Here is a 52,831-nt window from a genome sequence, read left to right as displayed (position 1 = left end):
AGGTCCAGGCTGCCCGCCTTCACCTGCAGCAGATCCCCAGCCGTGATCTGGCCGCTGTTACGCAGTTGTCCGTCGATGTCCAGGCTGACGTTCTGCCCGCTGATCGTGCCGCCGTTGGGCGTCGCCAGCGCCTGGACGTAGCCGTCCGGCAGGTAGACCTGCGGCACCAGCGCGTTCACGCTGCCGCAGGCCGTGCTGGCCACCGTGCAGCGCGGGTCCGGGACGGCCTGCTCCACGTACCAGAGCATCGGCTTGTCCAGCGCGTGCACCTGTTCGTCAGTCAGCGCCGTGCCCAGCGCAATGCTGTGTTCCTTGGCGTAGTCAGCCGCGTTCTTGTACAGCGCCAGCTTCTCCTGGTCATCGACCGAGAGATTGTTCTGGCTGTCCCATGCCAGCCCGCTGACGAAGCTGTCCTGCCCCGTCTGCTGCAGGGCGGCCTGGTTGAGCTTCTGCGATTCGGTGTACGGGTCGTAGTAGAACGTGACGTTGCCCGGCCGCAGTTCCGGCGGCAACTGGCCCAGCAGGCTATCCGGCGTCACGCCGGCCAGCACGCCCGTCGCCGGGTTCGGGTTGACGTATTGGGCACGGCCGCCGGTGTTCGTCGGCGCTGTCAGCGGCGTGCCGTCCGGCTTGGCGTTGAAGTGCCAGTCAACGGTGGCCGGCCCACCCGCCGTGGGCGCGGCAGGCGTCGCCACGATGACCGGGGTGAATTGCCACGGTTCGGTCGGGTCCGGTGTCGGCGTCGCGGGCGGCAGCGAGCCGGCCGGCACCGGCGGCGGGCCGAGTGAAATGACTTGAGTCGGCGGGGCCGCCGGGGGCGTCGGCTGGTTCGGGCTTGTGATGCYGTTGACCATCGCGGCGCCGGTGATGTCCACCGCCGCACCCAACAGGTTGCCGGTATTGACGATCTGGCCGCCCGAACTCACGGACAACGCATTGCCGGCCTGGATACCCGAGGCAATGTTGCCGATGGCGGCCCGGCCGCCGGTATCGTGCCAGCGGTCGCCGCCGCTGCGGTCTTCCTGCCAGCGACCAACCCAGTCCGCATTGAGCGCGATGGCCGTGTTGTCCACGCCGCCGGTGGCTTGCACGCTGACATTGCGGCCGCCGCTGATCAGCGCGCCGTGGTTGTTGACGCTGCCGCCCTGAATGAAGACATCGCGCGCGCCACTGATGACCGCCGCCGGCCCTGCCGCCGCGTCCTCCATCGCTGAGCACTGGCTGTTCCCATAGGTGCCGCCGGGGTTGCAGCCGCCCGCATAGGACGGATTCTGGCCACCGTAGCTCTTGCGCAATTGCACCGGGTCGAGCGAGGTGTTGACCAGCGACGCCGCCGTAATCGACACATCGCCCGAAAGCGACTGGATGGCGCCGGCCTGGTTCGTGACCGTGCCGCCCGCCGTGATGTCCACGTTGCCCTGGGCGGCGAGCGTGCCGCTAAGGTTCCTGACATTCGCCGCGTTGATGGTCAGCGTCTGGCCCGCCGCCACCGTGCTAGGCGTCTGCTGCCACGTGACGGACTGGACCGTCGGCGCGCTGTCGTCCGGGCAATCGGCACCCGGCACGCACCCCTGGCGGGTAGTCACCTGGATGTCATGGACGCCCTGGTTGGTAAACGTGCCGGGCGTGGTAATGGTCACCTTGCCCGCCGCAGCCAAGTCCCCGGCATTGGTCAGGTCACCGGTGCCAGTCAGGGCGAGGTTGCCCCCCGCCGTGATCTGGCCGGCCTTGCCAAGCTGGTAGATGGTCGAGGACTGGGTGGGCGCGCTGACAGCTGAGTTATCTGCGGCCGTTCCAATGTTCATCGGAAACGCCGTCACCAGCGGCGCGCCACAGTTATCGCCCTGGCAACCCGGCGAGGGGGTGCCAAACACCGTCTGGGTCGTGCCGGGGATGGTGCCGTCTACACGCTCCCCAATACTTTTGAGCTGCGCGAGGAACGCGCTCAGTTCCCCCGCATTCACTTGGTCCGTCACGCTGCTGACCAGCGTGGCGGATCGGCCGTTGTCGAGAGCCCCCACGTTCAGCGTCAGGTCACCGCCCGCCGAGATCGCGCCACCCTTGTTGGAGAGCGATGTGGCGGCGATGTCGAGCTTGCCCCGGCTGATGATCTGGCCGGCCACGCCATCCGTCTGGCTGACGATGGTGCGGTCCACCGTGGGCAGGGCCAGCAGCGGATTCCCCGGCACGGGTGCGTTCGGGCCCACGTGCCACATGGGCAGGTAGACCACGCCAGCGTCCCCGCCGCTGTAGTACGGCACATAGCCGATGACCGGTGAAATCGACGTCCCATCGGCAGTCCGGGTCAGATCGCCAATGCGGATATCCAGCGGGTTGCCGAGTTCATTGCCGGTACAGGCGTCGCAATAGCCACCAGCCAATGGCCGATAGCTGCCGATCACTGTCGAGTCCAGCAGCGCGTCGTTCGTCACCTTGCCGGTCGTGCTGCCGGCATCTACCGGTCCGGTTCGGTCATTGACCACCACCCCGGCAGCGATATGCATGTCGCGGTTCGCTCCGAGCACGCCACCAGTGTTCGACACCGTCCCGGCAATGTCGACCTTCACGTCGCGGTTGGCCTGCGTCTTCGCGCCCGTGTTGTCGTAATTCGAACCCGTGACGACGATGTCGCCCAGCGCCTCCGCCACGCCACGGTTGGTCACGTTGCCGTCCAACGCGAGGTTACCGTTGGCGTGCATCGTGCCGGTATTGGACAGATTGCCGGCCGACAGCGAGACATTGCTGCCGCCCACGATCTGCCCGGTGTTGGTCAGCGTACCGCCCGTGGCCAGCGACAGGTCGCCGGCCTTCTGGATCGTGCCGCTGTTGGTGATGCCCTGGCTGGCATTGAGCACCACGCTGCCGCCCGGCACGGTCCAGGTACCGGTATTGTTGATGGCCAGCGCGCCCAGCGTCAGCGTGCCGTTGGCGTTGAGGCTGCCGGTGCTCGTTGCCGATGGGTCGAAGACCTGGTTCAGCGCGTTGACCGTCAGGTTGTTGCCCGCCAGGATCTGACCGCTCGCGTTATTGAAACTGCCATTGCCGCCCAATACCGTGAAACCGAGATTGCCCGTCAGCGGGCTCTGGCCGGTCAGGTCGCCCGCGAACAGCGTGCCGCCCTGGTTCGCGGCCAGGGTGCCGGCGGTTACGTCGAGGCGCTGCGCACCGGCGATCAGCCCGTACGCGTTGTCGAGCGCCCCGGTCACGGTGGCGTCTACGGTCTGGCCGCCGATGGTGCCCCGATTCGTCAGGTTGCCGACGTTGAACGCCGCCGCGTTGCCGGCCATCGTGCCGGTATTGATGACGGCACCACCGCCCACGCTCAGGGTCTGTACCGCAGCGGTGACACCCTGGTTGACGATGGTTGCCCCGCTCAACGAGACGTTCGTGCCCGTGCTGTTCCCGGACAGGGTCAGCGCGCGCGTGGCGCCAGCGTCCAGCTTGCCGTTCACGGCGTTGCCGTGGCCGGTGGCCGCCGCGCCGATCGTCACGTCATTGCCGCGCAGCGTGGCGTCGCCGCCAATCCACGTCAGATCGCTCACTTTCGCCGAGCCGCCCGCCGCCACGCCGAGGTTGCCGCCCACGAGCGTGCTTCCCGACATGGTCACGTTCTGCGCGCCGCTCACCGTGGCGTTGCCGAGGCTGGTCAGCGCGCCGCTGACCGTCGCCGATCCGCCCGCAGCCGTCAGCGTCGTATTGCCACCGCTGGACAGGCTGCCCGCCACGACGGCGCTCCCGCCCGCGCCGATATCCGCTTCGCCATCGCTGGTCAAGGCACCCTGGATCGCCACATTGCCTTGCGTCGCGCGGATGCGGGTGTCGCCGGCGCTTTGCGCCTGGCCGCCCACGGTGACGTCGCGGGAAGCGGTCAGCGTCAGGCCCGCGTTGCTGCCGATCTCCCCGCTCGTGCTGATACTGCCGTTCTGCGCCGTCACGTTCAGCGCACCGGTAGACAGCACCTGCCCGCCCAACGCGGCGTCTGTGCCGGCCGTCACCGTTAGCGTGCCCGGCGACACCACGTTGCCGCTGGTGGTCACGCTGCCGGTGACACCCGTCAGCGCGACGTTACCCGCCGTACTGCCGGCGGCGCCGCGAATCGTCAGGTTGCGTTGCGATGCCAGGTCGAGGTCTCCGGCCGACACCGCGTTGCCGTCGATCAGGGTGTCGCGTGCCGCCTGCAACCGGATCGCGCCCGGCGACGTCACGTCGCCGCCGAGCCGAATATCACCGCGCCCGTCCTGCCCCGCCGCCTTCACGAGCACGGTGGCGCCATTGACGGCGCCGCCAACGTCCACGCTGGCAGCGGCATCCAGCGTCACCGCCTCCGCCGCCTTCACGCCGCCGGCGCCGTTGATCGCGCCGCCAGCCGTGACGGTCAGCGCCCGACCCGACTCCAGCGTACCGCCCAGCGTGACATCCCCACCCGCCTGAGCCGTGTAGCCCGCCTCTGCCTGGCCGTTGCCCGACGCCACGATCGCGCCGCCCGCGTTGAGCGCCGCCGCCTGCTTGGCATAGGTGCTGCCTACTTTGAGATTGCCAGCCGAGTCGATGGTCAGATTGCCGGCCGATGCCGCCAGGTTGCCATCGGCGCGCACGCCCACGCCCGCCGCCGTGCTAATGATGTGGATCTGGCCGGCGTTCATCGCGCCGAACGCCGTGGCATCGATCGCCAGCCCGTTGCTCGCGCTGGCATTGGCGGCGGCATTGTTCGCCCCGGCTGCGGCAGTGGCAAAGCCATCGCCGAGCGGCGTTACCAGCTGGCGGCCGGCCACCACGTTGATCTGCTTGCCCGCGTTCAGCGCGGCGTCAATGCCGATCGACTCGCCAATCAGATTGATGTTGCCGACCGTGCCCTCGATGCCCGTGGCAGCGCTGCCCGGGTTGGGATTGCCGATCTGGATCCTGCCGCCTTCCACCAGGAAGCCCGCCGTGGCGGCGGTGTCGAAGCTCGTGGTGGTGCCGGCAGCGGACAGCCATTGCGGCGTGCCGGTGGTCAGCGTGACCTGGCTGGTATTGGTGAAGCCCGCGCCATTGGTGTAGACGCMGCCGGGCGCGGCAATCACGAGCCCTGCCGCCGCACCGAAGATCTCCACGGTGCCGTTGATCTGCGCCGGCGCGCTGCTGGTGACCTGGTTGACGATCAGCCGCGCCGGCCCCGACGCGGCCAGATTGGCATTGCCGGCAACCTGCCCGCCCAGGAAAGCGCCACCGCCGGTCGCACTATTGTTCAGGATCAGGCCGATGGGATCGACGACAAACGTGCGGTACTGGTTGAGCGAGATGCCCTGCGCGTTCGGCGTGGTGATGCCGACGACCGGTACGCCGCCATCGGGCGCACCGGGTCCCGTGGTCACGGAAATCGATGGCGTAAAGCGCACCGGCGCGTTCGGATCGGTAATCGGCGCGGCCAGCGCCTCCGCCGGGCCAAAGCGCAGCAGCACCGGCAGCTTCGACACGGCCCAGCGCAGCAGCCCTTGCCGCACCGCGCCGCCGTGCACGGCCAGTGCATCGACCTCCGTCGCCCCCGCCGCCAGCGCGCCCGCCGCCTGCCGCGCTTGCTGCAGGGTGATCTGCACCGGCCCAAGCCACAACGTGACGGCCACCGTCGCCGCCACCGCCCGTGCAAGCAGGCTGCGCCGGCCCCGCTCGGCCAGCGAAGCTGGCTCCCGCGTATCCGTCGGGACGGTCGCGGCAGTCGGGGCGTGAATGTTCAGGGCGTGGGCGGACGGCGTGGCCGAGCGGTCGCGTTGCATGGCGTTCCTACGATTTCTTCCAGGGGGCGGCAATGACGGGGTTACTGACGATGGCGGCAGGTCACTGGGTGATCTTTGCCTTGGTCAGCAGGCCGGTGACCAGGGCCACCGTGGCGCGCTCGAGCGCCTGCGCCTGCAGTGCCTGCCGGATCCCCGGCGCCGCCGCGTCATACGACGGCACCTGCGTCGGGCGCAAGGCGTCCACCTTGACGAGGTAGCGACGGGCGTTCCAGGTCACGGCGTTTGGGCTCACCCCACCCGCCGGCAGCGTGGAAATGGCCTCGGCAATCGGCAGCGGCAGGCTTTGCGTATGGCCTTCCTGCGCGGGCACCTTGAAGCTGATCCAGTCCAGCGCCCCGCCACTGGTGCGGGTGGGTGCCAGGCTCATGTCTTGGGCAACCTTGGCGAAGTCCTCGCCGGCCTTGATCCGTGCCAGCGCCTTCACGGCCGCCGCATCGTCGGCCAGCTCGATCACACGCGCCTTGTACTCCATGGCGCCCAGCGACGCCGCGATGGCGTCGTACCGCGCGCGGACCTGCGCATCGGTCACCGGCTCGGGCTTGATCCGATCCTTGAGCCATGCCTGCGTCAGGATCTGATTGCGGGCCTCCCGCAGCTGGGTCTGCACCTCCGGGCGGGCTTCCAGCGCCTTGTCCTTGCTGGCTTCCTGCCGGAACAACTCGCGCGCGATCAACTGCTGCTTGATCGCCTCGCGCGACTGAGGCGTGTCTGGCAGGCCAGCCGCCTTTGCTGCCTCGACGATGGCGGCATCGGAAATCGTCACGCCATTGACCGTTGCGGCGTGGGCAATATGAAGGCCGAATGCCAGAACGACGCCGGCAGCGAGGCGGGAGAGAATCGGTTGCATGGTTTGGGTTCCTAGTAGATCCAGTTCAGCGTGGCCAGCAGGACGGTCCGCTTGGGGCCGAGGTTCGCGGGCTGGGCCAGTGGCGCGCCAGCCAGCAGTTCCCCGCTCAGGGTCTGGCCGGCCCATTGGGCCGACAGGCGAACGCCTGCCCCGGCGCCAGCCACCGCTTGCCATTGGCGGGTGGCCACGTACTGGGCCTCGCCGCCGTCGAGAAAGAGATAGGGTTCGATGCGGATGCCGGCCACGACGGGCGCATTGGCCCAGGCCAGTTCGTTGCGCAGATAGGCGCCGCGATCCCCGGCAATCACGCCTTCCCGGAAGCCGCGCACGGTGCTCATGCCCCCGGCGTAGATCTGCTCGGAGCCGAATAGCGCGACGTTGGTCCATTGGCCCGAGAGTTGGGCGCGCCACGCGAGCACCGCCCCGCCGCCCACCGGCGGGAGCGGCAGTTGCAGCGTAGTGCTGGCATCGAGCTTGTTGAACTGGGCGTGCGCCTCGTCTTGGCGGATATCGGACGGATCGCGCGTGGCGTGCAGTGAGGTCAGGCCGCGCGAGTACCCGGCGTCGGCTGTCACGTAGCCCTGCATGCCATTGGCGGCAAAGCGCCACAGGCCGTTCCAGCCGGCGCGCAGCACGGTCAGCCGCTGCGGATCGAGTTGCAGGTTGTTGATTTCGCGCTCGCTCTTGCGCCACGTCAGGGTCAAGTCGAGCGCCTGCCGGCCGGTCTGACCGCGCGTGATCACGCGGTTCCAGCCGAAGGTATGACCGATGCTGCGGCCGTAGAGCAACGCCGTATCACCGATGGTGTTCTGGTACTCCGACAGCGATGCCGTGTAGCTGAACGTGTTGTAGCCGAATGGCAGCGCCGCCGAGGCCACGGCGGCATTGGTGTCGGTCGTGCCGACATAGCTGGCCGAGAACGATTCCTGCAGCCCCAGCGCGTTGTCCGCATCCATGCCGAGCCGCGTGCGGGCGATGCCTGTGCTGCGGCTGCCGTAGTTATCCACGCCGGCGTTGAACCGGAAGCGGTCGCCGGGCGGATTCGTCAGCGCCACGACCGACCCGCCCGGGGTCTGGCCCGGCAGGATCTGCATTTCCGCGCGATTGCGGCGCAGGCGGTTGATCTGGTCGACGCCCTGTTCCAGGTCGGGCAGGCGCAGGGTGTCGTCTGGCGCCGGAAACTGCCAGGCCGTGCCGGCATCCGTCACCCAGCCGCCACCCACCGTATCGAACAGTGGCGCGCTGCCAGGCCGGAGCGTGCGGCCATTGAGCTGGAGGGCTTCCACCTTCCCCGTCACGACGGTCACCACCAGCACCCCGCTGGCGAGGTTCTGCTCGCCAAGGTAGGCGCGCGTGGTGATGTAGCCACGGGCCACGAACGCCTCCGTGAAGCGGCGCAGGAGCAGGTTGATCCGGTTCGTGCCAAGCGCCCGGCCGACGAAAGGTGCGGTAATGGCCGCGACTTCGGCATCGGCCAGCACCGTGTTGCCCACCACATCGATCCGTGCGATGTCGAAGGTGGCCGAAGTCTCCGCCACGTCCTCGACGCGCGCGTCGGGCGCCACCACGACGCCACTGTCGATGCGGGCCGGCGGCTGCGTCGCCTCGCGCTCGAGGTCGCGCTGGCGCTGCTCCCGCAGCAAACGCTGGGCGGGGTCTTCCGGAACGATGGGGCCCGGCGGCAGCGCCTGCGCCCAKGCCGCCGTGGCGGCCGTCCAGGCTGCCGCCCATGCCACTGCGTGCCGGGTGCTCATCGCCATGCCCATGACGTCAGCCCCACATGGCTTTCGATGCTGACCGGGTCCTGCTGACGGGGCCGCACCACCGTGGTGTTCCCGGCCACCGTCACGTCACCGTCCAGGCTACCGCCATCGATCACGGCGTCGCCGCTCAGGCGCGTGCGGCTCGTGGCCATCCAGCTTCCGCCCACGTCCATGGCATAGAGCCGCGCCCAGGTGTCACCGAAGAACACCTTGAAACCGCGGTCCCGGGCGATCGCCGTGTAGCCGGTAACACCAGTGGCATAGGTGAGCGGCGCGTTGACCGTGAGGTCGCCCACCGCCAGCACGCGCCCGCCGATGTTCTCGGCCACGCGGCCCGCCGTGATGTCGATATCGCCGCCGGCGGACAGCAGCCCGCCGCTGACAGTCGTCGTCGAGGACGCCGAAGTCCGGCACACGATCATGCACGTGCGCGAGAGGTGCGCGGCGCCGCTGGTGACGCCTTCTGTCCGGAACGTGTCGGCCGCCTTGATAACGATCGATCCGTTGTTGGCGTAGATGTTGCCCCCGGTATTGATCACATTGCGCCCACTCAGCGTGGTGCCGGTCTCGGAAAGCAGGTAGGCGGTCTGGTCCGGGCGGTCTACCGTCCCGTAGTCGATATCGAAGGTATTGCTGCGCTTCGACAGCACCAGCCAGCGCCGCCCGGAGGAGGCGCCGATAACGGGCTGTTCGGCGTTGGCGCCATCGGACTTGGTGATGGCGTTGACGAGGTCGCCAGCGGCGGTCACTTCGAGCCGGGCGTTGGACAGCATCCGCGCGTGGCGGTTGATGACGTCGCCGCCGGCGCGCACCACGACGTCGTCGTTGACGCCGAAGAGGATGGCGAGGGAATCGGGCGTCGATTCGTTGCGGAGCGAGCCTCCGGTTTGCACCGTGACCGCGCCGAGGGACGCCGCCGTATCCTGAATGCGCGTCTGGCCCTGCACCAGCGCGCCCAGGTTGACCATGTCGCCATCGGCCTGCACGAGCACGCCACCGCTGCGGGCGACGACGGTGGACTGACGTGCTGCCGACTCGAGTTCGATCGATCCGGCGTGCAGCCTGATGTCGGTGGCGGCCAGGATGTCGCTGTCACGCAGGGCAAAACGCCCGGCGGCGTCGATGTTGGCGGCGCCGCCCACGGACGTCAGCACCGTTCCATCGAGTGCCACGTCATGGGCGCCGACGATCAGGTGCCCGCCTGCCGAGGCGCGCGTGCCGGTCAATTGCATGGCCGTGCCCGCGTCAAAAAGGCCGATGCCGCCGCTGGCATCGAGCGTCGTATCGGCCAGCCGTACCGCTTCGGTATGGACCTGGCCGCTGGCGCCGATCACGATGTCCCCGGCTCCCTTGGAGCCGGCCCGGATCGCGGCATTGGCCAACTCCACCCGGTCTGAAGCCACCGACACATGCCGCCCCGCCTCCACCGTTCCCGTGCCCCGCAAGCCACCGCTGGCTACCACCACGTCGCGATTGGCCTCGATACGGCCCGATGCGAGCCGCAGGTCGCCGCTCCCCGACACAACGAAATCGCCGGCGGTCGCATAGGCCGCGCCAGCATGCCGCACGCCGGCGCCCTGGTCCGTCACCATCAGTTCGATCCGGCCAGCCATCAGGCTGCCTGCGGCCGTGATATCGAGCGCAATGCCATTCGCCGGGGTGGCGGACGGCGCGCTGTAGGCAATCCAGGGGGACAGGTTGTCGGTTGGGGAAACGCTGGCGTCGATCTCGGCATGGCTGTCACCCACCACTGCGCGGACGCGCGCGTTGGCATCCGCATACAGGTTCTCGACCTTGCCGGCGATGCGCAATTGCTTGGCGATCAGCTCCAGGTTCAGCAGCGTGCCGGACAGCCCGCCGGGGCCAATGTCGATGGCGCCCTGACGCGTATTCAGCACGAGGTTGCGCTGCAACTGTCCGTTGACCGTGAAATCGTTGAACGTGACCTGCCCCGTGGTCAGCGCCAGGTTGCCCATGTTCCGCACCACCATGCCGTTGACGCTGATGCCGTTGGGATTGGCGATCACGACGTTCGCGCGGAGGCCCAGCACGCTGAGCTGGCCCTCGAGCAGGGACGGATTGGTGCCGGTGACCTGGTTGAGGATGGTGCGTGCGCGCGCCGCCGCGTTGTCGAGATCGACCCCGGCACGCGGCACGTTGAATTCGCGGTAGGTATTGGCGGAAACGCCGCCCACGGCGCCGGCCACGCCGACCGTGATGCGGCCATTGGCGCCCGTGACGGCCGTGGTGGCAGTGCCGCCGTCCGGCACAACGCCGGCGGCAAGGCAGTGCGCGGCCAGTGCGAACTGGCTCAGACCCGTGACACATCCGGCCACCCCACGCGGCAGCCAGGCAAAATTCCCCCGTACTCGATACAACKACCTGCTCCCTTCTTTCTTATCCTGTGCTGCGCATGTGACGAACGCAGCGGCTATCGGGGCCGGAAGATAACAAAGGCGGGATCTGCCTCAAATAGCCGATCGGCTAAAAGCACCCGCGTCGTGGGCGGAGTGCAACGTTGCAATTTGAGGCGATTTCGTAATTTTTAAGGGAGAAGTAAGCAGGATTAAATTCAAGCCGCACCGCGCACAGCAATGCGTGAACACCCCACATCTCACGCCTGACGCCAGTTACATCACGACATGAGGTTAAGGATGATGTGCGGCGTGCCGTTATCTGTCGATGCGGGGGATTGCACCTTGTCGAAAGACGTCCGAGCGCCCACGCCGCCCCTCCCCCACCGACGAGGGAGGTACCCCCCTCAATCGTGGGATTTGCAGAGCCGCGCCTGCCCCCCCTAGAACAACTCCCCCTCCCCACCCCCACTCGGCCAGGCCGACCGGAACGCATGGGGATGCATAACGACCCCTGCCGCGTCCAGCTGCGCCGTGGATAGCACGAGGTGGCGCGCCAGCCAGTCGTGGAGGCTGCGCAGGAAGCGGATGTTGTCGAGGTTGTTCGAGGCGGCGATCAGGCGTTCCAGCTTCACGTGGGCCGTGTAGACGTCGAGCAGGTTCAGCATGCGGAGCTTGGCTGGCGTGGCGGCGCTGCGTTCGATGGCCAGCACGCGCGTCACTTGCGCGTTGGAGAGCGCCCCGCCCTGGGCGATCTGCTGGTAGAGGTCTTCCAGCGCCGGGAAGCGCACCGTGGGCTGTACGCGCGGCACGGCGGCCACCTTCTCCATGCGTAGCACCACGTAGCGCGTGGCGGCGTTGCGGCGGGCGAGTTCCTGCTCGGCGGCGGTGGCCTTGCGGCTGCGGCGCGGGGGCGGGATGTCGGTGAAATCGGGGAGGCGCGGCACGGCGTCGCGCTCGGTGTAGTCGGGCACCTGTTCAAGCCAGGCCGGCTCGGGCAGCGCGGCGCGGGCACAGTCGGCGCCGAAGGGGTATTCGTGGCCATCCGGCCCGCGCAGGATATAGGCGTGGCCCTCGGGAAAGCCGTGGTGGCGGCCGCCCTTGGCGCCGCGCGCGTGGCAGCGGGTGTTGGCGGGATCGACGAAATCCTTGCGAACGGGAATCCAGCCGCCGGGCGGGGCCTGCTTCATGGTGACGAGGGGTAAATCCGGGGAACGGGCGCTATTGTCGCACCGCCCGCCCCGCCGCCACCATTTATCGTTACTTCAGCATGAAGGCCATGGCCGAGCAGCAGTTCAGCATGCGCACGGCGGCCTGCACGGTGGGCGCCGTGAAGGCCAGCGTCACGCCGTCCACGCGCTCGAAGGTCGGCCACTGGCAGAACAGGTCGGCGTAGGCGGAGGACATGGTTTGCAGCCGGCAGTTGACCGGGCCGGCCAGTTCCAGGCAGCGGGCCTCGGGATGGGCGATGGCATTGCGCGTCACGGCCTCCGCCGCGTGGGCGATGGCATCGCGCGCAGTCGTCGGTGACAGCGTGGTGCCGCTGCCCTGCCCGCCCGCCGTCTTGGTCTGCACGTAGCGCACCCAGGGCATCAGCGGCTGGGTTTCGGCGATGAACACGTCGTCGCCGCTGGCCAGCAGCACGGGCACGTCGAACTCGCCGGCCAGTGCGGCATAGATGCCCGCCTCGCCCAGCTCCAGCCCGTTGAACCAGACCCGTGCGAAGGCGCTGCTGTTGATGGTGTGCGCCAGCACGCCCCGGCCCTGTGCGCGGCTGTGATAGCCGATCATGAACACGCCGTCGCAGTCGTGCTCCACGCCGGCCATCATGCTCAGGTAGCGCGGCTTGCCGAGCACCAGTTGCGCACGCGGGTCGATCTGGTCCGGCAGCAGGTTGCGGAAGCCGCCGTGCGAGTCGTTGACCAGCACCTCGGTGGCGCCGCCCGCGAAGGCGCCCTGCACCGCCGCGTTCGCCTCGGCCGTCATCCAGGCGCGGGCGCGCTCGTACTCGCCATTGCCGGCGCGCGTCTGCTCGGTGTGGAATACGCCCGCCACGCCTTCGATATCGGCGGAAATCAGAATCTTCATATCAGGTCTCGGAGAGATCCGGCAGCAGCTCGCGCAGCGCCGCGCGGTGGTGGCCGTCGCGGCCGGTCACTGGCTCGGCATGCCAGAGGGCGTGGACGATGGCCTGCTCCACGCTGTCGGCGGCGGCCCGGAACAGCGGGTCGAGCCGCGATTCGTGGACCATCGGCACGGCAGGCATCGGCACATCGGCCAGATGGGGCACGGTGTAGGCCGTGGAAAAGGCCAGCGCGATGTCGCCGGAGCCATGGCCGAAGACCGACCCGGTACGCGCGAGGCCGGTGCCGGCGCGCAGCGCCAGGCGCCGCAGTTGCCGGGCGTCGAGCGGCGCATCGGTGGCCACGACCATGATGATCGAGCCCTTCTCCGTCTCGGTCTTGGCAGCCAGACGCTCGGCCAGCCTGGAACCCACGGCCTGGCCCGCATAGATCAGCGACTCGGCCGTGCCGAAGTTCGACAGCACCATCGCGCCGACGGTATACCCACCCGCCAGACGTGACGCCGTGCCGATGCCACCCTTCACCCCKAACGACGACATCCCGCGCCCGGCGCCCACGGCGCCCTCCTCCACCTCGGCCCCGGCAGTCGCCAGTGCCCCGGCGTAGTCGGCTTCCTGCACCGCCATCGCCTGGATATCGTTCAGGTAGCCGTCATTGCATTCGAAAACCAGCGGATTGACCGTGGGCCAGCCGCGCCCGATCTCGGGGTTCTCCGCAATCGCCGCGCGGATCTGCGCCTGCGCCACGGTCCCCACGCTGAACGTGTTGGTCAGCGCGATGGGCGTCTCCAGCACGCCCAGTTCCTCCACCTGCACCAGCCCGATGCTCTTGCCGAAGCCATTGAGCACCACAGCCGCCGCCGGCACCTTGTGGGTGTAGACGTTGCCGGCGTGCGGGCGGATCACGGTCACGCCGGTCTGGCAGGCGCCGTCCGCCAGCGTGCGATGGCCGACGCTCACGCCCGGCACATCGGTGATCGCGTTGCGGGAGCCGGCCGGCAGGTTGCCGACCACGGGGGGCGCGTTGGCGGTCATGCGGGCATCACCGGCGGTCGATCTTCGGATCGAGGGCGTCGCGCAGCCCGTCGCCGAGCAGGTTGAACGCCAGCACGGTCAGGAAGATGGCCAGGCTCGGGAAGATGGCCACGTGCGGCGCGGTGACCATGTCGGCGCGCGCCTCGTTGAGCATCGCGCCCCATTCCGGGGTGGGCGGCTGGGCGCCGAGGCCCAGGAACGACAGCCCGGCGGCCGTGATAATCGACGTGCCGATCCGCATCGAGAAATACACCACGATGGACGACACCGTACCCGGCAGGATGTGCCGCATCAGGATGGTCCAGTCGGACGCCCCGATACTCCTGGCCGCCTCCACATAGGTCAGCCCCTTGAGCATCAGCGTGTTGCCGCGCACCAGCCGCGCGAACGCCGGCACGCTGAACACGGCCACGGCGAAGATCACGTTGGTCATGCCATTGCCGAGGATGGCCACGATGCCGATCGCAAGCAGGATGCCCGGGAACGCGAACAGCACGTCCGACAGGCGCGTCACGATGCGGTCCCACCAGCCCTCGTAGTAGCCCGCCATCAGCCCCAGCACGGTGCCGATGATGGCGCCGATGATGACCGAGAAGAAGCCGGCCGCCAGCGAGATGCGCGTGCCGGCCAGGATGCGGCTGAAGATGTCGCGGCCGAGCGAGTCCACCCCCATCCAGTGGGCGGCGGACGGCCCGGCGTTCAGCGCGTCGTAGTCGAAGAAGTTCTCGGGGTCGTAGGGGACGATGTACGGCGCCAGCACCGCAATCACCACCAGCATCAGCACGAAGGCGCCGGCCACCAGGGCCAGGTGCTGCTTGCGGAACTTGCGCCAGAACTCGGTCCAGGGCGTGCGGACGGCCTCCGGGGCGGTACTGGGGGATGCTGCCGCGGCGGGCGTGGAAAGCTCAGTCATGCCGGCCTCTTACTTGTAGCGGATGGTGGGATTGATCACGGTGTAGAGCATGTCCACCACCAGGTTGATCAGGATGAATTCGAGCGAGAACAGCAGMACCTCGGCCTGGATGACCGGGTAGTCGCGCATTTCCACGGCGTCCACCAGCAGGCGGCCCAGGCCGGGCCAGTTGAACACCTTCTCGACCAGGATGGAGCCGCCCAGCAGGAAGCCGAACTGCAGGCCCATCATCGTCACGACCGGGATCATCGCGTTGCGCAGCGTGTGCTTGATGACCACCACGGTCTCGCGCACGCCCTTGGCCCGGGCGGTACGCACGAAATCTTCCTGCAGCACCTCGATGAACGAGGCCCGCGTGAAGCGCGCCATCACGGCGGCCACGGCGGCGCCCAGCGTCAGCGAGGGCAGGATGTAGTGCTTCCAGCTATCGGCGCCAATCGACGGCAGCCAGCCCAGTTGCACCGAGAAGACCTCCATCAGCAGCATGCCGAGCGCGAAGGCCGGGAACGAGATGCCCGACACCGCCAGCGTCATGCCGAGCCGGTCCGGCCATTTGTTGCGCCACACGGCCGAGCCAATGCCGATGGCCATGCCGAAGATGACTGCCCAGACCATCGACGAGAGCGTCAGGTACAGCGTGGGCAGGAAGCGCTCGCCAATCTCCTCGGAGACCGGGCGCTTGGTGCGCAGCGAGGTGCCGAATTCCCCCTGCAGCGCGTTGGTGAAGAAGCGCACGAACTGCTCGGGCATCGGGCGATCCAGTCCCAGGTCCTTGCGCACCAGTTCGACGGTGGCCATGTCGGCTTCAGGGCCGGCGGCCAGCCGCGCCGGGTCACCGGGCAGCATGTGGACGAACAGGAACACCAGCACTGCCACGAGCAGCAGTGTCGGGATCACGCCCAGGAATCGTTTGAGGAAGTAATTCAGCATCTGGCTACCAGGAATTGAGACCGCGGGCCACCCGCCCATGCCCCCGCATCTCGGGCGGGCGGCCAACACGGCTTACTGCGTACGACTGTAAGGACGACTTACCGCGACTACAGCTACCACTTCGGCGGCGCTTGGTGGCGCCGTCTTTATATTTGCGCCCCTCCCCCGCAAGCGGGAGAGGGGCGCAAAACGCTTACTGCTTGATGTCGATCTCGTCGAAGTTGAACGAGCCGTCAGGCATCACGTAGGCGCCGCTCAGGCGCTTGGAACGCGCGAACAGCACCTTCTCCGTGATCAGGAACGCCCACGGGGCATCCTTCCAGATCCGTTCCTGGGCGTCCTTGTACAGCCTGGCCTTCTCGGCGCGGTCCGTCGTGCGCAGCGCGCCGGCGATGTCCGCATCGACCTGGTCGTTCTTGTAGTACGCCGTGTTCAGCAGCTTCGGCGGCATCGATTCCGAGGCCAGCAGCGGGCGCAGCGCCCAGTCCGACTCGCCCGTCGACGACGACCAGCCCACGTAGTACAGGCGCACGCCGGCGTCCTCAGGCTTCTGCACCGACTCCACGCGCTCCACGCGCTGGCCGGCTTCCAGGGCCTGCACCTGCGCCTTGATGCCCACCTGTTGCAGCTGCTGCTGCACGAACTGGATCACCTTCTGCGCCGTGGTGTGGTTGTAGGCCGACCACAGCGTGGTCTCGAAGCCGTTCGGGTAGCCGGCTTCCTTCAGCAGCTCGCGCGCCTTGGCCGGGTCATACGGCCACGGGCCCAGCTTCTCGGCGAAGTCCACGCCCGGCGGCACCACGCCCTGGGCCGGCACGGCGTAGCCGGCGAAGGCCACCTTGGCCAGCGCTTCCTTGTTGATGGCGTAGTTGATGGCCTGGCGCACCTTCGGGTCATTGAACGGCTTGACCTGGGTGTTGAACGACACATAGCGCTGGATGATCGACGGACCGTCGATCAGGTCCACCTTCGGGCTGGCCTTCAGCACGGCGGCCTGCTCGAACGGAATGCTGAACGCGAAGTCCGCCTCGCCCGTCTGCATCACGGCCGAGCGGGTGTTGTTGTCCACCACCGGCTTCCAGGTGATGGTGTCGATCTTTGGGTAGCCCGTCTTCCAGTAGCCGGCAAACTTCTTGCCCTTCAGGTAGTCGGTCTGCTTCCATTCGACGAACTCGAACGGACCGGTGCCCACCGGGTGGAAGGCGATTTCCTTGCCGTACTTCTTCAGCGMGGTCGGGCTGATCATCACGGCCGACGGGTGGGCCAGCACGTTGATGAACGGCGAGAACTGCTCCTTCAGCGTGATCTTGACCGTGGCCGGGTCCACCACCTCGGTCTTGGCCACGCGGTTGAACAGCGTGTAGCGCTTGAGCTTGTTGGCCGGATCGGTCACGCGGTCCAGGTTGGCCTTGACGGCGGTGGCGTCGAAGGTGGTGCCGTCGTGGAACTTGATGCCCTTCTTGAGCTTGATCGTGTAGACCAGGCCGTCCTTGGTCACGTCGTAGCTGTCAGCCAGCACGTTGACCAGCTTCAGGTCCTTGTCGAAGCCGAACAGGCCCTGGTAGAACGACTTCACGGCTGCCTGCGACAGCGTGTCGTTGGCATCGTACGGATCGAGCGTGGTGAACGTCGAGTACACGGCCATCACGGCGTCCTTGGCCGCGAACGCCGGGCTGGCGCCCAGCATGCCAATCGCGCTCATCGCCACGGCGCCGGCGATCAGGCGCGGCGAAACCATACGGGTAGACATATTTCTCTTCTCCTGTTGGAAAAAATCAGTACTGCGTGATGACTAGACTCAAGACTTGATAAAAGCTCAATACGCGCCGCCAACCGGGTGCCGGGCCACGAAGTGCCCGTGCGCGCCGCTGCCGGCCACCGCCACCAGTGGCTGCACCACCGGCTCGTCGCCCACTGCACGGATCGGGCTGGGGATTTCATCAGAAAGCGGCTCGCGCTTCACATGGCGGCGCGCCGGATCGGCAATCGGCACCGCCGACATCAGCTTCTTCGTATACGGGTGCTGCGGATTCTCGAAAATCGCGCGGCGCGGGCCGATCTCGACGATCTGGCCCAGATACATCACGGCCACGCGATGGCTCACGCGCTCCACCACGGCCATATCGTGGGAGATGAACAGGAAAGCGACGCCCAGCTCGCGCTGGAGGTCGAGCATCAGGTTCACGATTTGTGCCTGAATCGACACATCGAGGGCGGACACCKATTCGTCGGCCACCACCACCTTGGGGTTCAGCGCCAGCGCCCGTGCAATACAGATGCGCTGGCGTTGGCCGCCCGAGAACTCGTGCGGATAGCGCGAGGCGTGGGCGGGCGTCAGGCCCACCTTTTCGAGCAGCCACGCCACGCGGGCTTCGGCTTCGCGGCCGCTGGCCACCTTGTGCACCAGCAGCGGCTCCATGATCGAGTAACCCACCGGCACGCGCGGATCGAGCGAGGCGAACGGGTCCTGGAAGATGAACTGGATATTGCGGCGCAGCGCCTGCAGCGCCGGGCCCTGCATCTGGCTGATGTTCTGGCCGGCGAACTCGATCGTGCCGCTCTGGGCATCCACCAGACGCAGCAGCGAGCGGCCCGTGGTGGACTTGCCGCAGCCCGATTCGCCCACCAGCGCCAGCGTCTCGCCCGGGTACAGGTCGAAGCTGACCTGCTCCACCGCATGCACGCGGCGCGTGACCCGGCCGAACAGGCCGCCCGGGACGTCGAAGCGGGTGACCAGATCGCGCACGCGCAGGATCGGCTCGGCGCCGGCGTGGACGGTGTCCTGCGGCACCTCGGCCTCGGGCGCGGCCACGTCGTTCACCTGCACCAGCGGGAACTTGGCCGGCAGATCCTTGCCGGACATCGCCCCGAGCTTCGGCACGGCGGAGAGCAGCGCGCGCGTGTACGGGTGAGCCGGCGCGTGGAAGACCTCGTCGGAGGTGCCCTCCTCGACCTTCTCGCCCCGATACATCACCAGCACGCGGTCGGCCACTTCGGCCACCACGCCCATGTCGTGGGTGATGAAGACCACGCCCATGTCCATCTCGGACTGGAGGTTGCGGATCAGTTGCAGGATTTCGGCCTGGATGGTCACGTCCAGCGCCGTGGTCGGCTCATCGGCAATCAGCAGCGCCGGCTTGCACGACAGCGCCATGGCAATCATCACGCGCTGGCGCATGCCGCCGGAGAGCTGGTGCGGATAGCGGTCCAGCACGCGGCGCGCCTCGGGAATGCGTACGAGTTCGAGCATGCGCAGCGCCTCGGCGCGCGCGGCAGCCTTGTTCTTGCCCTGATGCAGCCGGATCGATTCGGCGATCTGCTCGCCCACCGGGAATACCGGGTTCAGCGAGGTCATCGGCTCCTGGAAGATCATCGCCACGTCCGAGCCGCGCACGGAACGCAGGGCGGCATCGGGCGCGCGAGCCAGGTCCAGCACCTCGCCGCCGCGCCGGCGCAGCAGCATGCTGCCGTTGGCGATCTTGCCGCCGCCATGCTCCACCAGCCGCATCAGCGCCAGCGACGTGACCGACTTGCCCGAGCCGGACTCGCCCACCACGGCCAGCGTCTCGCCGCGATCGACGTGGAAAGAGAGGTTGCGCACGGCCTCGACGGTCCGCTCCGAGGTGGCGAAGCGGACGGACAGGTTGTCCACCGCGACGACGCGTTCAGGGGGAAGTACGAGGTTTCGATGCGTAGAGGTGTTGGCCATGCGACTTGTCCGATGTGCTGCGATTGCTGCGTTCTACTGCGATTTGCTACGAAAGACTTCGAATTTGCGGGGCTGCGGGCTGACGACGATCAACCGTAGATCAGCACGCTGACAGGCTCGCCCACGCGCGCCACGCCGCGGTACATGCCCTCGGTGTTGAACGGCAGCGTGACGTTGCCCTGCCGATCCACGGCAATCAGGCCGCCCCGGCCCTGAATGGCGACCAGCTTCTCCATCACCACGCGGCGCGCCGATTCTTCCAGCGACAGCCCGGCGTAGCGCATCTGCGCGGACACATCGTGCGCGGCCACGGTGCGGATGAACATCTCGCCGGTGCCGGTGGCGGACACGGCCGCCACGTCATCGGCATAGCAGCCGGCGCCGAACACGGGCGTATCGCCCACGCGGCCCACCTGCTTGTTGGTCACGCCGCCGGTAGAGGTGGCGGCAGCCAGGTTGCCCTGGGCGTCGCAAGCCACCGCGCCCACCGTGCCGAACTTCTTGTCCGGATCGATCGGATCGGTGCCAGCTTGCGCCGCCTTCGCTGCCAGCGCCGCCGCGTCGTGGTCGAGCAAGGCCATGCCGGTGCTCGCCTGCGCGCGCTGCCACTGGTCGTGGCGGGCCTGCGTGAAGTAATAGTCGGGGGAGACGAGTTCGAGCCCCTGCGCCTCGGCAAACGCCTCGGCGCCGTCGGCGGCGAACAGCACGTGCTCGCTGTGCTCCAGCACGGCCCGCGCGGCCAGCACCGGGTTGCGCACGCGCGTCACGCAGGCCACGGCGCCAGCGTTGCGCGTGGCGCCGTCCATCACGGCGGCGTCCAGCTCGAACGTGCCGGCGTGGGTCAGCACGGCGCCCTTGCCGGCGTTGAACAGCGGGCAGTCCTCAAGCAGGCGCACCGCTTCGGTCACGGCGTCGAGCGCGCTGCCGCCCTCGGCCAGCACGCGTTGGCCGGCCAGCAGCACCTGCTCCAGCGCAGCGATGTATTCGCGTTCACGGTTGGCATCCATGGCGGCACGGGTAATCGTGCCGGCGCCGCCGTGGATGGCAATGACAGCCTGGGTCATGACAGCTTTCACTCAGTAGATTCGGAAGATTTCKAGGTGCCCCGCTCGCGCTGGCCCGCACCGGGTGCGTCGTAGAGCCAGGGGAGCAGGAATTCGGTCATCTCGGCCGCCGCCTTGACGGAGCGCGCCGAGCGATAGGCCACGGCACCGCACAGCGCTTCGATCAGCGCGAGCACCGTGGCATCGGAATTCGCGGAAAGACGATTGCCGGCGTTGGCATACAGCGCGATATCGGCCAGCGGTGCCAGCGGCGAGGTCGGGCCATCCGTCAGCGCCAGCAGCCTGCCGCGATGGGCCTTCACGCGCTTGGCCAGCACCATGCTGTCCGTCACATATCGGGGAAAGGCGATGGCGATGACCAGGTCTTGCGGCTGGAGCTTGAACAGTTGCCGCGCCGCGTGCGACGCGCCGCCCACCGTCGACACCGACGTCACCATGCGGCAGTGCATCTCCAGCCCGTGCTGGAGCAGGCCGGCCAGGAAGCCGCTCGCCCCGAAGCCCATCACATAGACGCGCTCGGCGGCGAGGATGGCATCGACGGCCCGCTCGCAGGCCTCGGCATCGAGCGCGCGGCGCGTGGCTTCGAGGTTGCGCGCGCCGTCGTCCAGCGCGGCGGCGAAGACCTCGGCCACCGTCGTCGGGCGGGCCAGTTCGTCGCGCAGGCGCTCCACCGGGGCCAGCGTGGCCTCGAAGCCGCGCACGAGTTCGGCGCGGAACTGCGGATAGCCTTCGAAGCCGAGCGCCCGGGCAAAGCGGTTGGCCGTGGCCACGGACACATCCACGGCCGTCGCGAATTCGTCGATGCGCATGGTCGCCGCGCGGAACAGGTTGTCCAGCACGTACTGCGCCATGCGCTGGTGCGCGGGCGTCAGCGTGGGCAGGCTGCGGGCGATGCGTTCGGAAATCGACTGGCCTTCGGGCATGTCTGGGGAAAGAACCGGTTCAGGGCGCCGCGCGCACCATCCCGGAAAGTCCTTTGATGAAAAGGCACTTTCCCGGTGCGGCGGTCTATGTAAATAAATTTACACGCAAACCCCGTACCAGGAGAACCTGGAAGTGACGAATTAGGGGAAATCCCTGAATACATGGATGCGGACATGGGGCCCGGGGCCGGCTGGCGCCCGCAAGACCGGCCACCGGGCGCGCTACAATGCCGGCCTGCCCGCCTCCTGGCGTGTTCTTCGCCTTATCTCCCAGTCCTCGTGATCCGAATCGACCAGCTAGTCCTCCAGCGCGGCACCAAGGTGCTGTTCGACCACACCAGCGTGACGCTCAACCCAGCCGAGCGCGTMGGCCTTGTCGGCGCCAACGGCAGCGGCAAGTMCACGCTGTTCGGCATGCTGCGGGGCGAGCTGCACCCGGATGGCGGCGATGTCTTCGTGCCCGCGCAGTGGCGTATCGCGCACGTGGCGCAGGAAACCCCGGCGGTTGACCGCTCCGCCGTGGACTATGTGATCGATGGCGACACCCGGCTGCGCGAGATCGAAGCGCGCATCGCCGCCGCCCAGGCCAGCGGCGACGGCAGCGCCGAGGGCGAGGCCCACGCCGCCTTCGCCGATGCCGACGGCTACACCGCGCCGGCCCGCGCCGAAGCGCTGCTGCTGGGCCTGGGCTTCACGTTGCCGCAGGTGACGCAGCCCGTGGCGTCGTTCTCGGGCGGCTGGCGCATGCGCCTGAACCTGGCCCAGGCGCTGATGTGCCCGTCCGACCTGCTGCTGCTCGACGAACCGACCAACCACCTGGATCTGGACGCCATCGTCTGGCTGGAGGACTGGCTGGCGCGCTACCCGGGCACGCTGGTGATGATTTCCCACGATCGCGAGTTCCTCGACGCGATCTGCAACGTCACGGTCCATATCGAGAACCAGCAGTTGCGCCGTTATGGCGGCAATTACACCCAGTTCGAGACCCTGCGGCTCCAGCAGATGGCGCTGCAGTCGTCAGCCTACGCGCGCCAGCAGAAAGAAATCGCGCATCTGGAATCGTTCATCAACCGCTTCAAGGCTAAGGCGACCAAAGCGCGCCAGGCGCAGAGCCGCGTCAAGGCGCTCGAGAAGATGGAGCGGCTGGCGCCGGTGCACGTGGCGGCCGGCTTTGCCTTCGAGTTCCGCGAGCCCGATTCGGCGCCGAACCCGATGATGGTGCTCGAGGGGGTGGATTGCGGGTACGCCGAGGCCGAGCCGCCCGTGACCATCCTGCACAACCTGGCGATGTCGATCCAGAACGGCCAGCGCATCGGCCTGCTTGGCGCCAACGGTCAAGGCAAGTCCACGCTGGTCAAGACGCTGGCCGGCACGCAGGCGCCGATGAACGGCACGCTGCGGCTGGGCAAGGGGCTGGTGATCGGCTATTTCGCCCAGCATCAGCTCGAAACCCTGCGCGACCACGATTCCCCGCTCCAGCATCTGGCGCGGCTGGCGCCGGACGTGCGCGAGCAGGAGCTGCGCGACTTCCTGGGCAGCTTCAACTTCCGGGGCGACATGGCGACCGCGCCGATCGAACCGTTCTCGGGTGGCGAAAAGGCCCGGCTGGCGCTGTCGCTGATCGTCTGGCAGAAGCCCAACTTCCTGCTGCTGGACGAGCCGACCAACCACCTGGACCTCGACACCCGCGAGGCCCTGACCATGGCGCTGGCCCAGTTCGAAGGCACCCTGATCCTGGTCTCCCACGACCGGCACCTGCTGCGCGCCACCTCGGACCAGTTCATGCTGGTGGCGGACGGCACCATCCGTCCATTCGATGGCGACCTGGACGACTACCGTGACTGGCTGCTCCAGCAAGCCGCCGCCAAGCGCAACGCCGCCACGGCCGCGCACGCCTCCGAAGCCGCGGCGGACGCCGGCGCCAACGTCAACCGCAAGGACCAGCGCCGCGCCGACGCCGACGAGCGCCAGCGTCTCTCCGTCCTGCGCAAGCCGCTGACCAAGGAACTCGAAAAAGTCGAAAAGCGCATGGCCGCGCTCCACACCGACAAGACCGCCATCGACGCCTTCATGGCCGACGAGACCAGCTACGCCGAAACCAACAAGGCCAGGCTGATGGAAATGCTGAAGCGCCAGGGCGAAGTCACCAGCGAACTGGAACAGCTGGAGGAGCGCTGGCTGGAACTGCAGGAACAGATCGAACAGATCGCGTAAGACATGTGAAAACGCCACCCTCGGGTGGCGTTTTTATTTGATCCCACCGGCGTCTCACCGGTAATTCTTCTCCCGCCGGATCAGCCCCACCGCCAGCGTCAGCGTCAGGATCACCAGCCAGATCAGTGACCAGCCGGGGATCGAGATGCCGAACAGGGGGGGCAGCGGCGCGGTGCACAGGCCGTCCGAGAAGAAGACCTGGGGCAGCAGGCGCGCGGTGGGCAGTTGGTTGACCCAGTTTTCCAGCGGATCGATGCCGCATGAGGACTTCGGGTTCAGCAGCAGGGAGACGTGATACCCCGCCACCGCGATCCCGGCCACGCCGGACAGCATGCCCAGCCCCTGCCACAGCGTGCGCGTGTTCTGGGCCAGCGCGGCCAGCAGGGAAAACAGGCCGATGCCGACGAAGGCGAAGCGCTGCATGATGCAGAGCGGACACGGCTGGTAGCCCTCCACGAACTGGAAGTAGAGCGCGGCGCCGAGCATCGCGAACGAGAGCACGGCGATCAGCAGGAAGTAGGCACGGGAATTGGCTTGCATGGGGGTCCGGGACGGAAGAGGCGTCGAGCCGAATTATTACCCATTTTCCGTCCGCCGTTGCCAGCGGCCCCTTGATATCCCGCCATTGCGCTGTCAATCCGCCGCGGCGGATTGACGCAGCGCCCGCGGTCAGGCTGCCGCGGCTGCCGAAGTGCCCGCCAGATAGCGCCGGCGCCACGGCTTGAGCACCGCGATGGCCAGCGCCGCCGTGACGATGTCCAGCGTGATGGCCACGCCGAACACCGGCATCCAGCTCCCCATGCGCTCATGCATCAGCGCCGCCAGCGGGCCGCCGAAAATCGAGCCGATCCCCTGCGAGATATAGAGCCAGCCGTAGTTGGTGGTGGCGAATTTGGTGCCGAAGGTATCGGTCAGCGTGGACGGGAACAGCGAGAAGATCTCGCCCCAGCCCAGGAACACCACGCCCGAGAGCAGCACGAACAGCACCGCGTTCTCGCGCGTGAGCAGCCACAGCGTCATCGCCACGGCCTCCAGCGCGAAGGCGAAGCACATCGTATTTTCACGACCCCAGCGGTCGGAAATCCAGCCGAACATCGGTCGCGTCAGCCCGTTGGTGAGCCGGTCGATGGTCAGCGCCAGCGGTAGCGCGGCCATGCCGAAGACCACCGCGTTGGACACCCCGAAGTCCTTGGCGAAGGCGGCCATCTGCGAGGTGACCATCAGCCCTGACGTGGACATCATCGTCATCATCAGGAACAGCAGCCAGAACAGCGGCATCTTGAGCATCTGACGGGTCGGCACGTCCACCACGTTGGACGGCGTGTACGACGCGCGCACCGGCAGCCGCTCGCCCGGCGCCGGGGCGCGCAGCCCCTGCGAAGCCAGGAAGCCGATCACCGCGAAAATCAGGCCGAACTGCCACAGCGTGGTCTCCAGCCCCTTGCCGGCCAAGGCCGAAGCAATCGGGAAGGTGGTGACGATGGCGCCCATGCCGTAGCCGGCCGCGACCATGCCGACGGCAAACCCGCGCCGGTCCGGGAACCAGCGCACCATCTGCCCCACCACGCCGATATAGACGATGCCCGTGCCCAGGCCGCCGACCACGCCATAGGTCAGGTACAGCATGCCCACGCTCTGGGCCGAGGCGGCCAGCACCCACGACAGCCCGGCCATCACCGTGCCGGCCGCGATCAGCCGGCGTGGCCCGAAGCGCTCGATCAGCGCGCCCTGGAACGGCGAAAAGAACGTCTGCAGCACGATCAGCAGCGAGAAGGTGACCTGCAACTCCGAGAGCGGCACCCCCAGCTTGGCCGCCAGCGGCTTGGTAAACAGGGTCCAGACATACTGCGGACTGGAAATCGCCATCATGCAGACGAGACCCAGCAACAGTTGCAGCCAGCGCGTGCGCGCCAGCGGCATGGCCTGCGGCACGCCGAGGGCCGCGTTATCAGCAACGGTACGCATTTGCACCACTCCTTGAGACAGGAACTTCGAGGAAGACACGCGGCCACGCATTCGTCATGGCGGGCTCGCGCAGGTTGGAACTCAGTAAATTGCGACCCCCGCCCTACCAGGCCGCCACGCCGCCATCGCTACGCGGATCGCTGCCGCCCTGGTAGAGGCCATCGGCCTGCAGCACGATGGCGCCGGCGTGGCCCATGGTTTCGTCGTATGGCCCCAGCACCTCCACGGCATGACCCAGGCGGTGCAGCGCCTGCTGCGTGGCATCGGGAAAGCGCGATTCGAGCTTGAGGGTGTCGCTGGTCTGGCCCCAGGTGCGGCCGAGCAGCCAGCGCGGTGCGTCGATGGCGGCCTGCGGGTTCATGCCGAAATGGACGATCCGCGAGAACACCGCGCTCTGCGACTGCGGCTGGCCGTCGCCGCCCATGTTTCCGTAGACCAGCGTGCGGCCGTCGTTCAGGCGCGCCATGGCCGGATTCAGCGTGTGGAATGGCTTGCGCCCCGGCATCAGCGGGTTGCGCGCAGTCGGATCGAGCGAAAAGCTGCAGCCCCGGTTCTGCCAGTTCACGCCGGTGCCCGGTAGCACGATGCCGCTGCCGAACTCGTGATAAATGCTCTGGATAAAGCTCACCGCCACGCCGCTACCATCGATCACGCCCATCCAGACCGTGTCCGCCGGCCCCATGCCCTGCCCCCACGGCAGCAYCGCGTCCGGGCGGATGCGCGCGGCGGCGGCATCGAGCCACGGCGGCGCCAGCAGGTCCTGTGGATCGATCTCCATATAGGCGGGATCGGTGATATGCCGGTCGCGCACGTGGAACGCCTGCTTGGTGGCCTCCACGCAGGCATGGACGAAGTCCGGGCCGAGCGGGTCCATGCCGGGCGCCAGCAGGCGGTCCAACTGACCGAGGATCAGCAGCGACACCAGCCCCTGCGTGGGCGGCGGCATGTTGTAGACCGTGCCGCGTGAATGGGCCAGCGCCAGGGGCGCTTTCCAAGTGGCGCGGTGCGCGCGCAGGTCGGCCAACGTCAGCGGACTGCCCGCGTTGCCGAGTTCGCGGGCCAGCATCTGTGCCAGATCGCCCTGATAGAAGTCATCGAGCCCGGCCTGCGCCAGTTGCTCCAGCGTGGCGCCCAGACGCGGATGGCGGAAGCGCGTGCCCGCCGCCGGAGCGCGTCCGTCGATCAGAAATGTCTCAGCGAAGCCCGGCACATCGGCCAGTTCTGCGGCCTTGGCGGCCACGCAGGCCGACTGGCTCTGCGTGACCGGCACGCCCACGCGGGCATAGTCGATGGCATCGGCCAGCAGCCGCGAGAGCGGCAGGCGCCCGCCCAGCGCGTCGTGCGACCACGCCAGCGCCGCCTGCCAGCCGGACACCGTGCCGGCGACGGTGTTCGCCGCCATGCCGCCGCGCGTGGGAATGGCCTGGAAGCCGGCCTCCCGATAGCGCGCGATGGTGGCATCGCCGGCCGCTGCGCCGCAGGCGTCCAGGGCGCGCGGCGCCTCGCCGGGGCGGGAGATCAGCCAGAAGCTGTCGCCGCCGATGCTATTCATATGGGGATAGACCACGGCGATGGTGGCGGCGGCGGCGACCATCGCCTCGACGGCGTTGCCGCCCTCGCGCAGCACGGCCAGCGCACTCTGCGACGCCAGCGCGTGCGGCGCCACGGCCATGCCCCGGCTACCCCGGATCGGATTGAGATGAAATGCCACGCTCCGCGACTCCTGCGATTTATGTATACATAAATTTCCTGTGCAGAAGGATCGCAATAGGCGTGCCACCACGTGCGCCCGGGCACGCTCGCCTAATAAGAAACGTCTCAAGCCCGCGTCAGCACGGGGCTGGCGGGTGGATGCTCACGTGGAAAGCGGAATGGGAAAGGCGGGAGTCAGCCGAAGCGCCTGCGCCGGACGGGTGCGTTCGGGGTCTGGGCCGGCGCGGGGCGCACAAGGCTGGTGCGGGCTTGCTCGAGCCGCTCGGTGGTCAGCCGGCTGACCTCGGCACGGCCATCTTCGATATGGGTGGAGAGCAGCGCCACGGCGCGGGCGCCATCGGCGGCTTCCAGGGCGTCGAGAATGGCCGAATGTTCGTCGTACGTCAGCGAAATCCGCGTGCCGAAGGCGAAGTCGAGCCGGCGGATGATGCGGATGCGGTCCGTCACCTGCTGGTGGACCGCCGCCGACTCGGGATTGCCGGCCGCATCGACGATGGCAAGGTGGAAGGCCTCGTCCAGTTGCGCCACGGCGTTGCCATCGGCCAGCCGCCCGGCGACGGGCACGCGCCAGATCGCGCCAAGCTGCCGCACCAGCGCCGCGAGGGCCGCCTGATGCGGGGCCTCGGGCCGGCACAGCCGCGTTACCGCGTGGGTCTCCAGCAGGGTGCGCAACTCGTAGAGCGCTTCGAAGCGGGCCAGATCCAGCGGCACCACTTCCCAGCCGTTGCGGTAGTAGCCGCGCACCAGCCCATCGCCCTGCAGGCGGTGCAGCGCCTCGCGCACGGGCGTGCGGGAGATGCCCAGCCGCTCCGCCACATCGTTCTCGGTGAACCGATCGCCGGGCAGGAGGCGGAAGGCGAAGATGTCGTCGCGCAGCGCCTGATAGGCGGCCTGGGAGCGCTTGGCCTTGGCCAGGCTGGCGCTGCCATCGAGGGTGTCTGCTGCGTCTGCCATGCTCGTTCCCCCCGGCCTTGGCCGTCAGTCCAGGTGCCGCACGCGGTCGATGGCTTGTTCGAGGCGATCCACGGGAATCACCTCGATACCCTCGATCTTCTGCTTCGGCGCGTTGGCCTTCGGGATCACCGCCATCGTGAAGCCGAGCTTGGCGGCTTCCTTGAGCCGCTCCTGCCCGCGCGGGCTCGGGCGGATCTCGCCAGCCAGCCCCACTTCGCCGAACACGACCAGCCCGCGCGGCAGCGGCTTGTTGCKCATCGACGAATGGATCGACAGCAGCACCGCCAGATCGGCGGCCGGCTCGGTGATCTTGACTCCGCCCACGGCGTTCAGGAACACGTCCTGATCGAAGCAGGCAATGCCCGCGTGCCGGTGCAGCACGGCCAGCAGCATCGCCAGCCGGTTCTGCTCCAGCCCCACCGCCAGCCGGCGCGGATTGGGCACGTTGGCGGTATCGACCAGCGCCTGCACCTCTACCAGCAGCGGCCGGGTGCCCTCCTGCGTGACCAGCACGCACGAGCCCGCCACCGATTCCTCGTGCTGCGAGAGGAACAGCGCCGAAGGATTGCTGATGCCGCGCAGGCCGCGCTCGGTCATCGCAAAAACACCCAGTTCGTTGACCGCACCGAAGCGGTTCTTGAAGGCGCGGATCAGCCGGTGCGACGAATGGGTGTCCCCTTCGAAGTACAGCACCGTATCGACGATGTGCTCCAGCACGCGCGGCCCGGCCAGGCTGCCCTCCTTGGTCACATGGCCGACCAGGATGATGGTGATGCCGGTGCTTTTGGCGATGCGCGTCAGTTGCGCCGCGCACTCGCGCACCTGCGCCACCGAGCCGGGCGCCGAGGTCAGCGCCTCCGAATACAGGGTCTGGATCGAGTCGATCACGGCCACTTCGGGCTGCTCGGCCTCCAGCGTGGCCTGGATTTTCTCGAGCTGGATCTCGGGCAGCAGGCCCAGTGCGGGGGCATCCACGCCCAGCCGTTGGGCACGCAGGGCGATCTGGGCGCCGGACTCCTCGCCGCTCACATAGAGCACGCGCCGCTGGCCGGCCAGGTTGGCCAGCGTCTGGAGCAGCAGCGTGGACTTGCCGATGCCGGGGTCGCCGCCAATCAGCACCACGCCGCCCGAGACCAGCCCGCCGCCGAGCACGCGGTCGAACTCATCGATGCCGGTGGTGAAGCGCGGCACGTCAGCCGCGTCGATCTCGGACAGCTTGCGCACCACGGCCGAGTTGGCCAGCGGCTGGAAGCGCCGGGCGGCGCTGGACCCGGAATCCGCCACGGATTCCACGAGCGTGTTCCAGGCGTTGCACTGCGGGCACTGCCCGGCCCAGCGCGGCGTGGTGCCGCCGCACTCGGTGCAGGAATAGACAGTCTTGGTCTTGGCCAAACGGCGTCCTTGTTCTGGGAGAGGGTCAGCGGCGGTCAGGCGCGGGTCAGGCCGGGGCGTCGGCCGTGGTCAGCGTGGCCACCGTGCAGGGTACGCGCATCGCCAGCGCGCACATCAGCTCATAGCCGACGGTGCCGCTGGCCGCCGCCACCTCGTCGATCGGCAGGCCCTGGCCCCAGAGCGTGACCGATGTGCCGACACGGGCCTTCGGGCAGGGCGTGAGATCCACGCAGACCATGTCCATCGAGACCCGGCCGACCAGCGTGGTGCGCGTGCCATCAACCAGCACCGGCGCGGGGCGGTCGCCCCAGCCGGCCGCGTGGCGCGGGTAGCCATCGGCATAGCCGCAGGCCACGATGCCGATGCGCATCGCGCGGTCGGCCGTGAACATCGACCCATAGCCGACCGTATCGCCCGGCTGCAGGTCCTGGACGGCGATCAGTTCGCTGTGCAGCGACATGGCCGGCTGCAGGCCGGTATCAGCGATATCCGCCGCCACGCCCGTGGGCGACGCGCCGTACAGGATCACCCCCGGCCGCACCCAGGCGCGGTGCGCCTGCGGGTGCCAGAGCACGGCGGCCGAGTTGGACAGGCTGGCTTCGCCCGGCAAATTGGCCGTGGTGGTGTCGAAGGCCTCGATCTGGTGCGCGATGCCCCGCGCGCTGTCGGCATCCGAGAAATGCGTCATGTGCACGATACTGCCCACACAGGAGAGTCCGCGCGCACGTTCCCAGGCGGTCCGATAGGCCTCCGGTCGGAAGCCGAGCCGGTTCATGCCGGTGTTGAGCTTGAGCTGGATCGCCAGCGGCCCCCGGGGCCGGGCCACCTCGAGCATGCGCAGTTGTTCCTCGCAATGAATGGCTGTCGTGAGGCGATATTGTTCCAACAGGGGAACATCCTGCGGTTGGAAGAATCCCTCTAGCAAGAGGATCGGCCCCTGCCACCCGAGTTCGCGGAGCAGCACGGCCTCGTTGAGGTCGAGGAGCCCGAAGCCGTCGGTGCCGCGCATGCCCGCAAAGGCGCGCCGGATACCGTGGCCGTAGGCGTTGGCCTTGACCACCGCCCAGATGTGGGATTGGGGCGCGTAGCGGCGCACCACGTCCAGGTTGTTGGCCAGCGCGGGCTGGTGGATGACTGCGTGTATGGGTCTTGGCATGGTCTGGCTAAGGGTGCAGGTTGCGTCCCGGCATGCACCGGATCAGGGAAGACCCGGACGGCAACCCGCTGCAATCGGGCGTTGATGTTGCATACACTGTGCCGGCACCGCCACGCGCATGACGCGAAAGTGCGCTGGAATACGGAGCGGCCGGCACATGCGGGGCAACATCGCGCAGGCGATATTTGAACACAACCGGCGCCCACCTCAGGGAATCCGGAAGGCGGGTTCCTGTCAAAACGCGGGTCCGCCGGAGTGCTGAAATGTCGTGGTTTCGTGATATAAAGCCGGACGCTCCGGCCATGTTTTAAAAGAGAAGCAATATGTCAATGACGGTCAGGCAAGCCGAAAGGCGCGCGAAAGTTGCGCAACCGCCCCACTTTGACAAGGCCGTCGCGCCAGGTTCCCTACAAGCCGCGATGTTGCCGGTCGGCGTGCCCCTGCCCGCCGCGCCGGGCGTCCGCGATGGAGACAAAGTCGAAGGTATGAAGAAGGGTTTCTACACGATCATGGCCGCGCAGTTCTTTTCGTCGCTGGCCGACAATGCGCTGCTCATCGCCGCCATCGCCCTTCTCACCGAATTGCATTCCCCGCAGTGGATGACCCCGCTGCTGAAGCTGTTCTTCGTGCTGTCCTATGTGGTGCTGGCGGCCTTCGTGGGGGCCTTCGCGGACTCCATGCCCAAGGGCAAGGTCATGCTGATCACCAACGCCATCAAGATCGTCGGCTGCGCGATCATGATGTTCGGGCTGCACCCGCTGCTGGCGTACGGCGTGGTGGGCTTCGGCGCCGCCGCGTACTCGCCGGCCAAGTACGGCATCCTGACCGAGCTGCTGCCGCCCGAGAAGCTGGTGATGGCCAACGGCTGGATCGAGGGGCTCACGGTGAGTTCGATCATCCTCGGCACCGTGGTGGGCGGCGCGCTGATCTCGGTCCATATCTCGGACATCCTGCTCCGCTTCGACATCCCCTACGTGGACACCGGCATCAACACCCCGGCCGAGGCGGCCATGGTGGTGATCATGTTCTTCTACGTCGTGGCGTCGGTGTTCAACGTGTTTATCCCGGAGACCGGCGCGCGCTACCCGCAACAGGAAAAGAACCCGGTGAAGCTGATTGCCGAGTTCGGCGACTGCTTCATCGCGCTGTGGCGCGACAAGCTGGGCCAGATCTCGCTGGCCGTGACCACGCTGTTCTGGGGCGTGGGCGCCACCTTGCAGTTCATCGTGCTCAAGTGGGCGGAGAAGTCGCTGGGGCTGAACCTGTCCCAGGGCGCCCTGCTCCAGGCCGTGGTGGCGGTGGGTGTGGCGGTCGGCGCGATCATGGCCGCCGCCCGGATCCCGCTGCGCCGCTCGCTGTCGGTGCTGCCGTTCGGCGTGGCGATGGGGATCACCGTCATGATCATGGCCTTCTACACCAAGGACGCCATGCCGGCCGTGATGCTGAACGTGCTGGGTTATCCCATGCCGCTCTACATGGCCATCGCCTATGTGTTCCTGATGATCGTCGGAGCCATGTCGGGCTACTTCGTGGTGCCGATGAACGCCCTGCTCCAGCATCGCGGGCACGTGCTGCTGTCCGCCGGGCACTCGATCGCCGTCCAGAACTTCAACGAAAATGTTTCAGTTCTGCTGATGCTGTGCCTCTACGCGCTGCTCATCAAGCTGAATGTGCCGATCGGCTTCGTGATCGTGGCGCTGGGCCTGTTCATCTCGGCCACCATGCTGCTGGTCATGCGCCTGCACAAGCACAACATCAAGATGCACAACTCGCTGGCGATGATCGGCGAGGACAAGCACCACTGACCCGCGCGCGGGCAGCGAAACAGGAAACGCCCCGCCCGGCCTGCGCCGGCGGGGCGTTTTTCATGCTGGCAGCGCCTTCAGGCCGCGCGCCATGGTCTGGTAGCGCGCGGTCTCGCCGACCACGGTCCGTGCATTGGTTTCCGTGTTGACCAACTGGGAACGGGTCGGATCGCTGTGGAACACCGTGACCGTATAGCCCTTCTGCAACGAGAAGGTGGAAGTCTCGGGGGCCACCGGCGCCCCGCCATGGACATCCAGGTCGTAGACCACCTGCTGATACTTATCCTCCACATGCACGCTGACGCGCAATCCCCCTTCGTGCGTCCCGGCGGAAACGGAAACCGTCAGCGTATTGAAGACCAGGCTGAGGTTCAACGTCGCCACCGGATTGCCAGCACCGTCGAACAGCGACCACAGGAACATGTTCCCGCGCACGGTCGGCACCACCGCGATCTCGGATGCTGACGCATAGGTGATGAGGCCATCGGCAAGCACCTCGGCCACCATGTTCTTTACCCCGGCCTTGACCTGCCCCTGCATCACGTTTTCGATCGGATAGCGGCCAATGTTCGCCTCCTCCTTGAACGAGTAATACCGCTCGCCGCCATAGGGGGACAACGGGAAGATCACGTTCATGGCGGTCGAATTCAATGTGCCGATACAGTCATATGAGAACAATTCATTGCCGGTGACGTCGGAGAAACTGACATAGCCGTAGGTATCTGAGAAGTAATAGTKCGGCTTCCCGCCAATGATCTGAAAGCGGATCTCCCGCGCCGCCAGGTCGATCGTCACGGTACAGAACTGGAAGTCGCTGATGCCCTTCATCTTGAGGGTGAAGAGGTTGCCAACGTAGGCATCCGGTTCGAAGTTGAAGGTGGACATTACGTCCATGTACTCGCGCCGCGCCGCGGTGCGGGCCGCCGGCGGCAGCGCCATGACCGCCAGGTAGAGGTCATCTTTCAACTGCGCGTAGGGCGCATGAGCCATCGGCAGGTGGTCGCGCACGATCGTCGCGCCAGCGGCGATGCGCGCCTGCAGGTCCGCTTCGGGATCGTTGCTGGCCGCCGCGTTCTGCAGACCCAGCGCCGTGATCGTCAGCAAGTGACTCTGCTGGTCCAGGAGCAAGCCGGGCGTGGGGGGCTCGACAGCCAGCAGGTTGGCATACGCCACGTGCACCTCAAGCTGATAGCCGATCTCGAAGGCCGCGGCGCGGTGAAACGGCGCCGCGGCCTGGCCGCTAATCTCGCATGCAAGGACGTAGGCTCCCACGCCGTTCTTCACCCCGATCGCGGCGTAGAACCCCGTGCCCAAGGCATCGAGCGGCTGGGCCTTGATATCGATGCGCACCTGCATGGTGGTGAAGTCGACGCGGATTGTCCMGCTTACATCGCGAGAGGAACCGAGCAGCACCAGCGTCTGGGAAATCGTGCCCGACCCCTGCTTGAAGGTGTATGTCAGCGACTGGCTGGCCGTCTGTTCCTTGACGACCAGATAGTCGGCATCCACCAGGTATTTGCGGTTCTTGCCCGTCGGTGGCCGGATCGTATAAGCGCCAATCGGCAGGTTGTCCAGGATCATTTCCGGCGCGCGGACCGGAACGTGGAGCACCTCCCGGGCGCCCTCCATCAGCACCAGCGGTTCGCCGTAGATCTGCTTGAATTCGTCGATCACGAACCGCAGGGAAAGGCTGCCCGTGACGCCGGTACCCTGCAGCTCCACGGTATCGACCAGGCGCAGCGGCGAGTCGAGATGCAGCGCGGATTGCACTGTCGGCAGCGTCTCCGCCGTGACCAGTTCGCTGAGCGGATAGACCGCGCGGGCGTGGCTGAAGGCGTTGAGCATGGCGCGCAGCGGCGTCACCGGCGCGCCGGCCAGCGCGAGAAATGGCGCAACATCCACATCGCAACGTTCGGCGCTGGCGGCAGCCATCTCATCGAACCCGGCCGGCCGCACCGCCGGCGAGGGCGACGTGTTCATATGGATCCGATCCTGCTGGTTCAGGCGGKTGATCGAGGCATCGCCAGCCTTGTACTTCAGCAGCATCACCAGATAGACCTGCGCCCGGACATCCCAGGACTCATACCGCGTGCCGCTGCGGAGCAGCGCCATCACGCTCGCGAAGAACGCCGGCGCCCCTTGGTAGAGCCAACCCTGGGTGTAGACGTTGGCGCCCATCACGAAGTCCTGCCAGGTGGCCGCAAAAACATTGCCCCATACGGAATCCGGATCGGCCACATTCTGCTMGGAGAAGCGGCGCTGATAGCCGCCAGCGATGACATTGGGCGCATTCCAGCTGGTCGGCAGGTTGTCGAGCCAGACCGGCGCGACCGACGCCGACGTCGTGGCGGCCACGCGTAGGCCATAGTAGGCAGGTTCGGCATCCGATGCGATGTCATCGGCCGCCAGGTAGTAGTGGTTCCTGACGTTGAGATCCGTGGGCCGCTGGGGTTGGAATGACACCCCCATCAGGGCATTGAAGGAGGTCAACATGTCCTGGTAGTACGCACCCAGCGCATTGAGACCGCCGGGATAGGCCCGCAGCACGGCCTTGTCCCGCGCCGGCACCAGCATGTACATATAGTCGCCCTCGATCAGGCCAAACTCGGCATCCTGCGCGTCCCAGGTGGCAAAGAATGGCGCCTCGGCATTGCCCGCCCGATAGATCGGCAGCATTTTGCTCGTCGAGGGGAAGGCAAACTCGATCAGAGGGGTGCCTGCCACATAGGGCGTCACGACAAACGGGACGCGCACCGCGTTCATGGTGACATTGACCCACGCATTACCCACTCCCACCCACTGCGCCGGGATCGTGCCGTCGCTGGCGCATGTCACCATTACCGACGAAGTGAAGTCGGGCGATACTTGCCGGAGCCGGAGCGTGGCACCAGTCGGCAGGATGATGCCGAGCGCCTGCTTGTCGTGATCGAGCCCTTTCGGCAGCCCCCCCTTGCGAATCCATTCCGGATCCTGAAGCGTGTACACAGACTTCGTTTGTAGGATTTCCGCCATCTTGGATACCTCGTGAAGGATGCAATCGGACCCGGCTGCGCGTCACGCCACCGCCCGCAAGCCACGCGGCATGGTCTGGTAGCGCGCCGTGGCCGCCACGGTGGTCCGCGCCGACGTCTCTGCGTTGATCAGTTGGGAGCGCGTGGGGTCCTGGTGGAAGACCGTGACCGTATAGCCCTTCTGCAGCGGGAAGAACTGGTTATCGGCGGACACCGCGGCATTCCCCGGCATGGCGATGTCATAGACGGGATCGCCGTAGCGGTTTGCCACGCCGATGCTGATATAGACCGCCGGCACGCCGGGATTCGGCACGGCAGCGTGTAGCGTCAGTCTCAGCACATTGATCACCAGGTCCAGTTCCAGCGTGGCGACCGGCTGATCCGCATTACCGAGCAGATTCCACGTGAACATGTTGCCCCGCACGGACGGCGTTTGAGAGATTTCCGATGCCGTGGCCGTCATCACCACGCCGTTGCCGGGCAGGTCCAGCATCGTATTGGCCAACCCGTTCCACGTGACGCCCTGCATCCTGTTCTCGATGGTGTAGCGCTGACCCAGTTCCTCCTTGAACGAGTAGAACTGCTCGCCACCGTAGCGGGACAGCGGAAACGTGCGGACCATGGCGGTCACGGTCAGGTCGCCGATGAAGTCATAGGAGAACAATTCCTGGCCGTCMGCGTCGCGAAAGCTGACGTAGCCGTAAGTACTCCCAAAATAGCTGTGCGGCTTGCCGCTGAAGGTCTGGAAGCGCACTTCGAGACGAACCAGGTCGAGCGTCATGGTGAAGAACGTCCAATTGCTGATGCCCTTCAGCGAGACGACGAAATTGTTTCCGATATTGGTGCCCGGCGCCGTGTTCTGCAGGGACATCACGTCGGCGTAGTCGGCCACCGCCTGGGCGCGCGCCGGCTCCGGCAGCGCCATCACGGCCAGGTAGATGTCATCCTTGACCGTGGCATACGGTGCCGTGGTAATCGACAGGCGCTCCCGCACCAGTGCCGCCGCTTCCGCAATGCGCAACGACAGGTCCGCCACCGGACTGTTCATCGCCTGCAGGTTCTCGAGCCCGTGCGCCGTGATCACGAAGTCGTTGGTCGCCTGCGGCCGAATCAGTCCGGGGGCGGCCGGCAGCACCCGCAGCCGCGATGGCTCCTCATGGCGCACCTCGATCCGATAGCCGATCTCGAACGGAATGTCCGCATGCTCCGGGGCTGGGTGGTTGCCGTGAAAGTCCCGCTGATAGACCGGATCGCCATCGGCCGTCCGGATCGTGACGCCGATGTAGACCGTATCCATGAACGCGGTATTGGGGTTGCTCAACAGGTCCACGATGATCTGGCGCGTGGGCGCGTCCACGCGGATCGTGCCGTACAGGCCGTTATCCGCCCCCAACAGCATGAAGGTCTGCGTGACGATGGCGGACGCCTGCTTGAAGACATAGGCCAGCGCCTGCGTGCTGGTGCCCTCCTTCACAATCAGGTAGGCCGAGTCAATCGCATATTTACGATTCTTGCCGGTGGGTGGGCGCAACGTGTACACGCCAACCGGCAAATCGGCGAACGTCACCCCGGTGGCGATGATGCGTGCCGAGGACACCTCCCTCGGCCCTTCCATCACGAACAGCGGTTCGTCGTAGATCTGCACGAACTGGTCGATGGCAAACTGCAGCGTCACGCTGCCGCGCAGGCCAGTACGGCGCATCTCCGCCGGGTCCACCAGTTGCAGCGGCGACGCCGCATGGAGCGCCTCCTGCGCCGGGACCAGGCTGGCCGCGCTGACCAGCGCATAGAGCGGGTACACCGCGCGCGCGTCGCTGAACATATTGAGCACCGTCCGCACCGACGCCATCCTGGCGCCCACCATGCCGATGAATGGCGCCACATCCACCMCGGCCTCGGCGGCATAAACCTCGGCCATMATGTCGATCACGGGCGGCGCGATCGGCGGCAACGGCAGCGCGTTGGCATAGGTCCGGTATTGCCGGTTGAAGCTGGCAAACGCCGTGTTGCCAGCCTTGTACTTGAGCAGCATCAAAAAGTAGAGCTTCTCGCGCATGCTCCACTCCTGCAGCGGCGTACCGCTCGTGATCCGGCCGATCACGCCGCTGAACAGGGCCACCTCGTCCTGATAGAGCCAGCCATCGGTGTGCACCGCGGCGCCCAGCGCGTTGTCCTGCCAGGTGGCGGCATACAGCTTGTTCCAGACCTCGAGAAAGCTGACCGAGCCAGCCGCCATGAAGGTGCCGAGGTAGGCGTGGCCCAGCGTTTCCAGCGGGGTCCAATTGGTGCGCAGGCCGGCGAACCAGTCCGCCGTCATGGACGCCGAGGTGGATGCGGCCCACGCGGGGCCGTAGTAGGCGCTGCCGCTGCCCTCCGCATCGGCCTTGATGAAGAACTGGTTGCGGATGTTGAGATCCGTCGCCCGTTCGGGATCGAACGCTATGCCACACAGCGCGTTGAAGGTGGAAACCACGTTGTCGTAGTACGCCGTCAGTGCGGCGAGGCCGCCCGGCAAGGTCCTGAGCATGGGCTTGTCGGCCTCGGGCACCAGCATCCGGACGTAGCGCGACTGGATCAGCGCGAATTCGGCCGCCTGCTGGTCCCACGTCGAAAAAAATGGGGATTCCGCACCGCCAGCTTCGAACACGGGGAGCGTCTTGCTGGTTGGCKAGCAGGTGTACCAGACCGTGGGCGGTGTGCCGCCGCCGAGGTACGGGGTCTCGATAAACGGCACCGAGGCGGTGTGCGCCGTGATCGTAAGTGGCATTTCGCCGAAACTGAACACGCGCTCGGTGCGGCCGTCGCTGTTGAGCAGGCGCAGTGTCAGCTCGCCCATGAAATCCATGTCGATCTGGCTGATCGTCAGCTCGCCGCCCGCCGCCAGGACCACGCCGAGATGCTGGCGGTCATGGCCGAGACCCTTGTCGAGTCCGGCCTTGTGGAACCACTCGGGGTCCGTGAGCCAGTGGAGCGTCTTGACCTTCTCGATGTCCGACATCTGCCATCCCCCTTCGTCGCGACGTCCGGATCGGACGTTTCGATGCAGCGTGAGGGGAAGTATCGCGGTGCGGTGCGGAGGCCGGAATGGATTAGCGAGAGGCGGGTGCGGGAGGGGATTTGTCGGCAGTGGCCCGCTCGGCGGCGCGCGCCTGCCACCCCGGCGGCACCACGAAGCCGCGCGAGCGTTCCTGCCAGATGCCGGGCTGCTCGGGCCCGGCGGGCGCCAGTTCGCAGACCATCACCGGGGCTTCACGCCGCCAGCTATGCGCCTGGTGCGGATCGGCAAAGCGTTGCGCCAGCGCGGTGTGCAACGCGGCGGCGGACTCCGTCTGCGACTCGGGCACCCGCGCGCCCGAGAGCCAGTCCGCGCGCGGCAGCCGGCACCAGCGCGTGGTGGCCGCCGCCGGGTGGGCCTGCGCCCGCGCGGCCCAGTCCTCCAGCGTGGACCACCAGCCGTGCAGGTGATCGGGCGCGATGCCCAGCGTATCGAGCCCGGCCGGCAGGCGGCCATCGCGATAGAACAGCCAGCCCAGCAGGTAGACCTCGCTGCGGTCGATGGGATGGGTGAGCACCGCCTGCGCTTCGGCCGCGCGGCCCAGCGGCAGCTGACGGCCGACGATATGGTCGAGCTTGTCCCCTAACCGATCGACGAGATTGGGGCCGACGAAGTTGCGGCGGTMGGGTGGCGTGCCCGGCTGTCCATCCACCATCAGGTAGAACTTGGCCGCCATCTCCCAGTGCACGGTCTGCGCGCTGGCGGGATCGCGCCAGATCACGTCCAGTTCGCCCAGCGTCTGGATGCCATGGCCGTTGGCGCGCCGGATCGGCACATTGGCGGCGACGAGTTCGATCCCATCGGCCCGATGCAACGCGAAGTGGAGCAGCCGCTCGGCATGGCGGCCCAGGCGCAGGCTGCGGCTACCCGTGGGGTCCGGGTGGCCGCTCAGTTCGGCGATGGTTTCGGGAAGTGTGGCGGGGTCGGCGCGCTCCAGCCAGCGCTGCCACGCGGCCTGCGCGCCGGGCGGCCAGTAGGCCAACGCGGCGCCGGCGCCGTAGCCAGCCGGCAGGTGCGAGAGCAGCGGCGGCGAGAGCGAGCACCACGCGAGATCGCGCACCCGCTGGGACGCGGCGGTGCGCCACAGGGGCGCCGGCCCGTCGGCGCCGGCTGCTACCGGCCCGCCCGGGCGGATGGCCTGCGCGGGATCAGGCTTCAGCTCCCGCACGGTCGTGTACCTCGCGGGCCAGACACAGGTCTTCCCATGCGCGCGCCTTGTCGGTCAGCGTGCGCAGCAGGTAAGCCGGATGATAGGTCACCACCACGGGAATCCCCTCGTACCGGTGCACGGTGCCGCGCAGCTTGCCGATGGGCGTCGTCGAGCGCAGCAGCGACTGCGCCGCGAAACGCCCCAGCACCACGATCACCTTCGGCCGGATCAGCGCGATCTGGCGGCGCAGGAACGGCTCGCAGTGCGCCACCTCCTCCGGCTCCGGATTGCGATTGCCGGGCGGGCGGCACTTCAGCACATTGGCGATAAAGACATTGCGGTCGCGCGCAAGKCCCAGCGCGCCGAGCATGTTGTCGAGCAGCTTGCCGGCCTGGCCGACGAACGGCTCGCCCTGGAGGTCTTCATTCTCGCCCGGGGCCTCGCCCACTAGCATCCATTCGGCGCGGCGGTCGCCCACGCCGAGGACCGTATTGGTGCGGGTGTCGCTCAGGCCGCAGGCGGTGCACTCGGCCACGGCGGCTTCCAGCGCCGCCCAGTCCATGGCGGCGATGGCGGCGTCCCGGGCCAGAGCGGCCTCATCCTGCACGGCGGGTTGCGGCGGCGGCGACAGGGCTTCGATCACCACGGGGCGCGGGGTGGCGGCCGGGGTGGTCATCACCACGTCGACTTCGGGTTCGATTTCGGCCACGGCTACCGTGGCGACCTCGATTTCGACCTCGACGTCGGCTTCGGCCTCTACAGGCGCCCCAGCCAACCGGCGCGGCACCCATTCCGACGGGATGCCGAGCACTTCGAGGAACTGCGCGCGGCGATTCATGCGGACTCCTTGCCTTCGTGCCAGGCCCGGCGCAGCACGAGCGCGTCTTCGCGCCCATTGGCCGTGGCCGGATAGTAGCCCTTGCGGCGGCCGATCTCGGCAAACCCGGCTTCCTCGTACAGCGTCAGCGCGCCCACATTGGACGGGCGCACTTCCAGCAGCATGGTGCCGAGGTTGTGGGCATGGGCGGTGGCCAGCGCCACGGCCAGCAGCAGCCGGCCATGGCCCTGCCGCTGCCGGCGCGGGTCCACGGTGATATTGAGCAGGTGCATTTCGTCGACCACCGGCATCAACACGGCATAGCCGACCAGCGTATTGGCTGGATCACGGAGCGTCAGGCCGATATGGCCCGATTTCAGGGAATTCTCAAAATTGCCGCGCGTCCAGGGATGGCTGTAGGCGCGCTGCTCGATATCGGCCACGGCGTGCAGGTCCAGCGCGCTCATGCGGCCGAGCGTCCAGCCATCGCCCAGCTCGGGCATGACCGGCACGGCCGGCCATTGGGGCGACTCGGGCAGCAGCGCGGCGCTCACGCGGCCTCCCCTGCGGCGGCCTTCGCGGCCTTCGCGGCCTTCGCGGCCTTGGCGGCTTTATCAGCTTTCTCGGCGGCAATCGCCTCGCGCTCCACGATGGTGTGGGCAACCTTGTTGCGCACATAGATCGGCATGGCGTCGGYAGCGTCGATGGTCTCGCCGCGCGCCAGCGCCCGCAGGCCGATGGCCACCGCGGCGCGGGCGTCCGGCATGGCTTCGGGCATTACGCGGCCGGCCTGCGCGGCCACCTGGAGCCGTTCGCCAAACACGGTCGAACCATTGCCGGCGAGCCAGAACGCGCCATCGGGCTGCGCCACGGCTTCTGGCGGTCCCACCTGCACCGGGCCCTCCATCGACCACTCCATTGCGGCGGCGTCCCAGCGGAACGTGGCGGCATAGGTCTCGTCCATGCGGGCGTCGAGCGCAACCAGCACGCGCGTGTCCGCCGGCAACGATGAAGTGCCGGATCGGACGCTTTCCGCGCACATCGTCAATACATTGATGGGAATTACCGGCAGATCAGCGCCGAAGGCGAGCCCTTGGGCCACGCCGCAGGCGGTACGCAGGCCAGTGAACGAGCCGGGGCCGGCGCMAAACGCGATGGCGGCACAGTCGGCTAGCGTGATGCCGGCCTCGGCCAGCACTTCGGCCACGGCCGGGAGCACGCGCGCAGACGACCGCGCGCCCGTATGCTCATGGCGGGAGAAACACTCGAGGGCGCCGTCAGTGGCGGCGCGCCCCAGTGCGACGGAGCACCACTCGGTGGAGGTCTCGACAGCAAGAATCCAGGACATGGCGCGATTGTATCCGGAGCGCGGCCAAAGCTGTATTGGCAGGCACGCCGGCACCGTGCGCGACAGACCGTGCCGCCGCGCGCGGACCGAGGGCTTCTTCGGTTTTTCCGCCGCAAACGGCGCGGCGCGGCGGCTATCATCGCACTTCTACGCCCACTCATTACCCGGAGACACCATGAGCGACCTGCAGGCCCGCTTCGACCAGGCCCTAATCGACGTCAAGACCCTGAGCGAGCGTCCCAACAATATGACGCTGCTGCGCCTCTACGCGCTTTACAAGCAGGGTGCCGAGGGCGACGCCCACGGCGACAAGCCCGGCATGACCGACTTCGTCGGCCGCTACAAGTTCGAAGCCTGGGAAGCCCTCAAGGGCACCAGCCAGGACGACGCCAAGCAGAAATACGTCGAACTGGTCGGCGAACTGCTGGCAGGCACCGCCAGCTAAGCCGCCGCTAGGCCCCTGCCCCGACCGGCATCGGCTTCGGCCGGATACGCCACGCGGCCAGGATCGCCGTGGCGATCACCACGCCCACGGCCAGGAAGGTCTCATCGAATGCCGCGATCCGGGCGACCGGATCGCCACCCGGCCCGAGCACCGCGCCGTGCTCCGCCAGCCGCCACTGCAGCCCCACCCCCGCCAGACTCACCCCGATCGCTCCGCCAAGCTGCCGCAGGAAATTGATGCAGCTCGACCCTTGGGCGATCAGCGAGAAATCCACCCCGCGCATCGACCCGAGCGTCAGCGACGGCAGGATGGAGCCGAGCCCGATCCGCCCAATCACCGCATAGAGCACCAGCAGCAGGTAAGGCGTGGCCATCGACCCGGTGGCCATCAGCAGGAACGACGCCGCCAGCAGCGCCAGCCCGAACGACACCTGCCGGTGCGGCAAGATGTAGTTGGTCAGCCGCCCCGCCACCGCAATCGTCACCGCCAGCACAATGCCGGCCGGCATCAGCACGATGCCCGCCTGCGACGGCGTATAGGCCAGCGCCATCTGCATGTAGACCGGCAGCAGGTAGGTGGAACCGAACAGCCCGGCGCCATAGATAAACGCCACCACGGCCCCGGCCGAGAACTGGCGGTAGCTGTAGAGCCGCATATCCATCAGCGGCTCGGGCGCGCGCAGCTGCCAGACCACGAAGCCCGCCAGCAGCAAGACGCCCAGCCCGGCCAGCGCCAGTCCGGCCGGCACGTTCTCGCGCATTTCCACCAGCCCGTTGAGCAGCGTCACGGTGGCCACGCCGGCCAGCGCCAGCCCGCGCCAGTCGAGTGCCTTCCGCTCGCCGATCATCGCCGAGTCCACGGCCATATAGCGGCGCGCCATCCACAGGCCGATGAGGGTCAGCGGCACCACCACGAAGAAGATCGAGCGCCAGCCGAAGGTCTCCACGAGGAAGCCGCCCACGCTTGGGCCGATGGCTGGCGCCAGCACCACGCCGAAGCCGAACAGGCTCAGCGCCTTGCCCTGCTCGCGTTCTTCGAACACGCGCAGGATGAAAATATTGGGCAGCGGCTGCATGATGCCGGCCGCGATGCCCTCGGCCACGCGCATGGCCAGCATCACGCCGAAGGTGGGCGAAAACCCGCCAATCAGCCCGCCCGCGCCCAGCAGCAACAGGCTGCCGACGAAGGTCCGGCGCAGCCCGAATCGGTTCAGCAGCCACGGCGTGAGCAGCATCGACAGCGTMATGGCGATCATGAAACTGGCCGCCACCCACTGCGCGCGCTCCTGGCCCAGGTGGAAATGCCRGCTCAGGTCCGGCACGGCCACGTTGACGATGGTCGAGGACACGATGGACGACATCGTGCCCAGCATCAGCGTGACCAGGATCAGCCAGCGCAGGCGCTCGCCATAGCGGGCGCGCAGCACGGCGCGTGTCGGCCCGCCGGCCGGCTGCGAGCCCGTCACCCGAGCCGCCCGGTGTGAGCGATCTCCCGGATCTTGCGCACCGTGTCGAGGTCCGCCTCGTGGTATGCCGACTTGACGATCTCCGCATAGCGGTCGTCGCCGCTGTCATCCGTGTCGGGCAGGGTCGTTTCATAGATGAAACGCACCAGCAGCGCGCCCGGCGCGGGGGTCTCGATGCTCATCGACAGCCTGCCGCCGGCATGCTCGGCCGTGGCCGCAGTCTCATAGCGCACCGCGCGCCGTGGCTCGAATACCACGCGGTCCTGTATCGACGTCTTTCCGAAATGCAGCACGCGGTCCAGCCAGCCATCGCCCCGCGCCAATACCTCGGCGCGCTCCAGCCCCAGGACGAACAACTCGGGCGACTCGGCCCGCAGCACCAGGCCCTGCCACAGCTGTTCAGCGGTCAGCGGCTCCAGCGTGGGATTGCCTGGGTCATTGATCTCCACCAGGTGTTCAAAACGCAACTTGACTCTCCAATCTCGTGAATGTCCATATTATGAAGGCTCCTTGCGCGCCGCGGCGGTCCGCGCTTTCGTTTTCAGAGTCATCTCATAGCCGCCATGCAGCGCATCGATGATCCTGTCCGGACTGGCATCACTCCTGACAGCTATTGTCAGGAGTGCCGGCGCACAATGCTGGCCCGGGCAAGGAAGGCGTCAGGAGCCGTCAGGAGCGGACAGAAGTGGAAAAGCACGAACCGACACTGGCCGCCGCCACGCCCGAGAACGCTCATGAAGCAGGAGGCTGGCATGGAGTTGCTGATCAATATCGACGTCGATGACCTCGAACACGGCATCGGCTTCTACGAAGCAGGACTGGGATTGCGGCTGGGCCGCCGGCTGTTCGACAACAGCGTGGCGGAAATGCACGGCGCCTGCGCGCCGATCTACCTGCTGGCCAAGGAGGCCGGCACGGTGGCCACGGCGCGGGCCGATGCGCGGCGCGACTACGCGCGGCACTGGACCCCCGTGCACCTGGACTTCGTGGTGGAAAACCTCGAAGCGGCCATCGAGCGCGCGCTGGGCGCCGGCGCCGAGATMGAGGACTGGCCGCAGGACTTCGACTGGGGCCGGCAGGCCCGCCTGTCCGACCCGTTCGGCCATGGCCTGTGCTTCATCGAATGGCGGGGCCGGGGCTACGGCGCCGTGGCGGGCCCCTGACCCACGAGCCAGCCACAAACAAAAAACCCCACGGCGCGAACCGTGGGGTTTTTCATTGCAAGCCTGAAGAAACTCAGACTTCCTCGTACAGCGGCAGCGTCAGGAATTCGGCGAAGTCTTCCGACGTCGACATTTCCTCGAAGATCTGCGCGGCGCGATCATAAGTGCTGGTATCGCCACCCACGAGTGCCTTCACCTTGGCCAGTTCTTCCGGAATCAGCGCGCGCACCAGCTCGGCGGTCACCTTGCGGCCGTCTTCCAGCTTGCCCTTCGGCGAGCGGATCCATTGCCAGACCTGCGAGCGCGAGATCTCGGCCGTGGCGGCATCTTCCATCAGGTTGTGGATCGGCACGCAGCCGTTGCCGGCCAGCCAGGCGCCCAGGTAATGGATGCCCACGTTGATGTTMATGCGCAGGCCGTGCTCGGTGATCGGGGCCTCGGGCTTGAAGTCGAGCAGGTCGGCGCCCTTCACGTTCACGTCCGGACGCTGCTTCTCGAACTGGTTCGGCTTGTCGCCGAGCACTTCCACAAATTCCTTCATCGCCGGCGCGACCAGACCCGGGTGGGCCACCCAGCCGCCGTCGTAGCCATCGGTAGCGTCACGGCGCTTGTCGCTGATGATGCCTTCCATGGCGATGGCGTTCTTTTCCGGATCGTTCTTGATCGGGATCAGGGCGCTCATGCCGCCAATCGCGGGCGCACCGCGCTTGTGGCAGGTCTTCAGCAGCAGCAGCGCGTAGGCGCGCATGAACGGCGCGGTCATCGTGACCTTGGCGCGGTCTGCCAGGCAGAAGTCCTTGTCCACCTTGAACTTCTTGATGCACGAGAAGATGTAGTCCCAGCGGCCGGCGTTCAGGCCAGCGCTGTGGTCGCGCAGTTCATAGAGGATTTCCTCCATCTCGAACGCGGCCAGGATGGTCTCGATCAGCACCGTGGCCTTGACCGTGCCCTGCGGCAGGCCAATCTCGTTCTGGGCCATCACGAAGATGTCGTTCCAGAGGCGGGCCTCCAGGTGGCTTTCCATCTTCGGCAGGTAGAAGAACGGGCCGGCGCCACGCGCGATCTGCTCGCGGGCGTTGTGGAACAGGAACAGTGCGAAGTCGAAGATGCCGCCCGAGATGCGCTTGCCGTCGATGGTGACGTGCTTCTCTTCCAGGTGCCAGCCGCGCGGGCGCACCTGCAGCGTGGCGATCTTGTCGTTGAGCTTGTAGTGCTTGCCGTTGGAGTCCAGCGTCAGCGTGCGGCGCACGGCGGCCTTCAGGTTCACCTGGCCCTGCATCTGGTTGTGCCAGTTCGGGGTGTTGGAGTCCTCGAAGTCCGTCATGTAGCTGTCAGCGCCCGAGTTGAAGGCGTTGATCACCATCTTGGCTTCCACCGGACCGGTGATTTCCACACGACGGCACTCCAGCGCCTGCGGCACCGGTGCCACCTTCCATTCGCCTTCGCGGACGCTCTTGGTCTCCGGCAGGAAGTCCGGGAGTTCGCCGGCATCCAGGCGCTTGGCGCGCGCCACGCGGGCGGCCAGCAGTTCCTGGCGGCGCGGCTCGAAGGCGCGATGCAGCTTGTCGACCAGGGCCAGGGCTTCCGGCGTGAGGATGTCTTCGTAGGCCGGCAGGATGTCGCCGGTAATCTTCATGCCCGCGGGCAGCGTGATAGCCATCAGTCTTCTCCTGTGTGTGCGATGGTGTGTTGTTGGGTGGACCCGTCCGTCAGACCGCGACGCCGGAGGCGGCGAGGAAGGCCAGCAGGTCGTTCATGTCGTGCCCGGTGCCGGTGGGCGCCACGTCCAGGCGCTCCGCCGGGTGGCCGGCACGGTTGATCCAGAAAGTCTTGTAGCCATACCAGGTGGCACCGCACGCGTCCCAGCCGTTCGAGGACACGAAGGCGATGTCCCCGGCGGGCAGGTCGAAGGCCTGCGGCCCCAGCGCGTAGGCGGCCGGCGCGGTCTTGTACTGGCGCACCGCATCGACCGACAGCACATGGTCGAACAACCCGTGCATGCCTGCGCTCTTGACCGAGATGTCGAGCATCTCGGGGTTGCCATTCGACAGGATGCCCAGCGGCAGCCCCGCGCGGCGCAGCCGCTTGAGCGCGCCGAGGTTCTCGGGGAAGGCCGAAAGGCAGGCGTACTCCTTGAGCAGTTGCGCCTCGGTGGCCTCGCCCAGCTTCAGCCCGAGGCGCTCCGCGGCGTAGCGCAGCGCATCCACGGTCAGCGCCCAGAACGGCTTGTACAGCGCGCCGTCCGGCGCGGCCATGGTGCGCAACCGCGTGTAATCGATCTGGCGTTCGCGCCACAACAGCGCCAGGGCCTCTCCCTTGCCGGGAAACAACTGCTCCGCGCGCGCCGTGACCGAATACACGTCGAACAGCGTGCCGTAGGCATCGAACACCACCGCGCGGATCTTGTTCATGGAGGGACTGAATGGGCCTGTACACCGTTGAATGCATCCGATTGTAGTCAGTCGTTGCAGTGCGGCAAAGTCGCACCGGGTCACTTGATCTTTTACTTTTGGGCAACTAATCTTGGCCGATCCGCACAAGACTGTGTATTAACCGGCGAGCTTTCGTGGATCATTTCAAGCAATTGGAGACTTTTGTATCGGTCGCGTCACGTGGCAGCCTCTCGGCTGCCGCCGCCGCCGAAGGCGTGGCGCCGGCGATCATCGGGCGTCGCATCGATGCGCTGGAAGAACGGCTCGGCGTGAAGCTGCTGGTGCGCACCACACGCAAGATCACGCTGACGTTCGAAGGCTCCGCCTTCCTCGAGGACTGCCAGCGCATCCTGAACGACCTGCACAACGCCGAGGCCAGCGTCTCGGCCGGCGGCGTCAAGGCCAGCGGCCACCTGCGGGTGACCGCCCCGGCTGGCTTCGGCCGCAAGCATGTGGCGCCGGTGGTGCCGCTGTTCATCGAATCGCACCCGGACGTGACGCTTACGCTCGACCTCTCCGATCGGGTGGTCGATCTCGTCAACGAAGGCTTTGACTGCGCCATCCGCCTCGGTGACCTGCCCGATTCCAGCCTCGTCTCGATCCGCCTGGCGGAAAACCGCCGCGTGGTGGTGGCCTCCCCCGGCTATCTGGCCCGCGCCGGCACGCCGAAGCTGCCGGAGGACCTGTCACGCCACAATTGCCTGGCTTTCGGCGCCAGTGCCAACGTGCAGCGCGGCTGGGTGTTCCAGCAGGATGGGCGCGCGGTCACGGTCAAGGTGGGCGGCGATATGGAATGCACCGACGGCGCCGTGCTGCACGCGTGGTGCCTCGAAGGCCATGGGCTGGCGTGGCGGTCCTGGTGGGAGGTGGGCCAGGAAATCGCCAGCGGCCGGCTTGTCACCGTGCTCGACGACTTCCAGGCGCCGCCCATCGGCATCCACGCGGTGTTCCCCCAGCGCAAGCACCTGCCGCTGCGCGTACGGCTGTTCATCGACCATCTGAAGCACACCTACGGCAACCCGGCCTACTGGCGCCGCGCCGAGCAGGCGCCGACCAGCGCCGCCGCCGAGGCGTCCGCCGCCGTGGCATAGGTGGTTTCACCCACTGTAAACATTGATATTCCGCAATGGCGACTGCTTCACACTGACTACAATCCAATCAGACAGGCGCCGTCTGGCCTGCCCCGCCTTATCGTGAAATCTTTAAATTCGTGAAAGGAGGTATGGCATGTTCAAGCACATCCTGTTGCCCACCGACGGGTCGGAACTCTCCAAAAAGGCCATCAATGGCGGCCTGGAGCTGGCCAAGGCGATTGGTGCCCGGGTCACCGCCTATGTCTGTCTGGAGGAATACCCCTACACGCCGTTTAGCGAGATTGTCGTCGAGGCCCCGCAAGCCTTCCGGGACCGGATCGAGAATCAGGCGCGGCTCTACCTGAAGGAGATCGAGACCGCCGCCGTGGCCGATGGCCTGCCGTTCGACGCCGACATGACCACCTTCGCGGTGCCCTACCTCGGCATCATCGACGCGGCCGAACGCCATGGCTGCGACGTGATCTTCATGGCTTCGCACGGCCGGCGCGGACTGTCCGGCCTGCTGCTCGGCAGCGAAACCCAGAAGGTCCTGACTCACACCGACATCCCGGTCATCGTTTATMGATGACACGCTGAACCAGCGGCATCCCGCCGCGTCAGTTCACATCAAGGCCGCGCACGGCAACATGCGCGGCCTTGTTGCTTCATATGTCATCGCCGCATCGCAATTCCGCCAGGATTGTGCCGATTGGCCCTAGGAATTGGACGAACTACGATTCTCTTGATCCCCGCCGTTGACGAGAATCCATCATCCATTTCCAACTGGGAAGAGCATGATGGCAATCGATCTTTACGTCCGCCCCTTGACCCGCCGAGCAATCTGTCTTGGCGTCAGTGCGCTGCTGGCCGCCTGCGGTGGGGGCGGCGACGATTCGGAACCGATTGGCACGGACATCTCCGTGACCCAACCCGAGGCGGGCCCGGCCCCGCTGCCGCCCAACGTCGAACCCGCGCMAACGCCCCCCACGCCGGAGCTACCCGCGCCTGCGCCCACGCCACCGGCCCCTGTTCCCGTCCCGCCCGAGCCGCAGCCGATCCCGCCCGTTCCCCACCCGGGACCGCCCACCGAGACAGAAGTAATCACGCGGGACTCGGTACTGAAAACGCAGGCTCGCGTATACGCCGAAGCCCTATGGAAGTCCGCCGAAACGCTGGACCCTGGCCGCGCGCTGCCGGTCAACAAGTCCTGCATGAACGCGCAAGGCGTGGCCAGCCCGGTGGGCTGGGTGTTCACCGGCAACCTCGGCCAGTTCATCTGGAACGTGACTGCCGCGCGTGATCTTGGCCTGCTGGACGCCGCCGAAGCCCAGCGGCGCGTGGCGCGCCATCTGGACTCCCTCGCCGTGCTGCAAGCAACAGCCCGGCAGAATGGCGCGCCCGGTGGCCTGTTCCATGGCACCACGGACAACCGGACAGCCATACCCTCCGGCGATGTGGGTTCGATCGAGAATGCCTGGCTGGCGGTCAGCCTCGCCATGGCCAAACAGGCGTACCCCGAGCTCGCCGCGCAGGCTGGCGCCATCCTCGGCCAGATGCGCTTCGAGACCATGGTGCATCCGCAAAAACAGCAATACGAGATCTCCTTCAATCCCAAGACGCAGACATATTCGGGGATGACCTACGGCCTGCTCGGCGAGACACGGCTGCTGGCCTATGTCGGCATCGCCCTCGGAACCGTGCCGCGCAGCCAGTATTTCAACATCGGCCGCGTACCGACCTGGGCCGAGCGCTCGCAGGACCCGGCGAAGTTCCGCACCTACGAGGGCGTCCGGGTATATGAAGGCACCCGCTCCTATGACGGCCGGCATTTCATGCCGACCAACGGCGGCTCGGTGTTCGAATCGTTCGCGGTGCCCGTGGTGATTTCCGAATCCAAATGGGGCCCCAACAGCTGGGGGCGCTCGCATCCGAACATGGCCAAGACGCAGATCAAGTACGGCCTCGACACCTTTGGCTACTGGGGCTTTTCGCCCGCTTCCGTGCCGGCCAACGCCGGATACACCGAGTACGGCACGCCGCCGGCTTCGCTGGGCGGCACCGGCTACAACCCGCGCGGGCAACACGTGGCGACCCGTGCCGGCCCGGTGGTGTCGCTCTACTCGGTCCTGCTGTTGATCGAGGAGGACCCCGAGGCGGTGATGGCCAACATGAAGAAGCTGCTCGACAACTTCCCCACGCTGAACCACCCGCAATACKGCCTGATGGACAGTGTCGACGTGGAAAACGGCACCGTTTCCAAGTGCCTGCTCGCCGGCAACGTCGGTTGGGCGCTGGGCGCCGTGACCAACTACCTCACCGATGGCAAGCTGCGCGGCTATGTGGACAAGGAATGGGGCCACATGCTGCAGCCGCTGCTGGAGATCGAGGAATTCAGCATCCCGGCGGAGCCTGCGCAGCAGGGCTAAAAATGGACGAACTACGATTATCTTGATCGCTCTCGCGGACGAGAATGGTTCATCAGAACATTCCCCGCACGGAGCACATCATGGCACTCGATTCATCCGCACATCCGCTGGCTCACCGAGCCATCTGCATCGGCCTCAGCGCCTTGTTGGTTGCCTGCGGAGGCGGCGGGAGCGACGAGCCGGTCGCCCCGCCGGCCCAGCCGGGCACGCAGGCGCGGGTTGATACCGGCACCGAGCCGGCGCCCACCCCGACGCCCCAGCCGACGCCCCAGCCGACCCCCGCCCCCATCCCTGCCCCGACACCCACCGAGGTCCCCCCTTCCGACGTAGCGCCCGATGTCCCCGTCCAGCCCGACCCGCAGGCGGCCCTGAAGGCCGAAGCGCGCATCTATGCGAAGTCGCTGTGGAAGTCCATCGAGGCGATGGAGACCAAGCCAGCGTTCCCGTCGAACAAGGCCTGCGTCAACGCCGAGAACAAGATGAACGCGGTCAACTGGATGTTCATCGGCGAGCTTGCCTCGTATATCTCGAACGTAGTGGCTGCGCGGGACCTGGGCCTGATCACGCCGGAAGACGCCAGCCAGCGCATGGCGCGCATGCTGCCCGCCATCGCCGTGCTGCAGCAGCAGGCGAAGGACAAGGGTGCACCGGGCGGATTGTTCCTCGGTTCGCTCAACAGCACCACGGGCGTGCCGGACGGCGACGTGGGTGTCATCGAGAACGCCTGGGTGGCCACCGGCCTGGCCATGGCCAAGCAGGCCTTCCCGGAACTCGCCGCGCAGGCCGGCGCCATCCTCGCCCAGATGCGCTTCGACACCATGCTGGACCCGCAGAAGCAGCAGTTCTACATCAACTACAACCCGGCCACGCAGCAGAACTCGGGGAGTACCTATGACCTGATGAGCGAGACGCGGCTGATCAGCTATGCGGCCATCGCGCTGGGCAATGTGCCGCGCAGCCAGTACTTCCACCTCGACCGCGTGCCGGAATGGGCCGAGCGCAGCATCGACCAGTCGAAGTACCGCACCTATGAAGGCGTGCGCGTCTACGAGGCCTCGCGCAGCTTCGGGGGGCAGTCCTTCATCCCGACCTGGGGCGGCTCCGTATTCGAGACATTTGCCGTGCCAATCATGATCAACGAGCAGAAATGGGGTACCAACAGCTGGGCACGTTCGCATCCGAACATGGCCAAGGCGCAGATCCAGTACGGGCTCGACCAGTTCGGCTACTGGGGCTTCTCGCCCGCCACCATTCCGGCCACGGGCGGGTACACCGAGTACGGCGCGCCGCCGCTGTCCGTGGCGGGCGGCTACCGCCCGGTGGGGCAGCGTGAATCCACMCGTGCCGGCCCGGTGGTATCGCCCTATTCCGTGTTGTCGCTGATCGAATACGAGCCCGAAGCCGTGATGGACGCCATGCGCAAGCTGATCACCAACTTCCCCGCACTGGACMACCCGACCTATGKGCTGATGGACAGTGTCGACGTGCAGACCGGCGTCGTATCCAACTGCGCGCTGTACCTCGACAACTCGCTGGCGCTCGGCGCCGTGGCCAACTATCTAACCGATGGCAAGCTGCGTGGTTACGTCGACAAGGAATGGGGCCACATCCTCCAGCCGCTGCTGGAGATCGAGGAATTCAGCATCCCGGCGCAGCAGCCCTAGTCCGGCTGCCGTCCCCGGAATGAAAAACGCCGCGCCGTCCTGAACTGCACCCCAAAAGTTGGACACCAACTTTTGGGGTGTTTTCATGTATCGGTACTCGGAGCAGTTCAGGCTGACAGTTATCCAGAGCTACCTGGACGGTCAGGCAGGCTATGGTGAGATCGCCAAACGCCATGAAATAGACAGCG

General features: G+C 67.1%; 38 protein-coding genes. 9 read left to right on the top strand and 29 right to left on the bottom strand.

Annotated elements, in window-relative coordinates:
• From AC1EJR_RS24805 to AC1EJR_RS24745, 13 genes are all read right to left on the bottom strand, one after another.
• Positions 1 to 5,753 (bottom strand): beta strand repeat-containing protein (locus AC1EJR_RS24805; protein WP_477147715.1); only part of this gene is annotated, 5,753 nt, incomplete at its 3' end.
• Between the two features lie 61 nt (positions 5,754 to 5,814).
• Positions 5,815 to 6,621: a peptidylprolyl isomerase gene (locus tag AC1EJR_RS24800; protein WP_441645284.1), complete on the bottom strand. Its 807-nt coding sequence runs from the start codon at positions 6,619 to 6,621 to the stop codon at positions 5,815 to 5,817.
• Positions 6,622 to 6,632: 11 nt separating this feature from the next.
• On the bottom strand, positions 6,633 to 8,387 hold the full coding sequence (locus AC1EJR_RS24795; protein ID WP_477113826.1) for a ShlB/FhaC/HecB family hemolysin secretion/activation protein: 1,755 nt from the start codon (positions 8,385 to 8,387) through the stop codon (positions 6,633 to 6,635).
• A complete protein-coding gene (locus AC1EJR_RS24790; RefSeq protein WP_477113825.1) occupies positions 8,372 to 10,762 on the bottom strand; it encodes a two-partner secretion domain-containing protein in 2,391 nt (796 codons plus the stop codon). Before AC1EJR_RS24790 ends, AC1EJR_RS24795 begins: the two co-directional genes overlap by 16 nt.
• A 419-nt stretch (positions 10,763 to 11,181) precedes the next feature.
• Positions 11,182 to 11,928, bottom strand: a complete 747-nt coding sequence (locus tag AC1EJR_RS24785) for a hypothetical protein (RefSeq protein WP_092289323.1) — start codon at positions 11,926 to 11,928, stop codon at positions 11,182 to 11,184.
• Between the two features lie 70 nt (positions 11,929 to 11,998).
• Entirely contained in the window at positions 11,999 to 12,826 is an 828-nt protein-coding gene (locus AC1EJR_RS24780) for a M55 family metallopeptidase (protein ID WP_477113824.1), read from the bottom strand.
• 1 nt (position 12,827) lies between these two features.
• Positions 12,828 to 13,856 carry a DmpA family aminopeptidase gene (locus AC1EJR_RS24775; protein ID WP_477147714.1) on the bottom strand — a complete coding sequence of 343 codons (1,029 nt, stop codon included), beginning with the start codon at positions 13,854 to 13,856 and terminating at the stop codon, positions 12,828 to 12,830.
• 7 nt (positions 13,857 to 13,863) lie between these two features.
• Complete coding sequence (gene gsiD / locus AC1EJR_RS24770) at positions 13,864 to 14,769, bottom strand: glutathione ABC transporter permease GsiD (RefSeq protein WP_092289329.1); 906 nt, start codon at positions 14,767 to 14,769, stop codon at positions 13,864 to 13,866.
• A 9-nt stretch (positions 14,770 to 14,778) separates the two neighbouring features.
• Positions 14,779 to 15,699, bottom strand: a complete 921-nt coding sequence (gene gsiC / locus AC1EJR_RS24765; protein ID WP_092289330.1) for a glutathione ABC transporter permease GsiC — start codon at positions 15,697 to 15,699, stop codon at positions 14,779 to 14,781.
• A gap of 193 nt (positions 15,700 to 15,892) precedes the next feature.
• Positions 15,893 to 17,449, bottom strand: coding sequence for a glutathione ABC transporter substrate-binding protein GsiB (gene gsiB, locus AC1EJR_RS24760; RefSeq protein ID WP_477147713.1), 1,557 nt, complete (start codon positions 17,447 to 17,449; stop codon positions 15,893 to 15,895).
• Positions 17,450 to 17,515: 66 nt separating this feature from the next.
• On the bottom strand, positions 17,516 to 19,408 hold the full coding sequence (locus tag AC1EJR_RS24755; RefSeq protein ID WP_477147712.1) for a dipeptide ABC transporter ATP-binding protein: 1,893 nt from the start codon (positions 19,406 to 19,408) through the stop codon (positions 17,516 to 17,518).
• Positions 19,409 to 19,497: 89 nt separating this feature from the next.
• A complete protein-coding gene (locus tag AC1EJR_RS24750) occupies positions 19,498 to 20,472 on the bottom strand; it encodes an isoaspartyl peptidase/L-asparaginase family protein (RefSeq protein ID WP_092289336.1) in 975 nt (324 codons plus the stop codon).
• A gap of 8 nt (positions 20,473 to 20,480) precedes the next feature.
• Positions 20,481 to 21,395 carry a MurR/RpiR family transcriptional regulator gene (locus tag AC1EJR_RS24745; protein ID WP_477147711.1) on the bottom strand — a complete coding sequence of 305 codons (915 nt, stop codon included), beginning with the start codon at positions 21,393 to 21,395 and terminating at the stop codon, positions 20,481 to 20,483.
• A 279-nt stretch (positions 21,396 to 21,674) separates the two neighbouring features.
• Between AC1EJR_RS24745 and AC1EJR_RS24740 the strand changes: the two genes are divergently transcribed.
• On the top strand, positions 21,675 to 23,609 hold the full coding sequence (locus tag AC1EJR_RS24740; RefSeq protein WP_477147710.1) for an ATP-binding cassette domain-containing protein: 1,935 nt from the start codon (positions 21,675 to 21,677) through the stop codon (positions 23,607 to 23,609).
• Positions 23,610 to 23,663: 54 nt separating this feature from the next.
• Here AC1EJR_RS24740 and AC1EJR_RS24735 read toward each other — a convergent pair whose 3' ends face one another.
• The 6 genes from AC1EJR_RS24735 to alr form a co-directional block, all read right to left on the bottom strand.
• On the bottom strand, positions 23,664 to 24,149 hold the full coding sequence (locus AC1EJR_RS24735) for a disulfide bond formation protein B (RefSeq protein WP_477108933.1): 486 nt from the start codon (positions 24,147 to 24,149) through the stop codon (positions 23,664 to 23,666).
• A gap of 129 nt (positions 24,150 to 24,278) precedes the next feature.
• A complete protein-coding gene (oxlT, locus tag AC1EJR_RS24730) occupies positions 24,279 to 25,574 on the bottom strand; it encodes an oxalate/formate MFS antiporter (RefSeq protein ID WP_441593598.1) in 1,296 nt (431 codons plus the stop codon).
• Between the two features lie 103 nt (positions 25,575 to 25,677).
• On the bottom strand, positions 25,678 to 27,246 hold the full coding sequence (locus AC1EJR_RS24725; protein WP_477147716.1) for a gamma-glutamyltransferase family protein: 1,569 nt from the start codon (positions 27,244 to 27,246) through the stop codon (positions 25,678 to 25,680).
• Positions 27,247 to 27,461: 215 nt separating this feature from the next.
• The gene (locus AC1EJR_RS24720; protein WP_454757139.1) at positions 27,462 to 28,241 is read right to left on the bottom strand and encodes a GntR family transcriptional regulator; all 780 of its coding nucleotides are present in this window, start codon (positions 28,239 to 28,241) and stop codon (positions 27,462 to 27,464) included.
• A 24-nt stretch (positions 28,242 to 28,265) separates the two neighbouring features.
• Complete coding sequence (gene radA / locus AC1EJR_RS24715) at positions 28,266 to 29,633, bottom strand: DNA repair protein RadA (protein WP_477147709.1); 1,368 nt, start codon at positions 29,631 to 29,633, stop codon at positions 28,266 to 28,268.
• Between the two features lie 46 nt (positions 29,634 to 29,679).
• On the bottom strand, positions 29,680 to 30,789 hold the full coding sequence (gene alr / locus AC1EJR_RS24710) for an alanine racemase (protein WP_092289349.1): 1,110 nt from the start codon (positions 30,787 to 30,789) through the stop codon (positions 29,680 to 29,682).
• Between the two features lie 485 nt (positions 30,790 to 31,274).
• Here alr and lplT point away from each other — a divergent pair, with 485 nt between their 5' ends.
• Positions 31,275 to 32,594 (top strand): lysophospholipid transporter LplT, encoded by a 1,320-nt coding sequence (gene lplT / locus AC1EJR_RS24705; RefSeq protein ID WP_092289351.1) that lies wholly within the window; start codon positions 31,275 to 31,277, stop codon positions 32,592 to 32,594.
• Positions 32,595 to 32,654: 60 nt separating this feature from the next.
• On the opposite strand, the gene AC1EJR_RS24700 is transcribed toward lplT, so the two are convergent.
• The 6 genes from AC1EJR_RS24700 to tsaB form a co-directional block, all read right to left on the bottom strand.
• Positions 32,655 to 35,606, bottom strand: a complete 2,952-nt coding sequence (locus AC1EJR_RS24700) for a putative mucin/carbohydrate-binding domain-containing protein (RefSeq protein ID WP_477147708.1) — start codon at positions 35,604 to 35,606, stop codon at positions 32,655 to 32,657.
• Positions 35,607 to 35,648: 42 nt separating this feature from the next.
• A complete protein-coding gene (locus AC1EJR_RS24695; protein WP_477147707.1) occupies positions 35,649 to 38,603 on the bottom strand; it encodes a putative mucin/carbohydrate-binding domain-containing protein in 2,955 nt (984 codons plus the stop codon).
• Positions 38,604 to 38,694: 91 nt separating this feature from the next.
• Positions 38,695 to 39,828 (bottom strand): DUF1853 family protein, encoded by a 1,134-nt coding sequence (locus tag AC1EJR_RS24690; RefSeq protein WP_477147706.1) that lies wholly within the window; start codon positions 39,826 to 39,828, stop codon positions 38,695 to 38,697.
• On the bottom strand, positions 39,809 to 40,648 hold the full coding sequence (locus AC1EJR_RS24685; protein WP_441593595.1) for a uracil-DNA glycosylase: 840 nt from the start codon (positions 40,646 to 40,648) through the stop codon (positions 39,809 to 39,811). The genes AC1EJR_RS24690 and AC1EJR_RS24685 overlap by 20 nt, the downstream gene beginning before the upstream one ends.
• Positions 40,645 to 41,181, bottom strand: coding sequence for a ribosomal protein S18-alanine N-acetyltransferase (gene rimI / locus AC1EJR_RS24680; protein ID WP_441593594.1), 537 nt, complete (start codon positions 41,179 to 41,181; stop codon positions 40,645 to 40,647). The genes AC1EJR_RS24685 and rimI overlap by 4 nt, the downstream gene beginning before the upstream one ends.
• Positions 41,178 to 41,975, bottom strand: a complete 798-nt coding sequence (tsaB, locus tag AC1EJR_RS24675) for a tRNA (adenosine(37)-N6)-threonylcarbamoyltransferase complex dimerization subunit type 1 TsaB (protein ID WP_477147705.1) — start codon at positions 41,973 to 41,975, stop codon at positions 41,178 to 41,180. Before tsaB ends, rimI begins: the two co-directional genes overlap by 4 nt.
• A 175-nt stretch (positions 41,976 to 42,150) precedes the next feature.
• Between tsaB and AC1EJR_RS24670 the strand changes: the two genes are divergently transcribed.
• A complete protein-coding gene (locus AC1EJR_RS24670; protein WP_092289362.1) occupies positions 42,151 to 42,420 on the top strand; it encodes an acyl-CoA-binding protein in 270 nt (89 codons plus the stop codon).
• A gap of 7 nt (positions 42,421 to 42,427) precedes the next feature.
• Here AC1EJR_RS24670 and AC1EJR_RS24665 read toward each other — a convergent pair whose 3' ends face one another.
• Positions 42,428 to 43,885, bottom strand: a complete 1,458-nt coding sequence (locus AC1EJR_RS24665; RefSeq protein ID WP_477147704.1) for a DHA2 family efflux MFS transporter permease subunit — start codon at positions 43,883 to 43,885, stop codon at positions 42,428 to 42,430.
• Positions 43,882 to 44,352, bottom strand: a complete 471-nt coding sequence (locus tag AC1EJR_RS24660) for an SRPBCC family protein (RefSeq protein WP_092289366.1) — start codon at positions 44,350 to 44,352, stop codon at positions 43,882 to 43,884. The genes AC1EJR_RS24665 and AC1EJR_RS24660 overlap by 4 nt, the downstream gene beginning before the upstream one ends.
• A gap of 285 nt (positions 44,353 to 44,637) precedes the next feature.
• On the opposite strand from AC1EJR_RS24660, the gene AC1EJR_RS24655 reads away from it, so the two are divergent.
• Positions 44,638 to 45,048: a VOC family protein gene (locus AC1EJR_RS24655; RefSeq protein ID WP_092289367.1), complete on the top strand. Its 411-nt coding sequence runs from the start codon at positions 44,638 to 44,640 to the stop codon at positions 45,046 to 45,048.
• A gap of 73 nt (positions 45,049 to 45,121) precedes the next feature.
• On the opposite strand, the gene aceB is transcribed toward AC1EJR_RS24655, so the two are convergent.
• Positions 45,122 to 46,708, bottom strand: a complete 1,587-nt coding sequence (gene aceB, locus AC1EJR_RS24650; RefSeq protein ID WP_477147703.1) for a malate synthase A — start codon at positions 46,706 to 46,708, stop codon at positions 45,122 to 45,124.
• Between the two features lie 49 nt (positions 46,709 to 46,757).
• Complete coding sequence (locus AC1EJR_RS24645) at positions 46,758 to 47,459, bottom strand: haloacid dehalogenase type II (protein WP_441593592.1); 702 nt, start codon at positions 47,457 to 47,459, stop codon at positions 46,758 to 46,760.
• Positions 47,460 to 47,614: 155 nt separating this feature from the next.
• Here AC1EJR_RS24645 and AC1EJR_RS24640 point away from each other — a divergent pair, with 155 nt between their 5' ends.
• The 5 genes from AC1EJR_RS24640 to AC1EJR_RS24620 form a co-directional block, all read left to right on the top strand.
• Positions 47,615 to 48,571 (top strand): substrate binding domain-containing protein, encoded by a 957-nt coding sequence (locus AC1EJR_RS24640; RefSeq protein ID WP_477113819.1) that lies wholly within the window; start codon positions 47,615 to 47,617, stop codon positions 48,569 to 48,571.
• A 136-nt stretch (positions 48,572 to 48,707) separates the two neighbouring features.
• Positions 48,708 to 49,142, top strand: a complete 435-nt coding sequence (locus AC1EJR_RS24635) for a universal stress protein (protein WP_092289374.1) — start codon at positions 48,708 to 48,710, stop codon at positions 49,140 to 49,142.
• Between the two features lie 622 nt (positions 49,143 to 49,764).
• Positions 49,765 to 50,979: a DUF3131 domain-containing protein gene (locus tag AC1EJR_RS24630; RefSeq protein ID WP_477147702.1), complete on the top strand. Its 1,215-nt coding sequence runs from the start codon at positions 49,765 to 49,767 to the stop codon at positions 50,977 to 50,979.
• An 80-nt stretch (positions 50,980 to 51,059) separates the two neighbouring features.
• Positions 51,060 to 52,643, top strand: coding sequence for a glucoamylase family protein (locus tag AC1EJR_RS24625; RefSeq protein WP_477147701.1), 1,584 nt, complete (start codon positions 51,060 to 51,062; stop codon positions 52,641 to 52,643).
• An 85-nt stretch (positions 52,644 to 52,728) separates the two neighbouring features.
• A partial coding sequence (locus tag AC1EJR_RS24620; protein WP_477106569.1) for a transposase occupies positions 52,729 to 52,831 on the top strand: 103 nt, incomplete at its 3' end.

The sequence above is a fragment of the Cupriavidus sp. 05T42 genome (assembly GCF_056396345.1).
The sequence above is the reverse complement of the archived record's forward strand: the minus strand, read 5'-3'. Positions and strand labels throughout refer to the sequence as shown.

Bases quoted from the DNA above. Each gene is read 5' to 3' on its own strand.
- oxlT (WP_441593598.1), bottom strand. From the start codon at position 25,574: ATGCGTACCGTTGCTGATAACGCGGCCCTCGGCGTGCCGCAGGCCATG.
- AC1EJR_RS24720 (WP_454757139.1), bottom strand. From the start codon at position 28,241: ATGGCAGACGCAGCAGACACCCTCGATGGCAGCGCCAGCCTGGCCAAG.
- lplT (WP_092289351.1), top strand. From the start codon at position 31,275: ATGAAGAAGGGTTTCTACACGATCATGGCCGCGCAGTTCTTTTCGTCG.
- AC1EJR_RS24785 (WP_092289323.1), bottom strand. From the start codon at position 11,928: ATGAAGCAGGCCCCGCCCGGCGGCTGGATTCCCGTTCGCAAGGATTTC.
- AC1EJR_RS24645 (WP_441593592.1), bottom strand. From the start codon at position 47,459: ATGAACAAGATCCGCGCGGTGGTGTTCGATGCCTACGGCACGCTGTTC.
- alr (WP_092289349.1), bottom strand. From the start codon at position 30,789: ATGCCAAGACCCATACACGCAGTCATCCACCAGCCCGCGCTGGCCAAC.
- AC1EJR_RS24670 (WP_092289362.1), top strand. From the start codon at position 42,151: ATGAGCGACCTGCAGGCCCGCTTCGACCAGGCCCTAATCGACGTCAAG.
- gsiD (WP_092289329.1), bottom strand. From the start codon at position 14,769: ATGACTGAGCTTTCCACGCCCGCCGCGGCAGCATCCCCCAGTACCGCC.
- AC1EJR_RS24735 (WP_477108933.1), bottom strand. From the start codon at position 24,149: ATGCAAGCCAATTCCCGTGCCTACTTCCTGCTGATCGCCGTGCTCTCG.
- AC1EJR_RS24800 (WP_441645284.1), bottom strand. From the start codon at position 6,621: ATGCAACCGATTCTCTCCCGCCTCGCTGCCGGCGTCGTTCTGGCATTC.
- AC1EJR_RS24780 (WP_477113824.1), bottom strand. From the start codon at position 12,826: ATGAAGATTCTGATTTCCGCCGATATCGAAGGCGTGGCGGGCGTATTC.
- AC1EJR_RS24750 (WP_092289336.1), bottom strand. From the start codon at position 20,472: ATGACCCAGGCTGTCATTGCCATCCACGGCGGCGCCGGCACGATTACC.